42 protein-coding genes (2 of these 42 only partly in view) are annotated in these 57,671 nt (G+C 60.7%); 7 read left to right on the top strand and 35 right to left on the bottom strand.

The annotated features are described in order from the left end of the window. Positions 1-787, top strand: partial view of a DNA replication/repair protein RecF gene (gene recF / locus OIS53_RS14630; protein WP_264679311.1) — the 3' portion only. Its footprint begins 326 nt before the window's first position; the window shows 787 of its 1,113 coding nt (coding positions 327-1,113); its start codon lies off the left edge, out of view; it ends in the stop codon at positions 785-787. 50 nt (positions 788-837) lie between these two features. After that, entirely contained in the window at positions 838-1,161 is a 324-nt protein-coding gene (locus tag OIS53_RS14635) for a DciA family protein (RefSeq protein ID WP_264679312.1), read from the top strand. A gap of 1,060 nt (positions 1,162-2,221) precedes the next feature. Here the strand turns inward: OIS53_RS14635 and OIS53_RS14640 are convergent. Both OIS53_RS14640 and OIS53_RS14645 read right to left on the bottom strand, forming a co-directional pair. After that, positions 2,222-2,620: a helix-turn-helix domain-containing protein gene (locus OIS53_RS14640; RefSeq protein WP_264679313.1), complete on the bottom strand. Its 399-nt coding sequence runs from the start codon at positions 2,618-2,620 to the stop codon at positions 2,222-2,224. A 267-nt stretch (positions 2,621-2,887) separates the two neighbouring features. Next, positions 2,888-3,724 (bottom strand): glycerophosphodiester phosphodiesterase family protein, encoded by an 837-nt coding sequence (locus OIS53_RS14645; RefSeq protein WP_264679314.1) that lies wholly within the window; start codon positions 3,722-3,724, stop codon positions 2,888-2,890. A 123-nt stretch (positions 3,725-3,847) separates the two neighbouring features. Here OIS53_RS14645 and OIS53_RS14650 point away from each other — a divergent pair, with 123 nt between their 5' ends. Then, a complete protein-coding gene (locus tag OIS53_RS14650; RefSeq protein ID WP_264679315.1) occupies positions 3,848-4,468 on the top strand; it encodes a hypothetical protein in 621 nt (206 codons plus the stop codon). 103 nt (positions 4,469-4,571) lie between these two features. Here OIS53_RS14650 and OIS53_RS14655 read toward each other — a convergent pair whose 3' ends face one another. The 8 genes from OIS53_RS14655 to OIS53_RS14690 all read right to left on the bottom strand — a co-directional run bounded on the left by OIS53_RS14655 (position 4,572) and on the right by OIS53_RS14690 (position 13,466). Beyond that, the gene (locus OIS53_RS14655) at positions 4,572-4,853 is read right to left on the bottom strand and encodes a PLD nuclease N-terminal domain-containing protein (protein ID WP_264679316.1); all 282 of its coding nucleotides are present in this window, start codon (positions 4,851-4,853) and stop codon (positions 4,572-4,574) included. 113 nt (positions 4,854-4,966) lie between these two features. Further along, entirely contained in the window at positions 4,967-5,599 is a 633-nt protein-coding gene (locus OIS53_RS14660; protein WP_319805459.1) for a rhomboid family intramembrane serine protease, read from the bottom strand. Between the two features lie 77 nt (positions 5,600-5,676). Beyond that, positions 5,677-6,648: a polyprenyl synthetase family protein gene (locus tag OIS53_RS14665; protein WP_264679317.1), complete on the bottom strand. Its 972-nt coding sequence runs from the start codon at positions 6,646-6,648 to the stop codon at positions 5,677-5,679. 302 nt (positions 6,649-6,950) lie between these two features. Further along, a complete protein-coding gene (gene rnr, locus OIS53_RS14670; protein ID WP_264679318.1) occupies positions 6,951-9,425 on the bottom strand; it encodes a ribonuclease R in 2,475 nt (824 codons plus the stop codon). A gap of 373 nt (positions 9,426-9,798) precedes the next feature. Next, on the bottom strand, positions 9,799-11,835 hold the full coding sequence (locus tag OIS53_RS14675; RefSeq protein WP_264679319.1) for an ABC transporter ATP-binding protein: 2,037 nt from the start codon (positions 11,833-11,835) through the stop codon (positions 9,799-9,801). A 208-nt stretch (positions 11,836-12,043) separates the two neighbouring features. Next, a complete protein-coding gene (locus tag OIS53_RS14680; RefSeq protein WP_264679320.1) occupies positions 12,044-12,376 on the bottom strand; it encodes a HepT-like ribonuclease domain-containing protein in 333 nt (110 codons plus the stop codon). Continuing rightward, positions 12,357-12,683: a nucleotidyltransferase family protein gene (locus OIS53_RS14685; protein ID WP_264679321.1), complete on the bottom strand. Its 327-nt coding sequence runs from the start codon at positions 12,681-12,683 to the stop codon at positions 12,357-12,359. Before OIS53_RS14685 ends, OIS53_RS14680 begins: the two co-directional genes overlap by 20 nt. Positions 12,684-12,809: 126 nt before the next feature. Then, on the bottom strand, positions 12,810-13,466 hold the full coding sequence (locus OIS53_RS14690) for a lipoprotein signal peptidase (RefSeq protein ID WP_264679322.1): 657 nt from the start codon (positions 13,464-13,466) through the stop codon (positions 12,810-12,812). A gap of 553 nt (positions 13,467-14,019) precedes the next feature. On the opposite strand from OIS53_RS14690, the gene OIS53_RS14695 reads away from it, so the two are divergent. Next, complete coding sequence (locus OIS53_RS14695) at positions 14,020-15,801, top strand: hypothetical protein (RefSeq protein WP_264679323.1); 1,782 nt, start codon at positions 14,020-14,022, stop codon at positions 15,799-15,801. A gap of 311 nt (positions 15,802-16,112) precedes the next feature. Here the strand turns inward: OIS53_RS14695 and ileS are convergent, their stop codons facing one another. Next, positions 16,113-19,649 carry an isoleucine--tRNA ligase gene (ileS, locus tag OIS53_RS14700; protein WP_264679324.1) on the bottom strand — a complete coding sequence of 1,179 codons (3,537 nt, stop codon included), beginning with the start codon at positions 19,647-19,649 and terminating at the stop codon, positions 16,113-16,115. A gap of 187 nt (positions 19,650-19,836) precedes the next feature. After that, on the bottom strand, positions 19,837-22,272 hold the full coding sequence (locus OIS53_RS14705; protein WP_264679325.1) for an efflux RND transporter permease subunit: 2,436 nt from the start codon (positions 22,270-22,272) through the stop codon (positions 19,837-19,839). A gap of 332 nt (positions 22,273-22,604) precedes the next feature. Here OIS53_RS14705 and OIS53_RS14710 point away from each other — a divergent pair, with 332 nt between their 5' ends. Then, positions 22,605-23,003 (top strand): hypothetical protein, encoded by a 399-nt coding sequence (locus OIS53_RS14710; protein ID WP_264679326.1) that lies wholly within the window; start codon positions 22,605-22,607, stop codon positions 23,001-23,003. A 4-nt stretch (positions 23,004-23,007) separates the two neighbouring features. Here OIS53_RS14710 and OIS53_RS20510 read toward each other — a convergent pair whose 3' ends face one another. The 3 genes from OIS53_RS20510 to OIS53_RS14720 form a co-directional block, all read right to left on the bottom strand. Then, positions 23,008-23,349: a DUF5615 family PIN-like protein gene (locus OIS53_RS20510; RefSeq protein ID WP_413775164.1), complete on the bottom strand. Its 342-nt coding sequence runs from the start codon at positions 23,347-23,349 to the stop codon at positions 23,008-23,010. 30 nt (positions 23,350-23,379) lie between these two features. Continuing rightward, positions 23,380-23,613, bottom strand: coding sequence for a DUF433 domain-containing protein (locus tag OIS53_RS14715; RefSeq protein ID WP_264679327.1), 234 nt, complete (start codon positions 23,611-23,613; stop codon positions 23,380-23,382). Positions 23,614-23,705: 92 nt separating this feature from the next. After that, a complete protein-coding gene (locus OIS53_RS14720) occupies positions 23,706-25,220 on the bottom strand; it encodes a glycine--tRNA ligase (protein ID WP_264679328.1) in 1,515 nt (504 codons plus the stop codon). A gap of 312 nt (positions 25,221-25,532) precedes the next feature. Here OIS53_RS14720 and OIS53_RS14725 point away from each other — a divergent pair, with 312 nt between their 5' ends. Further along, positions 25,533-26,939, top strand: a complete 1,407-nt coding sequence (locus tag OIS53_RS14725; protein ID WP_264679329.1) for an inorganic phosphate transporter — start codon at positions 25,533-25,535, stop codon at positions 26,937-26,939. A gap of 192 nt (positions 26,940-27,131) precedes the next feature. Here the strand turns inward: OIS53_RS14725 and OIS53_RS14730 are convergent, their stop codons facing one another. The 19 genes from OIS53_RS14730 to OIS53_RS14820 form a co-directional block, all read right to left on the bottom strand. Beyond that, positions 27,132-27,617 carry a hypothetical protein gene (locus tag OIS53_RS14730; protein WP_264679330.1) on the bottom strand — a complete coding sequence of 162 codons (486 nt, stop codon included), beginning with the start codon at positions 27,615-27,617 and terminating at the stop codon, positions 27,132-27,134. A gap of 57 nt (positions 27,618-27,674) precedes the next feature. After that, entirely contained in the window at positions 27,675-28,169 is a 495-nt protein-coding gene (locus OIS53_RS14735; protein ID WP_264679331.1) for a DUF4385 domain-containing protein, read from the bottom strand. Positions 28,170-29,123: 954 nt separating this feature from the next. Then, positions 29,124-30,755: an Ig-like domain-containing protein gene (locus tag OIS53_RS14740; RefSeq protein ID WP_264679332.1), complete on the bottom strand. Its 1,632-nt coding sequence runs from the start codon at positions 30,753-30,755 to the stop codon at positions 29,124-29,126. Positions 30,756-31,250: 495 nt separating this feature from the next. Next, complete coding sequence (locus OIS53_RS14745) at positions 31,251-32,144, bottom strand: class I SAM-dependent methyltransferase (protein ID WP_264679333.1); 894 nt, start codon at positions 32,142-32,144, stop codon at positions 31,251-31,253. A gap of 199 nt (positions 32,145-32,343) precedes the next feature. Beyond that, positions 32,344-32,700, bottom strand: a complete 357-nt coding sequence (locus tag OIS53_RS14750; protein WP_264679334.1) for a hypothetical protein — start codon at positions 32,698-32,700, stop codon at positions 32,344-32,346. 13 nt (positions 32,701-32,713) lie between these two features. Next, positions 32,714-34,582 (bottom strand): tRNA uridine-5-carboxymethylaminomethyl(34) synthesis enzyme MnmG, encoded by a 1,869-nt coding sequence (mnmG, locus tag OIS53_RS14755; RefSeq protein ID WP_264679335.1) that lies wholly within the window; start codon positions 34,580-34,582, stop codon positions 32,714-32,716. 273 nt (positions 34,583-34,855) lie between these two features. Beyond that, on the bottom strand, positions 34,856-35,554 hold the full coding sequence (locus tag OIS53_RS14760) for an arginyl-tRNA--protein transferase (RefSeq protein WP_264682368.1): 699 nt from the start codon (positions 35,552-35,554) through the stop codon (positions 34,856-34,858). Between the two features lie 118 nt (positions 35,555-35,672). Continuing rightward, positions 35,673-36,161, bottom strand: coding sequence for an rRNA maturation RNase YbeY (ybeY, locus tag OIS53_RS14765; RefSeq protein ID WP_264679336.1), 489 nt, complete (start codon positions 36,159-36,161; stop codon positions 35,673-35,675). A gap of 7 nt (positions 36,162-36,168) precedes the next feature. After that, a complete protein-coding gene (locus tag OIS53_RS14770) occupies positions 36,169-36,627 on the bottom strand; it encodes an ATP-binding protein (RefSeq protein WP_264679337.1) in 459 nt (152 codons plus the stop codon). Between the two features lie 51 nt (positions 36,628-36,678). Continuing rightward, positions 36,679-40,107 (bottom strand): DUF4175 domain-containing protein, encoded by a 3,429-nt coding sequence (locus OIS53_RS14775; protein ID WP_264679338.1) that lies wholly within the window; start codon positions 40,105-40,107, stop codon positions 36,679-36,681. Between the two features lie 603 nt (positions 40,108-40,710). Beyond that, positions 40,711-43,776 carry a M16 family metallopeptidase gene (locus OIS53_RS14780; protein ID WP_264679339.1) on the bottom strand — a complete coding sequence of 1,022 codons (3,066 nt, stop codon included), beginning with the start codon at positions 43,774-43,776 and terminating at the stop codon, positions 40,711-40,713. A gap of 386 nt (positions 43,777-44,162) precedes the next feature. Beyond that, positions 44,163-45,995: a family 10 glycosylhydrolase gene (locus OIS53_RS14785; protein ID WP_264679340.1), complete on the bottom strand. Its 1,833-nt coding sequence runs from the start codon at positions 45,993-45,995 to the stop codon at positions 44,163-44,165. A 295-nt stretch (positions 45,996-46,290) separates the two neighbouring features. After that, positions 46,291-47,388 carry a glycosyltransferase gene (locus OIS53_RS14790; protein WP_264679341.1) on the bottom strand — a complete coding sequence of 366 codons (1,098 nt, stop codon included), beginning with the start codon at positions 47,386-47,388 and terminating at the stop codon, positions 46,291-46,293. A gap of 528 nt (positions 47,389-47,916) precedes the next feature. After that, complete coding sequence (locus OIS53_RS14795) at positions 47,917-49,338, bottom strand: MFS transporter (RefSeq protein ID WP_264679342.1); 1,422 nt, start codon at positions 49,336-49,338, stop codon at positions 47,917-47,919. A 138-nt stretch (positions 49,339-49,476) separates the two neighbouring features. After that, positions 49,477-51,369, bottom strand: a complete 1,893-nt coding sequence (locus OIS53_RS14800; RefSeq protein ID WP_264679343.1) for an alpha-amylase family glycosyl hydrolase — start codon at positions 51,367-51,369, stop codon at positions 49,477-49,479. A gap of 206 nt (positions 51,370-51,575) precedes the next feature. Next, complete coding sequence (locus OIS53_RS14805; protein ID WP_264679344.1) at positions 51,576-52,283, bottom strand: SDR family oxidoreductase; 708 nt, start codon at positions 52,281-52,283, stop codon at positions 51,576-51,578. 59 nt (positions 52,284-52,342) lie between these two features. Next, positions 52,343-52,720 carry a GxxExxY protein gene (locus OIS53_RS14810; protein ID WP_264679345.1) on the bottom strand — a complete coding sequence of 126 codons (378 nt, stop codon included), beginning with the start codon at positions 52,718-52,720 and terminating at the stop codon, positions 52,343-52,345. Positions 52,721-52,765: 45 nt separating this feature from the next. Further along, positions 52,766-54,673 carry a glycoside hydrolase family 13 protein gene (locus tag OIS53_RS14815; protein WP_264679346.1) on the bottom strand — a complete coding sequence of 636 codons (1,908 nt, stop codon included), beginning with the start codon at positions 54,671-54,673 and terminating at the stop codon, positions 52,766-52,768. Positions 54,674-55,024: 351 nt separating this feature from the next. Continuing rightward, a complete protein-coding gene (locus tag OIS53_RS14820; RefSeq protein ID WP_264679348.1) occupies positions 55,025-55,333 on the bottom strand; it encodes a hypothetical protein in 309 nt (102 codons plus the stop codon). Between the two features lie 177 nt (positions 55,334-55,510). On the opposite strand from OIS53_RS14820, the gene glgP reads away from it, so the two are divergent. Beyond that, on the top strand, positions 55,511-57,172 hold the full coding sequence (gene glgP / locus OIS53_RS14825) for an alpha-glucan family phosphorylase (RefSeq protein WP_264679349.1): 1,662 nt from the start codon (positions 55,511-55,513) through the stop codon (positions 57,170-57,172). A gap of 179 nt (positions 57,173-57,351) precedes the next feature. Here glgP and OIS53_RS14830 read toward each other — a convergent pair whose 3' ends face one another. Further along, on the bottom strand, positions 57,352-57,671 hold the final stretch of the coding sequence (locus OIS53_RS14830) for a T9SS type A sorting domain-containing protein (RefSeq protein ID WP_264679350.1). It continues 2,611 nt past the right edge of the window; 320 of the gene's 2,931 nt are visible here — the last part of the coding sequence; its start codon lies beyond the right edge, outside the window; the stop codon is at positions 57,352-57,354.

A 57,671-nucleotide genomic window follows, 5' to 3' on the forward strand; every position in this document is an offset into this window, starting at 1 on the left:
CCATATCGGCCGCTTCCCGGTGGTGCTGATCTCGCCCTACGACACCGACCTAATCCGGCAGGGCAGCGAGGAGCGGCGCAAGTATTTCGACAGCCTTATTTCCCAGCTCGACCATGAGTACCTGGAGCAACTGATGCGCTACAGCCACTTGCTGAAGCAGCGCAACTCCCTGCTCAAGCTGGCCACCGACCGCCAAGCCGGCTACGACCGGGACTACCTGCTGACCTTAGATGAGCAACTGGCTCCCGTGGGGCAGCAGCTGGTCCAGCGGCGGCAGGAGTTTTTGGCTGAGTTTGAGCCTATCTTCCAACGTCACTACGCCCAACTGGCCGACTCCCGCGAACAGGTAACCCTAGTTTATAAGAGTGAGCTACCTGGCGCCGATTTTCTGAAGCTGCTGCGGCTTCAAGAGCGCAAAGACCTTACGCTGCAGCGCACCACCGTGGGTCCGCACAAGGACGACGTGTCTTTTCTGATGGATGAAGTCAGCGTGAAAGGGTTTGGGTCACAGGGCCAGCAGAAGTCATTTGCCATTGCCCTCAAACTGGCGCAGTTTGAAATTATGGCGCAGCGCAAGCAGCACAAGCCTTTGCTCCTGCTCGACGACATCTTCGACCGCCTGGATGAGAAGCGCATCACTCGCCTCATGCAGCTGGTGGCCAACCATACGTTTGGACAGATATTCCTGACCGATACCCACCTGGAGCGTACGGATCGTATCCTTGGGTCCTTGTCCGAACAGATTCGCCGGTTCCGAGTGGAAGCGGGGTCGGTGGTTCCGCTGTAAGCAGGTACCTTTACTGAGTTGCGCACCACCTTCGCGCGTATATTACCACAATGAATTCAAAAAAACACTACAGCTCCGAAACTTCCCGTAGCTCTGACATCCAACCGTTAAAGGAAGGTATTTCGGCTTTGCTACGAGCGTATCGCCTTCAAGGTAAGCTCAACGAGGTAACGGTTGTTTCGAGTTGGGAGCGGGTCATGGGCAAGGCGGTAGCCCTGAAGACTCAACAACTGTACGTCAGCAACAACAAGCTTTTCGTGCGCCTCTCCTCCGCGCCCTTAAAGCACGAGTTGGTCATGGCGAAGACCCGGGTGCTGGAACTCATCAATGCGGAGGTGGGTGAAGAAGTAGTTAAAGAGGTTGTCTTTTTGTAGAAGCTCTTCTATTGATATCTGTTAAGCTGCACTCCTATCCGGTGTGCAGCTTTTTATTTAGCTCTATCTACTCCAGCTAGTTTTTATGGCTGGGCATTCTGAGTAAGTCCAAATTCAGGTGCCAGCACTTATGTCCTGCCGCGTATTTGGGTTGTCTGTTGCCGACCCAGAATCAGTGCATCAGTTACCTTATTGTCTTTGATTGTCTATTTCGCTCTCGTAACCATCGAGCTGCATTTCTCCTAAGCAGCTGTTAGGATTTGGTGCAGCGTCGGACCGCTGTAGTGCCGCGACTCTAGACAATCCCCTCCTACGGTTTGCAGCTGCTCGTGGGTAAATCATCCAAGCAAAGTGGACGCGAACTGCCAGTCGGCGTAGCCTAGGCGCGTGTCTCCACGGCAGTTAAGTCCTACACATAGTGCAGAACGCTTTTTGAGTTACTATAGGTATTCGGTTAGGACCACGCTGCGCATGGCGAAGCATAATGGCCTTTTGTTGGTGTAGGTTATCCGCTTGATGTGCCCTTTGTTCATTTAGGGCTACGCGTGTGCTCTTAGCTGGCCCAGGCCTGGCCACCTTGTGACTGACTTGCTGAAAACCGCTTCGCCAACCTGAACTCTCTACAATGAGAGGGTCCTAAGTTGTAGCACTAGTACATCTCAGGTTGGGACTTTACTTGCCCCTTATCTAGCCTTGCTGCTTACCATCTGCTATTACTAGCGCTACTTCAAAAATTGTTCGTGCGCAGGTGTAGGTTGGCACCTCGTAAACTATCCTAATGCGTTACCTCTATAGTTGGTTGTCCTCGATTTAGGACTTGCATGTTAGGCTACCATGGTTCTTCGCCTTTTACATTCTTTTACTCTATACATATCTACTCGTGCTTGTCTTGATGGACTATGTACGAAGCTGCTATCCTGTTGACCATATCACTTCACAATCTTCCCGTCCGCGTTGCTAGACGTGTAGTCACTTAGCTCAGGGTTGCTTCTATCCAACTAGTAATTACAGTATGGAACACCGACTGTGGAACAAATATGTTTCACGTGGAACATATCTGTCATTTTGGGCCGTACACCTTTAACAATAGCTCATTATACGCTTCGAGCAGAGCAATATACTTCTGCTGTAGCAGCATAAGCTGTTTTAGACTGTCAGCCTCCGTGTTTGACGAAACAGGTGTACGAGTATTTGTAACACGTTCTGTATGATTTGTTACATGAGACACCGTATTACTTACAGTGAACGGTATTACAGCTTGTAGTGGTAACGTAAAGTCATGAGAAAAGTCGTGTTGTATTATCTCACCCACGCGTTTTACAAATGATGCATCAAGTGTCTCATCTTTGAATTTACGGTATATCGTGGGACGTGTAATGCCAAGCTCCTCCACGATACGCGTAATGGAAATACCGCTGTTTTTGATTGCTTCTTGCAGGATTTCGCCTTGATGAGGCATAGTTGCAGGAGTAAAGGAGGTGGAATGTGTAAATATGAGCAATGGGTGCTGATTACACAAACGTAAGCGAAACAAAACTGTTCGTATTACAAGCAAGACGTAACAAGTGCACAAACGTTGTAACGTGTAATAAGAAGAGTTGTTACAATAATGCATAGTGTTACAATGTAATTGTTATTACACATACGCCTTATGTGTGCGTTACACCTGCTGATACACAGTATCCCTTGTCACCTCCAACTAAAGGATGACGACCCCGTTCCTTTACTAACTACGCAAAGCCAGAAGTCTATCCGGATAATCGGTGGTGATGCCGGCTGGCTTGAAGGCGAGTACCTGGGCTAAATCGGCCGGAGTGTTTACGGTCCAAGGGACGAGTTGCATGTCCAGCTCGCGGAGGCTGCTGACCAGGGCGGGCGTGAGCAGATGAAAGTGCGGACCGTACACGGCCGGCTGAAAGCCCAGCTCGGCCAGGTGCCATGCGAGAGGTTGTTCGTCTTCGACCAGCAGGCACAGCGGCAACTCTGGAAACACCTGGTGCGCTTGCCGAAGCACCCGCTTATCGAAGCATAGCAGCGTCGTGCGTTCCAGTACCTGCGCGGCTCGCAGCTCGGCCACCGCCAGCTCCAGAAAAACGTCCGGCGCCGGGTGCCGTAGGTTGTCGCCGACGGCGGTGCTTTTCAGCTCCACGCTGTAGCGCACAAGTGGCCGGCCAGCCCGCCGGCAGTACTGCTCACACTCGGCCAAGACAGTTCTGAGCAAGGGCTTGTGGGCAGGCAGAGTAAGCTGCTCTGGAAAGCCCGGATGCTGAGTCAGGCCGCAGTCATAGCGCTGAATTTCGGCGTAGCTGAGCTGGTAGATGTTGTGGGCTTGCTGCTCAGTGGGCAGTATAGGCTGGCCATCGGGAGTGCGGCAGATGGCGGCCGAAAACCACGGTTCATGCGAAACCACAACCTGCTTATCGGCAGAAATAACCACGTCCAGTTCCAGCACATTAACCCCGAGTTGCAAGGCGTGTAGGAAGGCTGGCAGCGTGTTTTCGGGGCGTAGCCCCCGGCATCCTCTGTGGCCGTGCACTTCAGGGAAATGGCTTGTTGGGTGCATACACAAAATCTGGTTGGCGCTGCCCCTTGCTTACGTATACCCGCAGCAACGCGCCGTTACCACTTGCCAGGCGGCGCATTCACTGTATTCTTGAACTAGTTTCCAGCACCATATTTCGCACGTATGACCAAATCCCGCTTCTTGTTGTTCATTCTGGTGCTGGCTGCCGCCGGCGCTGCCTGGTATTACCGTCATCTGACGACTACGCCCGAGTATGCCCTGCTACAGGCCGCTAAAGCCGCACAAACGCACGACATAGCCGCTTTCGAGAAGCACGTGGACGTACGCAGCGTGGCCGACAACCTCGTGGACGACGTAGCAGCGCAAGCCGACGTTCTGAATGACCTCTTTCCCGGCAACGCCGTTCGGCTGGGGCCTGCTTTACAGCTGCTTAAACCCCAATTGGCCCAAACGACCCGCGCGCAAGTAAGGCGTTATATCGAAACGGGCTCGGTGGAAGCAGCCGCCCAGGCCCAAGGGCCACTCGGTGTTTCGGTGCTGGGGGCGGGTGGGGCACTGTTTGGCTCGGGAGGGCAGTTCAAAGGGGTGAAATACACTCGCCGGCAAGCAGACCAGGCCATTGTAGGTTTGGAATTCACGCAGCCGCGGTACGATACCACCTTGGTGCTGGAAGTGCAAATGCGGAACCAGGGCACCTATTGGCAAGCCACCCGTATTGCCAACGCTGGGGCCCTGCTGCGTAGCGTGGCTCGTTTGGAGAAACAACGTCTCCTAAGAAACTAGTCTAGCAAAATAGCGTCGTCGCCAGCCCCTCATGCCACTCATGCAAACAGCCCCGCTACTCCAGTGAGTAGCGGGGCTGTTTGTTTCAATTGAGAGAAGTTGGCTAGTTGTCTTTACCGAACAGCAGGAAAGCCAGGGAACCTAGGAAGGGGAAGAAGAAAATAATCAGACCCCAAATCAGCTTTTTGCCCAATGACCACGGCTGCTGGAACAAGCGGTACAGCGCATACACCGCCAGAATCAAGTGGATAATTCCGGCCGTAGTCAACGAACCATCGGCGTTACGGGTGCGGCCGCAGCTGCTCAGCACAAACGACAGCAGCATGGTCAGAATGCCGGTTACGGAAAGCGAACGGCTGGAAGAAAGGTTAAGTAGCTTGTGCATGGGTGCAGGGAGTGTAGAAGTTGGGAAAGAGATTTGGGGGCTTCTACGCACAGGCTTACAATTAGATATCAACCAGACCCTTGTGCAAACACATCATGCTGTATATCAATTATTTACGCAATAAAATCCCTGATTTGCTCCCAAAAAAGAGGCCCAACGCGGGGTATCAGGATGAGCGTCAGCACGATGCCGTACAGGGCACCGTAGAAGTGGGCATCGTGGTTGATATTGTCGCCACGGCGCTGGCCCATGTAGTAGGAATACGCCAGGTACAGCAAACCGAAGATGAAACCGGGAATCTCGAAGGGAATGGGGAAGATAAGAATGCCGCCGGTAGGATTGAACAAGATGGCAGCAAACAACACCGAAGCTACCCCGCCCGAGGCTCCGAGGCTGCGGTAACCGGGGTCGTCGCGGTGGCGCAGGTAGGTGGGAATGTCAGACAGGATGATGCCACCGAGATACAGCAGCAGAAACAGCAACAAGCCAGTAGTTGGCCCGAAAACCTGGGTGTAGATGCTCTCCACCACCCGGCTAAACGAGTAAAAGGCCAGCATGTTGAACAGCAGGTGGCCCCAGTCGGCGTGCAGGAAGCCGGAGGTCAGGAAGCGGTACCACTCATTGGACCGCTTAACGCGGTAGGGGTCCAGAATCCAGCTGTTCAGCAGCTCCTGGTTCGACCAGGCGTAAAGCGAAATGCCGCAGGTAAGAATCGTCAGGACCAGCGTGGGGCTCAAAGAAAGCATAGAAAAAAGGAAAAATGTTCAGGTAGTGGAGGCGAGCAGAGTCAGTATCCGAAAGTTGTGCTTCGGGGTATTGATTTCTACTGCTCCCGCTCCATGAGCTGCAAGGCCAGGCGGCGCAGCGGCTCTTTGCGCGTTTCGGGGGCCGCCACGCGCTCCAAATGATGCAAGGCGTCCTGGAAGTAATCGTTGATGAGTGCTTCGGTCTGCGGGCGTATTTCAAGCTCGTCGTAGATGGCACGCACGGCCTGTACTTTGGCCTCGGCGTCCAGAGCGGGCTGGCCGATGTGGCGGGCCAGTATGGCTTGCTGGGTGGCGTTGGCCTGGGCTTGGGCCGTGAGCAACAGGAAGGTCTTCTTGTCCGACACAATGTCGCCGCCCACGCGCTTGCCGAAGGTGGCGGCGTCGCCGTACACATCGAGCAGGTCGTCGCGCAGTTGGAAGGCCAAGCCGATGTCGGTACCGAACTGCCGCAGGTGGTCGGCATCGGCGCGGGAGGCGCCGCCGAGCAGGGCGCCCAGCTCCAGGGCAAACCCCAGCAGCACGGCCGTCTTCAGCCGAATCATGTCGAGGTACTGCTCGATGCTGACCTGGGCTTCGGTCTCGAAGTTCATGTCCCACTGCTGGCCCTCGCACACCTCGGCGGCGGTTTGGGAGAAGCGGCGCAGCACGTGGGCCAGCAGCGGCGGCGGCACGTCGAGCAGCAGCTCGTAGGCTCGCACCAGCATGACGTCCCCGCTCAGGATGGCTACGTTGGGGTTCCACTTCTCGTGCACAGTGGCGTGGCCGCGGCGCAGGGGCGCCTGGTCCATCAGGTCGTCGTGCAGAAGGGTGAAGTTGTGGAAGACTTCGGTAGCCAGGGCTGGCTTGATGACGGGGCTGAGGTCGTCGGTGAACAGGTGGGCGCCGAGCAAGGTGAGCAGGGGCCGGATGCGTTTGCCACCCAGGCCCATGATGTAGCGGATGGGTTCGTAGAGGGCCGCGGGCTGCTCGCCGTAGTGCAATTGGGCTAGGCCCGCGGAAAGTTGGTTTGAGAAGTAGGAAAGGTCCACAGAAACGGGGGTGCGGTTCAGGAAGGAAAGGTACGGAAGCCATTGTCATTGCGAGGCAGGGGCGAAGCATCCGCACCAATCCATCCTTCACGGGGTACCAAGAGTCCGAGCCCCCCGCCGTGTGCCTATCCCCCGGCCCCTTCTCCGGAGAAGGGGCCGGGGAAGCCAGACATCACACACGAAGCCCCTGACATCGTGCTAATGTCAGGGGCTTTCTGCTAGGTCAGAGTTTCTCACCCTGACAAGGACGGATTGGCTGCGCCTTCCTGCGGGTGCTTCGTCCTTCGTCCTCGCAATGACAGTTACCGCCGGCGCTTGCCGCCTCCACCGCCGGGCTTGCCGCCTCCGCTGCTGCGTTCGGGGCGGTGGCCGCGGCGGGATTCGCGGCGGGTGTCGCGCTCCTCCTGCTCGCGGCGCTTCACGAAATCGGGGCGGTTGTCTACCAGTTCGAAGTCGATGGTGCGGTCCAGAAGGTTGGCGGCTTTCACTACTACTTGCAGCTCATCGCCGAACTGGATGATGCGCTTGGTGCGCTGGCCGACGAGACGGTAGTTGTCTTTATCCAGCTCGAAAAAGTCGCCGGGAATGTCGCTCACGCGGACCATGCCTTCGCACTTGTTCTCCTCGATTTCGACATACAGTCCCCACTCCGTCAGGCCCGACACCACGCCTTTGAACGTGTCGCCGATGCGGTCCTGCAAGAACTCCACCTGCTTGTACTTGATGCTGGCCCGCTCGGCATTGGCGGCCAGCTTCTCGCGCTCCGACGAGTGCTTGCATTCTTCTTCGATGGGCTCTACCTCCATGTTTTTGCCGCCTTGCAGGTAGTGTTCCAGCAGGCGGTGGGCCATCATGTCGGGGTAGCGGCGGATGGGTGAGGTGAAGTGGGAGTAGTGCTCGAAGGCCAGGCCAAAGTGCCCGCGCGGGTCGGTGGTGTAGGTGGCCTTAGCCATGGTCCGGATGGCCAGGGTCTGGATGACGTTCTGCTCGGGCCGGCCCAGCACGTCGTGGCTCAGCTCGTTCAGCTCGGTGCTCAGCTTTTTGGGGTTGCTCAGGTCGAGCTGGTGGCCGAACTTCTGGGCGAAGAGGGCAAAGTTTTGCAGGCGCTCCTCGTCGGGGGCGTCGTGCACGCGGTACACCATCGTGAGGCGCGGCTTGCGGTTTTTGAGGCGGAACACGAACTCGGCCACTTTGCGGTTGGCCAGCAGCATGAACTCCTCAATCAGCTTGTGCGCGTCCTTCCGCTCCTTCACGTACACGTACTGGGGCTTGCCGTTCTCATCGAGCTTAAACTTCACTTCCTGGGTCTCGAAGCTGATGGCGCCCTGCTTGAAGCGGGCCGCGCACAGCTTCTTGGCAATGCTGTTCAAGAGCTGAATTTCCTGGGCGTAGTCGCCCTCCCCGGTTTCGATGCGCTCCTGGGCTTCTTCGTAGGCGAAGCGGCGGTCGGAGTGGATGATGGTTTTGCCGAACCAGGAGTTGTAGAGCTTGCCTTTTTCGTCCAGCTCAAACACGGCCGAGAAGGTCAGCTTGTCCTCATTCGGGCGCAGGGAGCAGAGGCCGTTGCTGAGGCGCTCCGGCAGCATGGGAATCACGCGGTCCACGAGGTACACCGAGGTGGCGCGGTAGCGGGCCTCCTTTTCCAGGGCCATGCCGGGCTGCACATAGTGCGTCACGTCGGCAATGTGGACGCCAATTTCCCAGTGCCCGTTTTCGAGCTGCTGAATGCTCAGGGCATCGTCGAAGTCCTTGGCATCGACGGGGTCGATAGTGAAGGTGGTGATGCTGCGGAAGTCGCGGCGCCGCTCGATTTCGGCCTGGGGTATCTCGGCCGGAATGGCTTCCGATTCTTCCTCTACCTCGGCCGGAAATTCAAAGGGCAAGCCAAACTCAGCCATGATGGCGTTGATTTCGGCTTCGTTCTGGCCGGCCGGCCCGAAGTTGCGCACCACCTCGCCCACCGGCAGCATGCCGGAGTCCTGCGGAAACTCGTTGATGCGCACCAGCACTTTTTCGCCGTGGCGGGCGCCGTGCTGCTGCTCAAAGGGCACCAGCACCTCGAAGTACATTTTGCGGTTGTCGGGCTTCACGAAGCCGATGCCGCCCTGCACGTGCAGGCGCCCGACCACCTCGGCGCGGCGGCGCTCCAGCACCTCCACCACGTCGCCGACGGGCTTGCCGTCGCGGGCCCCGCGCAGCCGCACGCGCACTTTGTCGCCATCCAGGGCAAACTGGAGCCGGTCGGTGTACACGCGAATGTCGTCCTCGCTGTCCTCGCTCACCACGAAGGCAAACTTCTGGGTGGCCAGGTCTACGATGCCCTCCACCGTGTCGCCGCCCTCGAACTCGGCGCGGCGGCGGCTGGCGGGCCGGGCGTCGCCGGGGAAGTCGAAGCCAGCCTCGCGGCGGCGGTGCACCACGGGGTCCTGGCCGAACTCGGCCTCCACGGGCCGGGCGCCGCGGCGCCGGCTGCTGGGCGGCACGGTGGCGGCCGCCGCAGCGGCGGGGTCGGTGAGGCGGTACTCGTCGTTCTGGACGAGCGTGAGTACGCCGGTTTTCTTGAGTGCCTTGAGGTGGGCGAATATCTCGTCGCGCTGCTCTTTGGTGGTCACGCCGAGGCGGCGGGAAAGCTGGCGGTACGGAATTACCACGCCGGGCCGGTCGGTGAAGATGCGTAGCACCTGGTCTTTGCCGATGGAGGCGGGAGCGGCTTTGGCGCCGCGGGCTGCCTTCGCGCGAGGGGCGCGGGGGGCAGCAGAATCGTCTTGTTCTTTCATGTAAAAACGGGCCGCCGGGGTCTTATCTTCTCTCAGGCGGCAGGGTTGGGTAGAAAGGAAAGCAGTAGCAATACGAGGCTTTCCGGGGTGAAGGTGAGAAGCACACAAGAGCTTCGCAGAGATGATACGAAATATATCAGTGAATACCTATTTCTGAGTTGAAGTTCAGGTGAAGGGTAATAGGTAAGACGCGACAGGTAGACGGTCACGCTGAGCATGTGGCGCATCAAGCCAGGGTGCGCAGCCGCAGTCGAACCGAAGGAAGGCGAAGCCAAGCATCTCTCCCGCTTCGTTGCGATGCTAGTTGATTACTCCTGCGGGAGAGATGCTTTGGCAAGCTCAGCAGGACGGTCTACCTGTCACCTTTCACCTCTTACGCCCGGCTGGCTACGGCGGCGCGGATGTCGGCGGGCTCGTCTTTGGGGATGGCGGCCAGCAGGGTGCGGGTGTACTCGTGCCGGGGGTTGGCGTAGACATCGGCGGCGGGGCCGCTTTCTACGATTTTGCCCTGGCGCATCACCAGTAGCCGGTCGCTCATGAAGCGGGCTACCGACAGGTCGTGGGTGATGAAGAGGTAGGTGATGCCAAACTCGCGTTTGAGGTCGTTGAGCAAGTTCAGCACCTGGGCCTGCACCGACACGTCGAGGGCCGACACGGACTCGTCGCAGATGATGCACTTGGGTTGCAGGGCCAGGGCCCGCGCTATGCAGATGCGCTGGCGCTGGCCGCCGCTGAACTCGTGAGGGTAGCGCTGGTAGTGCTCTTCCCGCAGACCCACGGTGCGCAGCAACTCCAGCACCCGGCCGCGCTGCTGCTGGCGGGTGCCCCCCACGCCGTGCACGCGCATCGGCTCCAGGATGGCTTCGCCCACGGTCATCATCGGGTTCAGAGCCGCGTACGGGTCCTGAAACACCATCTGAAACTCCCGGCGGCGGCGGCGCAGCTCCCCGGTTGGGAGCGTAGCCAAATCAACCCCTTCGAACAGAATGCTGCCCGAGGTTGGTTCCACCAGCCGCAACAAGGTCCGCCCCAATGTAGTCTTGCCGCAGCCCGACTCCCCTACCAGCCCCACCGTCTCGCCGGGATAAATGTCGAAGCTCACCCCATCCACGGCCCGCACAAACTCTTTTTTGCGGTTGAAAAATCCTTTACGGATGGGAAAGTGGACGTTGAGGTTTTCGACGCGGAGAATGGGGGCTTGGGGTCTTAGGGTCTTGGGGTCTTGGTCGTAGTTCGTTGGTGCAGCTGATTCGGCCGATGCGGGCGGCCCAGGGTTGAAACCCTGGGTTACGGAGGATTCTGTATTCAACACCGGAGTGCTGACTGGAGTAAGGCTTACATCCAGGGCCACACCGGGCAGCAGCTGGCCCGATTCCAGTGCCGGGGCTGATTCCAGGCCAAACGTGGGTTCGGCCGGGCGTGAAACAGAATGTTCCACGGGGAACGTTTTGGTGGATTCATTGCCGTTCTGAGAGGACAGAGCGGAAACCTGACCGTTTTCAGCAGCAAGCACTTGCGCCGAGCTGCTTTCGGTGACGACAAAGCTTCCATCGGCCGTTTCACGCATGAAATCGGCTACGACGGGCAGCTTTTTTTTGCCCACCGACAGCTTGGGGCGGCAGGCCAGCAGACCCTTGGTGTAGGGGTGCTGGGGGTTGGTGAAGATGTCGAGCACGGGGCCCTGCTCCACCACCCGGCCGCGGTACATGACCAGGATTCGGTCGGCTATTTCGGCTACCACGCCCAGGTCGTGAGTGATGAAGATGACGGCGGTGTGGTGCTGGCGGCGCAGGTCGTCGATGAGGCGGAGCATGCGGGCCTGCACCGTTACGTCGAGGGCGGTGGTGGGCTCGTCGGCAATGAGGATGGCCGGGTTGCAGGCCATGGCCATGGCAATCATGACGCGCTGCTTCTGGCCGCCGCTGATTTCGTGGGGGTAGCTGGTGAAAATCTTTTCGGGACGTGGCAGCTGGGCCATCGTGAATAGCTCCACGGTGCGGGCCTCGGCTTCTTTCTGCGTGAGCGGGGTGTGCAGGCGCAGGGCTTCTACTACCTGGCTGCCGCAGGTATACACGGGGTTCAGGGAGGTCATCGGCTCCTGGAAAATCATGCCGATGTCGTTGCCGCGCACCTGCTGGAGCTGCTCGTCGGTGAGTTGGAGCAAGTCCACCTCGCCCAGCGCCTCGCTCTGAAACCGCGCCTCACCCGACACAATCCGGCCCGGCGGCAGCGGAATCAGCCCCATCAAGGCCAGCGACGTCACCGACTTGCCCGAGCCCGACTCGCCCACAATGGCCAGCGTCTCGCCCCGCCGCAGGTCAAAGGAAATGCCTTCGACGGCCCGCGTGTTGCCGCGGTGGCTGTGGAAGTCGATGGTGAGGTTGCGGACGGAGAGGATGGGCTGGGACATCGGGTGAAGTGAGGCAGGTTGGTAAAGATACGCAGGCTGTAGCGCGAACTGTGGCTTCGCTGAGTTGCGGTTGTAGTTGTTGGATATCATCGTTCCGGATAGCGCAAATTATACCCGCAACTCAGTGGAGCTACAGTTCATGCTACAGCAAAACAGCCCGCCAGATTGCTCCAGCGGGCCGTTTTAAGTGCTACTAGCTTTTCTGTAATTACCGCAACATGGTGGCTACCGTTTCAGCCAGCGGGTCAATTTCGCTTTCCAATACGTTACCTACGACCTCAAAATCAACGTCGAAGTAATGGTGAATCAGCCGGTCGCGCATACGCGCAATCTGTCGCCAAGGCACAGCAGGATACCGGTCGCGCCAGTCAGCAGGTAAGCTCTTCACGGCTTCGCCAATTATTTCCAGGCTCCGCACAACTGCCCGGCTCAGATTTTCGTCGTGCACAATCTCGCCCAATGGGTACGCTGTACGGCACCGTTGTAAGTAGGCGGTTTCCTGCTGAATGTGCAGCAGACGCTCAAGTGGCGGTAAGGACATCTTCTAGCGCGTTGAGGATGTGCGGACCAATGAATGGCGACAATCCCGCCCGCGTCAGGATTTCCACTCGCCGGCCCAATGTCTCTTCCAGCAACTCGGCAACGGCGCACAGGGCACGGTAGGTTTTACGCCCTTCCTCAAAATCCACCAGCACATCTACGTCACTCGCGGGCGTGGCTTCGTCACGCACAAACGACCCGAACAGCCCCAGCTGTGCTACTCCCAAGGCGCGGAGTGCCAGCTGCTGCTGCCGAAGCCGCGCAAGTACCTCGGCTTTCGTCTGGACGGGATGTTGGGCCTGGTTCATTGAGCGAGTTTACGAAAAGTGCATAAGAATGCTTGTCGCCAGCGGATGTAAGTTCTGCAATCCTTGCATACGTAAACGGCCCGCTAGATTGCTCCAGCGGGCCGTTTTCAAGTAACATGCAAAGCACTAGGCTACTCCCGAGGCTTCGGCGTCGTGGCGGGCCTGGGCGGCGGCGGGGTCGTCGGCGGCCAGCGGGTGGGTGGGTTCTTCCTGGGTGAAAAAGCGGCCCTGGAAGAGCAGGATGATGGCAACGCCGACGAAGATGGACGCATCGGCAATATTGAAGATGGGCCAGAGCGACACGTGCGAGCCACCAACCAGCGGCCACGAGGAAGGCAGAAAGCCTTCGTAGATGTCGACGTAGAGCATGTCAATCACCTGGCCGTGGAACCAGGGCGTGGGGGCTCCAAACGGCGCGTTGTTGTAGATGATGCCGTAGAAAATGGAGTCGATAACGTTGCCGATGGCCCCGCCCAGAATCAGGGCAATGCACACCAGCAGGCCCTGCGGAGCCCGGCGCTGCCAGAGCTTGTAGATGTAGTAGGCAATGCCCGTCACGGCCAGCAGGCGGAAGCTGGTGAGCAGGATTTTGCCGTAGGGCGGCGGCAGCTCTACCCCGAAGGCCATGCCCGGATTCAGCGTGTAGTGCAGCTTAAACCAGTCGCCGAACACCGGTATTTCGCCGGGCATGCCCATGGGCATGTAGCGGTGCACGGCCCATTTCGACAGCTGATCAATGACAATGACCAGCAGCGCCACGAGGTAGTATTTCCAGTACTTCATTCTTGAGCAGGTGAGAGGTAAGAAGCGGGAAGTGGGGCTCCGGGCTGACGTGTTGTCAGGGCCGCAACCTCTCCCCTCTCCTAGCACAAAGGGACGAAGATTTTTTGACTATGCTGCATTAGGCCCCACCAGAATACTGGCCCAGTTGGTATATGTTCCAGCGAGTGTTTTGTGCCGGTTTAAGCTCAACAGCCGGGCGTTTGTGCGGCGTTGTGCTACTCGGGCTCTGCAAAGCCAAGCAAATCCAGGTGCTTTTACGGGCAGCCCGCCGTGCCGTGCGTCTGAGGTTCGTAACGGAGCAGCCTCGCAGATGAGCCTTGTCAGCGTGAATTCTTCTACATTTCCGCGGCACGCACTGAAGCTGTTTAGGAAGTCGTCTAAAATATATCGGACCGTCATGCTCTATCTGGCGTCCGCCTGTCGAAGCATCTCTCCCGCTTCGTTGCAATGCTATTCAGACGAAGCGGGAGAGATGCTTCGACAGGCGGACGCCAGATAGAGCATGACGGTCTAGTGACTTGCTAAGCAGCTTCAATGCCTAATTTATGTCGCTATGCTACCACTCCTAATTCGTTTTCGGCTGATTATAACGCGCAGCCTGTTGCTGCTGGGAGCAGGCCTGGGCGCCTGCGCCACGCCCCACCCGCTCACGCAGGCCAACGAGCAGCAAAGCACCATGACCATCACGGTGTACAACCGCCAGCTCAACACCAGCCTGCTGCTCAACGGCAAATACGACCTGAACCTGCAACCGCCCAATCGGCCCGACGCCGTGACGAAGACGCGCCTGAAGCAGCTGGCCCTGCCGCGCCGCCAGGCCGCGGTGCTCTTCACGGCCCAGACGAACCTAGCGCCCACCTACCGGCTGCGGGCGGTGCGGGTAGCCGGCAACCCCGATTGGAAAAGCCTAGGCTTTCAGGAAAATGGCACCGGCCGCTACCAGCGCACCGCTACCGCCGGCTCCGATTTGCTGATGGAATACGCCGCGCCCCTACCCGAAAAGCAGGGTTGGCTGTACCTGCTGGCCACCGATGAGGCCAAGTCGCGCCCCGACGCTTCCGTGAAAGAGCGTAGCCGGGAGATGGACGCGGAGTTTGTCACCTTCACGTTTCCCTCGGTGCAACAGGGCCGCTGGCCGCGCATCCTGTCGCCGGGGTGGCTGGCCAACGATGCCTTTCTGAGCCGGCCCAACGGAGACTATCTGGCCCCACTGGTAGCCCTGTCGCAGAGCCGACATTCACCCCCCGGCGACCCTTCCTTGGATGGCACGCTCTGGTACCTGCTGCAACAGTACCACAGCATGGCCGGCAACTTCGATTCGGTGGAGTATTTCCAGCAGCTAGGCCCCAGCCGGGTACGGCTGCCGGCCCCGCCTGCCCCGGAGCGCCCCGCCTCCCGGCGAATCGCGGCTGCTCCTGATACGCTGGTGGCGGTGGAGGCCGTGCCGGAGATTCTGCGCCGCGCGGCCGGGGCGCGGGCCGTGCTGCTGGATGAGTCGCACATCCACGGGCGGGACCGGGCACTGGCGGCGGCGCTGCTGCCGGGCCTGTACCAGCAAGGCTTTCGGTATCTGGCGCTGGAAACCCTGGAAGACTCGGCCACGAGCCAAGTGCAGCCGCTGCCCTTGCAGGCCGGAGTATATACCCGCGAGGCCACGTTTGCTAACCTGGTGCGCACGGCCCGGCGGTTGGGCTTTACGCTGGTGGCCTACCAGAACACGGGGCAGCAGAGGGAGCGGGCACTCCAGCAGGCCACCACGCTCTACCGCGTCCTGCAACAGAATCCGCAGGCGCGGCTGCTGGTGTATGGCCACGATGACCAAGCCACTCTTCGGTTACGCGGCAATATTCCCAACAAACGCCTGAGCCAGCACCTCGCCGACCTGCTGGGCCAGCCCGTGCTGCGCATCAACCAGACCCGCATGAGCAACGAGGCGCGTGGCACCCTGGCCCCCACCGCGCCCGGCACTGCCGAGGTGGTGTACCAACTTCGGCGGGGCCAGCGCGTTTCGCCTCACCCCGGAAGCGACCTGGTAGTGCGCAACAACTTAGCATTGCAGCAGCTGCCTCTGCCCTATCTGGACGCTACCGATGCCCGACCGGTGTCGCTGGATGTGCGCCCCTACCGGCCTACTTCTACCACCGGCCGCCGACTGATTCAGTTGTATATGCAGTCTGAGCTAACCATCCGGGAAGACATTGCGCCCATCTACACCCACGAAGTGCACCTCACCGATGCCATCTTACCCCTGCGTCTGGTGCCGGGCCGCTACGTGTATCGGGTAGTGTCGGAGAAGGTGAAGGAGGAAGTACGCCAGGAGCTAGAGGTGAAGTAGGGATGCAGCGTCTGGCGTCCCTGTCCTGCTCTATCTGGTGTCCGCGCAGCCGAACCGAAGGAAAGCGCAAGCCAAGCATCTCTACCGCTGGCTAACTGTGTGGACAGTTGCAACAAGACCGTCTTGCTTCATCTGGCGTCCGCCCCGCGCAGCATCTCTCCCGCTGACTACCTGATTGGCATTGCAACGAAGCGGGAGAGATGCTTCGGCTTCGCTCCGCTGCGCTCAGCATGACGGTTTACCTGTCACAACACAAAAAGGGCCGCGAAACCTGCGTTTCGCGGCCCTTTTGTGTCTACTGGTACTCCGAATTAGCTGGTTGCCACTTCCAGCTGCACGGGCACCGAATACTCGTCAAATTCCAGCACCGAGCCGCCGCTGATTTCGGGGGCGAAATCCAGGGTCAGGGCCTGCACTTCGGTGCGGATGTAGTCGCCGAAGCTCTGCACGGCGGCGCGTAGCTCGGGCTGCTCGCCCAGGGTCACGCGCACCTTGTCCTGGACTTCCAGGCCGCTGTCTTTGCGCAGGTTCTGGAGGCGGTTTACCAGCTCACGGGCTACGCCTTCCTGGCGCAGCTCGTCGGTCAGGGTCACGTCGAGGGCTACGGTGAGGGGGCCGTCGGTGGCCACGAGCCAGCCGGGCAGGTCCTGGGTGCGGATTTCCACGTCGTCAGGCGTCAGCGTGTAGGTTTCACCTTCGATTTCGACGCTGAGCTGACCGGTTTTTTCGAGCTGGCTGATTTCCTCCGGGGTCATCTGCTGGATGCGGGCCCCTACGGCCTTCAGCTTGGGGCCGTACTGCTGGCCCAGGCGCTTGAAGTTGGGCTTCACCGACTTCACCAGCACGCCGCTAGTGTCGTCGAGGAACTCCACGTGCTTCACGTTCACCTCGGCGCAAATCAGGTCTTCCACCTTGCCCACCTGCTCGCGGGTGGTATCGTTGAACACCGGTACCAGGATGCGCTGCAACGGCTGGCGCACCTTCAGCACCGACTTCTTGCGCAGGGAGTGCGTGAGCGAGGAAATGCGCTGAGCCAGCTCCATGCGCTCCTCCAGGGCCTTATCGATGCGGTTGGGCTCGGCTTCTACGAGCAGCGTGAGGTGAATAGACTCCGGGGCCAGGGGCGTGTTCTTTTCCACGGCCTCGGCGCGCATGCCGTTGGTCATGTTCTGGTAGAGCCACTCGGCGAAGAAGGGCGCAATGGGAGCCATGAGCTGGGCCACGACTACCAGGCACTCTTGCAGGGTTTCGTAGGCAGCTTTTTTGTCCGGGGTCAGCTCGCCCTTCCAGAAGCGGCGGCGCGAGAGGCGCACGTGCCAGTTGGAAAGCTGGTCGGTCACGAAATCCTGGATGGCGCGGGCGGCCTTGGTGGGGTCGTAGGCATCGTAGTGGCCGCGCACTTCGAGGATGAGCGACTGAAGCTTGCTCAGAATCCAGCGGTCCAGCTCGGTTAGCTCTTCGTAGGGCACCCGGTCGAACTCGCGGGCCTGGAAGCCATCGAGGTTGGCGTAGAGGGCGTAGAACGAGTAGGTGTTGAACAGGGTGCCGAAGAAGCGGCGCTGCACCTCCGTGATGCCGTTGAGGTCGAACTTGAGGTTGTCCCAGGGCTGGGCGTTGGCAATCATGTACCAGCGCGTGGCATCGGGGCCGTACTGTTCGATGGTTTGGAATGGGTCGATGGCGTTGCCGAGGCGCTTGCTCATCTTGTTGCCGTTCTTGTCGAGCACCAGGCCGTTGGCCATCACGTTTTTGAAGGCCACGGAGTCTTCCAGCATCACGGCCAGGGCGTGCAGGGTGAAAAACCACCCGCGGGTCTGATCCACGCCTTCAGCAATGAAATCAGCTGGAAAGTTCTTCTCAAACTGCTCCTTGTTCTCCAGCGGATAGTGCCACTGGGCATACGGCATGGCGCCCGAGTCGAACCACACGTCAATGAGGTCGGGCTCCCGGTACATGGGCTGGCCCGAAGGCGAGACAAGGAAGATGTCGTCCACGTAGGGGCGGTGCAAATCCAGCTTCAAGCTGCTAGCTTCAGGCTGCAAGCTTTCGTTCTGGCTTTCATTAGCAGAGCTTGCAGCTTGTGGCTTGTGGCTTGCAGCTCCGCGCAGCGGGTTATGCGTCATCACGCCTACCGCCACGGCCTTTTCGATTTCCCGGTTCAGCTCTTCGATGGAGCCGATGCAGATTTCCTCAGTGCCGTCCTGGGTGCGCCAGATGGGCAGGGGCGTGCCCCAGTAGCGGGAGCGGCTCAGATTCCAGTCCACCAGGTTTTCCAGCCAGTTGCCGAAGCGGCCGGTGCCGGTGCTGGCGGGCTGCCAGTTGATGGTTTGGTTTAGCTCGATGAGCCGGTCTTTTACCGCCGTGGTGCGGATAAACCACGAGTCGAGCGGGTAGTAGAGCACGGGCTTGTCGGTGCGCCAGCAGTGGGGGTAGGTGTGCTCGTACTTCTCCACTTTGAAGGCGCGGTTCCGCTCCTTGAGCCGCACACTGATGTCCACGTCAAGGGTGCGGTAGTCGGCGGCGGAGTCGTCGTGGCCGTCGTAGTTTTTCACCCAACGGCCCCCGAACTCGCCCATCTGCGGCACGTAGCGGCCGGTGCGGTCCACCACGGGGCCGGGCTTGCCGTCGGCATCTGTTACCAGCAGGGCCGGAATGTCGTTCTGCTGGGCCACGCGGAAGTCGTCGGCCCCGAAGGTGGGCGAAATGTGCACGATGCCCGTGCCGTCCTCAGTCGTCACGAAGTCGCCGGCAATGACGCGGAAGGCCCGCTCCTCCCCTTCAAACGCCGGAAAGCCCGCGTCCTGGCCAAACAGCCGCTCGTAGCGGATACCCACCAGGTCGGCGCCGGTGAGTTCGGCTTCCTGGCGCCAGGGCAGCACCTTGTCGCCGGGTTTATAGCCTTCGAGTGGGGCGTCTTGGCCTTTCTCCAAGAAATACCGACTTAGCAGTGCCTTTGCCAGCACCACCCGGATGGGCGCGCCCGTGTAGGGGTTGAACGTGCGCACCAGCACGTACGGAATGTTCTTGCCCACAGCCAGACCAGTGTTGGCCGGCAGGGTCCAGGGCGTCGTCGTCCAGGCCAGGATGAAGGTTTCGGCCGCAGCGTTGGCGCCTTCTGACGAAACGTCTTCGCTATGTTCAGAGCCGCTAACAAAAAGATTTTCCTGAGCCGAAAACAGTTTCTCCGACTTCTCATCCCGCACCACCTTGAATTGCGCAACCACAGTCGTGTCTTTCACGTCGCGGTAGGTGCCGGGCTGGTTCAACTCGTGCGAGGACAGGCCGGTACCGGCCGCCGGGGAGTAGGGCTGGATGGTGTAGCCTTTGTAGAGCAGGCCCTTGTCGTAGAGCTTCTTCAGCAGCGCCCAGCAGCTCTCAATGTACTCCGGCTCGAAGGTGATATACGGGTCGTTCAAATCCACCCAATAGCCCATCTTCTCCGTGAGGTCGTCCCACTGCTGCTTGAAGCGCATGACCGTCTCGCGGCAGCGGGCGTTGTAGTCCTCGATGCTGATTTTCTTGCCGATGTCCTCCTTGGTGATGCCCAGCTCCTTTTCCACTTGCAGCTCGATGGGCAGGCCGTGGGTGTCCCAGCCGCCTTTGCGCGGCACCTGCTTGCCCAGCAGGGTCTGGTAGCGGCAGAAGATGTCCTTCACCGTGCGCGCCATGACGTGGTGGATGCCGGGGGCGCCGTTGGCCGAGGGCGGGCCTTCGTAAAACACGAACGTGGGCTGGCCTTCGCGGCTGCTCACGCTCTTCTCAAAGATGCCGTTCTGCTTCCACCAGGCCAGGATATCGGTGCCAATCTGGCCGTAGTTGAGCGGCTGCTTGTATTCGGGGTAGGTCATTATGATAGGGACTTAGGGTCTTGGGGGCTTAGCTCTAGTCGCCTCACCCCCTAGCCCCCTCTCCGAAAAGGAGAGGGGGGACTAGAGCTAGAAACGGGTTAGAGCTAGTAGAACTAGATTTTAAAAATTTAGGCTAGTTCCTCCTCTCCTTTTTCGGAGAGGGGGCTAGGGGGTGAGGCGACTAGAGCTAGGCAGAAATACCTTTCTTCATGCGGCTCAAGTTCAGCTCCAGGTCGTCGTCTTCCTCGTGGTAGTTGTCGTCGTAGTGCCGGATGCCGGACTGGTCGATGGTTTCCTCGTCGACGCCGTGCTCAAACGTCACGAGCAGGCTGGGCAGCAGAATCAGGTTGGAGAAGTTGGTGATGAGCAGGCTGGCCGACATGAGCAGGCCCAGGGCCTTGGTGCCGCCAAACTCCGAGAAGGCAAACACCGAAAAGCCCAGAAACAGCACAATGCTGGTGTAAATCATGCTGGTGCCGGCCTCGCTCAGAGTGGTGCTGATGGCGGCCCGCACCCGGCGCCCGTTTACGGCCAGCTCCTGCCGGAACTTGGCTAGCAAGTGAATGCTGTTGTCGCCGTCAATGCCCAGCGCAATGCTGAAAATGAGGGCCGTGCTGGGCTTGAGCGGAATGCCAAAGAAGCCCATCAGCCCGCCCGTGAGCAGCAGGGTTACGAGGTTGGGTAGCAGGGTGAAGAACACCGCCCGAATGCTGCGAAACAGGATGAGCACCACCAGGCCCACCAGCACAAAGGCAATGATGAGGCTTTCCTTGAGCGTGCCAATCAGGTACTCGTTGCCTTTGGTGAAGATGATGGTGGTGCCCGTCAGCCGCACGTTCATGCCCGTGCCCATGAAGATTTCCTTGATGCGGGGCTGAATCTGGTTCGAAAGCAGGGTATCGAGGTTGCGGGAGCCGATGTCGGCAATTTTCAGCGAAATACGCGCCTGCTGCATGGTGCTGTCGGTGAAGGAGCGCAGCAGCTTGCTGGTCAGCTGGCCTTCGTTGCTGCTGTCGGCCGACTGAGACCGGGCCAGGTAGCTGAACACGAAGTTCTTCTCGGAATTGTCGGGCAGGCGGTAGTACTCGGGGCTGCCGTTATAGAAGGCTTGGGTGGAGGCTTTCAGGAAGGTTACCACGCTCACCGGCGCGGTCAGCACGGGCTGGGTGCGCAGGAAGTTCTCGAGTCGGTCAATCTTTTCCAGGTTCTTGAGCTTGAGCAAGCCTTTGGGCCGGCCCGTGTCCACCACTAGTTCCAGGGGCATCACCCCGTTGAAATGCTGCTCAAAGAACTTCAAATCGGCATTTACCGACGAATCCTTGGGCAGGTCGTCCACCATGTACGACACCGACTGCACCTTCATTACCCCCAGCGAGGCCAGGGCTACCATGGCCGCCGCCGCCAGGTACACCGTACCGCGCCGCTCCAGCACCAGGTACTCGAAAAACTCCAGCAGCTTGGTTAGGGGCTTGGCTTCCAGGTGCTCCAGCTGCTTGGGCGTGGGCGGCGGCAGGTAGGTAAACACGATGGGCATCAGGATAAACGACACCGCAAAGGCCACGAAGATGTTGATGGTGGCCACCGCCCCAAACTGAAACAGAATGGCAATGTTGGTGAAGCAGAACACCACAAACCCGATGGCCGTGGTGGTGTTGTTCATCAGCGTGACCAGCCCAATCTTGCGCACCACCCGCGCCATAGCCAGCACCTGGTTGCCCGACTTGCGGTAGTCGTAGTGGTAGCGGCTGAGCAGGTAGGTGCAGTTGGGGATGCCGATGACGATGATGATGCTGGGAATCAGGCCCGTGAGCAGGTTGATTTTGTAGCCCAGCAGCACCATGGAGCCCACGCACCACACCACCACCACCAGCACAATCAGCAGCGGAAACACCACCGCCGACCACGTCCGGAAAAACATGAACAGCGTCAGGGCCATCATCACCACGGTCAAGGCCACGAACAGCTTCATTTCTGAGGCTACCTTGGTGGTCATGGTGGCCCGCACGTAGGGCAGGCCGGCGTAGTGCATCCGGATGCCGGTTTTCTGCTGAAACCGTTCGGCGTGGGCCAGAATCTCGTTCATCACGGCCTGGCGCCGGCTGGAGTTCAGGTACGTAGGGTCGAGGGTGAGGGCCAGCAGCGTGGCGCCGGTGGTGGGCGAAATCAGCTGGCCTTTGTAGAATTCCTGGGCATTCACTACCCGCATCAAAGAGTCCAGCTCAGGCTGGGTTTGGGGAAAGCGCTGGAAAATGGGTACGGCCCGGAAGCTGCGCGTGGCGGTATCCTTCTCCAGCCGCGGCAGGCGCGTTACACCCAGAATGCCGTTGACGCCGCGCACCTTGCTGAGCGTGTCGGTGAGGGCGCGCAGCTCGTTGAACGTGCCCAGCCGGTACACCGAGCTGTCCTGCATGCCCAGCACCAGCACGTTGCCATCCTCGCCAAACTGCTGTTTGAACCGCTGGAAGTACACCATGTCCGGGTCGTCGGGCGAGACTACCTGGGCGAAGTCGTAGGTCATTTCGACCTTACGGGCCTGCCAGCCCATAAACACGGTAATGGCAGCCAGCAGCAGAATCAGTATCCGCCGGTTCTTGATAACAAACAGGGCCAGGTTGCTCCACATAGGCTGCTCAGCGGCAAACAGGCAGGGTACGCGGGGCAGGCAGAAGGCTGGGTATTCGGCCAACCCGAAACGCCCCCTCCTCTCCGCTGCCGCCTCCTACACTGCTTAAAATGCCGCAAAGGTACGGAACCCGCGGGAGCTAATTCCGGGAGTTTCACCTCCTAACGTGCTGATCCTAAACTCAGCCGTATAACCCAGGCGAAAAGCCCAGGATTTTTTATTCAAAATATAGACAACATTTTGTATCTAGCAACTGTAATAGCTACAACTTCAACAAGTTGACTTTTTGATAATTGTACAATTGCATGTTGAGGTAGTTTTATTCGAGCCCCATGACCTTGTACCACTCCGCGGAAGCTTCTCTGACCTACCACCCGGCTTCCGGCACGCTGCACCTAAGCTACAACGCCACGCGGCTGTCGGTGTCGTTTGGGCAGGCGTACCAGCGAGCTTTGGAGGAGATGCTGGAGCATAATGTCGGCAAGCTGCTGCTGGACCTTAAGCGCAACGCCCCACCCACCGACGACACCGACCATCTGCTGCGTCCCCTGGCCGCGGCCCTGCCCGAGCAGCTGGAGCGTCCTCTGTTCATTGCCGCCGTCGTGTCCGAGGGTCAGTATCAGTACCAAATCGGCAACTCCCTGGCTACCTGCACCCTGCCCCCACCCCAGGTCGAGTTCAACTACTTCACCTCCCGCCGCGACGCTACCCAGTGGCTGAATGAGAATTGAGCGGTTAACGCGGGAATACCGCCAGCCGATCAGGCCATAGCTCAACCCAGCATACTTCAGGCTGCTGAATAGCGTGCACTACCGCCGGCCACTGCTGTTGCAGAAAGATCCATAAGTTACGTCGGCTCATGTTACCTACTCGTAGTCTGATGACTTTGGGTGGGCATTGTTGCTGTACTCGTGCTACGAAATCGGTGTCTTTCGTAATAATTGTCTGCTGATTCTGGCTTGCATATTCCCACACCTGCGTGTCTGACCAAGCCAGATCAGGAATTTGCTCGTAATCCGGCGTATTCCAAAAAGCCATTCTGTGCGGGAGGTTGGCATCTATTAAGTACTTCATCATGCAGCCCGTAACCTAACAGGATGATGCTTGTTAGGCGGCGTGACCTACAAAATCCTGATGAGCTAGGTTTTCGGAAGCAAAGTGCAAACAGGCCTGCACGTCGGCTGCCTCAAGGAAGGGATATGACTCTAAAATATCCTCCACTGTATCACCAGCAGCCAGGAACTCTAGCACCGTCTGCACCGTCAGGCGCAAACCCCGAATGGTAGGCTTACCATTGCACAAGTCGGGGTCAACGGTAATTCGGTCGTGGATGTAACGCATAGCTGAAGTAGTAAAAGGCTCAGCAAGATACGCAAACGCCCCGCACCGTGGCCACGATGCGGGGCGTTACTGGTTATGCAGCTAGTGAAAACCTACAGCTGCTCGAAAATGCGCGAGAAGCTTACGGCCTCGCCGATGTAGGCACGTAGCTCCGAGATGGGCATGCGCACCTGCTCGCGGGTGTCCCGGTCGCGCACGGTCACGGTGTTGTCTTCCAGAGTCTGGTGGTCGACGGCTATGCAGAAGGGTGTGCCGATGAGGTCCTGGCGGGTGTAGCGCGTGCCGATGGAGTCCTTTTCCTCAATCACCAGCCGGAAATCGTGGCGCAGGGCGTTGTAGATTTCGGTGGCTTTGTCGGGCAGACCGTCCTTTTTCACCAGCGGGAAAATGGCGGCCTTGATGGGCGCCAGGGCCGGGTGCAGGCGCAGGAGCTTGCGGGTTTTGGTTTGCTGCTTGTCGCCCTCGCCTTCCGTAATGACTTCCTCCTGAAAGGCCTGGCAGAGCGTGGCCAGAAACAGCCGGTCGGCGCCCACCGAAGTTTCCACCACGTAGGGCACGTAGTTGCCGTAGGGCTTGCCGGTTTCGGGGTTGATATCGTTGTCGAAGTACTGCTGCTTTTTGCGGCTCAGCGCTTGGTGCTGGGTCAGGTCGAAATCGGTGCGGGAGTGGATGCCCTCGATTTCCTTGAAGCCGAAGGGGAATTCGTACTCGATGTCGACGGCGGCGTTGGCGTAGTGGGCCAGCTTGTCGTGGTCGTGGAAGCGGAGCTTGGCGGCGGGCAGGCCCAGGGCCTCGTGCCAGCGGCGGCGCGTCTCCTTCCACTGCTGATACCACTCCATCTCGGTGCCGGGGCGCACGAAGAACTGCATTTCCATCTGCTCAAACTCCCGCATCCGGAAAATGAACTGCCGGGCCACAATCTCGTTGCGGAAGGCCTTGCCAATCTGGGCAATGCCAAACGGCACCTTCATCCGCGCCGACTTCTGCACATTCAGAAAGTTGACGAAAATACCCTGAGCCGTTTCGGGCCGCAGGTAAATCTGGCTGGAGTCGCCGGCCACGGCCCCCACTTGCGTGGAAAACATCAGGTTGAACTGGCGCACCTCGGTCCAGTTGGCCGTCTTCGACACGGGGCACACAATCTTCTCATCAATAATCAACTGGCGCACCCCGGCCAGGTCCTCGGCCGTGAGCAGGCGGCCCATTTCGGCCAGCAGGGCGTCGGCGCGGTCTTTCTGGCCGGCGTTTTCGCATTCGGCAGCTTTTTCTTCCAGCAACACGTCGGCGCGGTAGCGCTTCTTGGAGTCGAGGTTGTCGATGAGCGGGTCGGAGAAGCCGTCGACGTGGCCGGAAGCTTTCCAGGTGAGCGGGTGCATGAAGATGGCCGCGTCGATGCCCACCACGTTCTGGTTGAGCTGGGTCATGGCCCGCCACCACAGCTGCTTGAGGTTGTTTTTCAGCTCCACGCCGTTGGGGCCGTAGTCGTACACGGCTGCCAGGCCATCATAGATTTCCGACGACGGAAACACGAAACCGTACTCTTTGGCGTGCGACACGATATCGGCCAGGGTGCTTTCGGCCGTGGCGGGGTTCTGCGGGTTGCTCATGAAGGAGTAGTTGGTAGTGGGTAGGTGGTAGTAAGAAGAAAGGATGTTCTGTGGTGTAGGTTATGGTTGCAGACACACGCCGCCTGCATCTAACTACCTACACCTACTACCATCTACTTACTACCAAGTCGCAAAAGTAGCGGATGCGGGGGCTTGTGCCGCGCGGGGCCTCAACTTGTTGTGAATGGCTGCGTTTAGCTGCCCGAGAGTACCGGGCCTCCATCTTGTCGGTAACAATTTCATAATCTTGCGCCCCCTTGGGGCGGCCCTACCTTTGATTGCCGAAACTGAATTTCCACCAATTCCCCCTCTATGTTTGGCTTAGAGCCTCATGTGCTGCTGCTGCTGCTGGCCTGTCTGGTAGCCGCCTGCGCGTTTGAATTCGTCAACGGCTTCCACGACACGGCCAACGCCGTGGCCACGGTTATCTACACCAACACCCTGCGGCCGTGGGTGGCCGTTATCTGGTCGGCGTTCTGGAACTTCATCGGGGTGCTCACGGGCGGCATTGCCGTGGCCATGGGCATTGTGTACCTGCTGCCCGTCGAAAGCCTGGTCGACCAGAACGTGTACCACGGCATTGCCATGGTGGGCGCCCTCATTATCGCGGCCATCATCTGGAACGTGGGCACCTGGTACTACGGCCTGCCCTCGTCGTCCTCGCACGCCCTGATTGGCTCCATCCTGGGCGTGGGCATTGCCTTCAGCTTCCTGCCCGATGCCAACAACGCGGCCGTCAACTGGAGTAAGGCCGGCGAAACCGGCGCCGCCCTACTTATCGGGCCGCTGTTTGGCTTTTCGCTGACCATCTTCCTGATGTTTTTGCTGAAGCGCTTCGTCAACAACAAAACCATCTTTAAGGAGCCGCACAAGCGCAAGCCCCCACCCCTCTGGATTCGCCTTATCCTGATTGTGACCTGCACGCTGGTGAGCTACTTCCACGGCTCCAACGACGGGCAGAAGGGCGTGGGCCTGATCATGCTCATCCTTATCGGCATCGTGCCCACCTTCTACGCCCTCGACCACACCAAGAACCCCCTGGACATGCGCGACTCGCTGGTGCGCGTGGAGCAGGTGCTGCAAAAGGTGAACGTAGCCGACCTGAGCGCCAAAGACCGGCAGGCCATAGCCGACATCAAGGTGCAGACCGACGCGCTAGACCAGATTTTTGCCGGCAAAACCCGCGTGGAGGAATTACCCCAGAACGCCCGGTTTGAAATCCGCAAGGCCATTTTGCTGCTGGCCAACAAAACCAAAACCATTCAGAGCAGCGAAAAAGTAAGCCTGAGCACCCAGGACCGGACCACGCTCGACGCCGGCATCGAGGACATGAAAAGCTTCACCGACTACGCCCCTTGGTGGGTGCTGCTTATCGTGTCGTTGTCGTTGGGTATCGGCACCATGGTGGGCTGGCAGCGCATCGTGAAAACCATTGGGGAGCGAATCGGCAAGGAACACCTGACCTACGCTCAGGGCGCCTCGTCGGAGTTGGTGGCAGCCACCATGATTGGGGTTAGCTCGGGGCTAGGGCTGCCTTCGTCCACGACGCACGTGCTGTCGTCGGCTATTGCGGGCTCCATGGTGGCCAACCGCGGCATTAAGAACCTGAACCCCCAGATGGTGCGCAATATTGCCCTAGCCTGGGTCCTGACCCTGCCCGTGACGATGGCTTTGTCGGGCGGACTGTTCTTGCTATTCCGGGCTATCCTGCCCTCGTAAGGCATCTTGGAAACAGACAAAAAGCCGCCCCATAGCTGGGACGGCTTTTTTATTGTTGACCTTCTACTAAAAGGAGTCTGCTTTCGGGAAGGTCGCTTCAAAATGAAGCAAAAGCCCGGCAACGCACTGAACAGCTAGCTACTTATCCACTTATCAACACCGAAACGCATGGGATTTGTGGATAACCCACGCCTAAGCCGGCCATTGCACTTCCATGTCATCGTTGATAAACACCCCGAAGTTGACAAATTGTAGCTCGCCCTCATCGAAATATAGGTCTATCATTTCCTTTTCGTAGGAGATGCGCATCTCGCCAGTGTCCATTTTCTCGGTCTCGCTCTGCTCGTGGCCGTGGCGGCGCATGAGGGCGTCAACCTCCTCGGGGCTTTTGCTGTGGATGGCTTCGCCGTAGAGGCGCATACCGGGATGGTCGGTTTCGATGCAGCTTAGGCGGTAGTCGTCTTCCCGGTCGAAGTACAGGGAGTAGCCTTCTTCGAGGTAGTTCCAGGCCTGGTGCTCGAACTCATCGTCCTCTTCCGACTCTTCAATTTCTTCGGGCTCACCCATCAGGGCGCGCACTTCGTCCATGGTAGCCCCGAACTTGAGGGGGCCCATGCCCACACCAAGCACGATTTCATTTTCTTCGGTGGAGGCGGCAGATTGGGAGGGCGTTTGCATATGTATGGGGGTTGGAGGATACAGAGAAGAGAGAGGGCAAAGGTAGCGGCCAGGGCTTCACTTGCCGTAGCGGGCTTCAAATTCGGCCTGCTGGCGCTGATAGTCGGGGTGCTGCTTGGCCTGGTCCCACTTCTGCTTAAAGATGATGGCGGCTTCCACCTTATCGGGGTCGGGGCTGTCGGTGCGGGGCAGCTCGGGGCGGCCGTGGCTGCCGCTCTGGCCTTTTTTGTCGGCGGGCACGGGGCCGTCGTACTTCTTGCCGCCGCGGTGGTTGGCGTAGCGCCGGGCCCGCGTAAAACCCATCTGCAGAAACTTACGGGCCATGTCGGCGCCCACAAAGTCGCCGGCCTCTAAATAGGCCTCAAACAGCGCGTAAATCTTGTCGGCCGACTTCTGGGCCACGTCGGGCGTGCGGAAGCGCCAGTGGGGCAGGATTTCGCTTTTATACGGCTGCACCAGCAACACGCCCTGCTCGCCCTTGCCCACGCGGTAAAGCTCGGGATGCTGGCGGAAGTCAACGGTGCGGAAATCCAAGGTGTAGTCGAACGGCATGGCAACAGCAGGTAGACGGGAAGCACCCGCCGCTGTATACGACCAGAATGGGCCCACGGCTACCTGCTCCACAGGAACAGCCGCCGATTTCGGGCTCAATCCACCGGCTTATGTGGATAACCTGTTGATTATAAGCTCATCCTTCAGCCGCCAAGCCGAATCCCTTCGATACGTACGCCACGCCGAAGCCCCTGGTGCAGGCTGTGGGCAGTGGCCGGCGCTGGGGGCGCCGGACTGCATGGCCGGGCGCCCCCGGCACAAGGCACTCCGCGAGAGAATCGCGCCGGCTTTTTCCGAGGGCCGGCCCAACGCTTTTCCACAGGTTAATAACTTTTAAGATTCTTTTTTTAAAAATTCTCTCTTTGTCCCCCGTCGTTAGGGCTGTGTATAAGTGGATAAGAAAAACAGGTTATGCACAGCGGGGATAATATGTGTACAATGGTGTAGTTATGCACCGTCTGTCAACAGGGTATGTGAATAATAATAGTCAGTCTATCAATATGTTATAACGGTTTTTCACAATCCACAGCAGTTGTGCACAAATCCACAATTCACAGCCTGGGGCCAGTGTGAATTGCGGAATTTTCGGGGGAAACTTATCCACGCTTATCCACCACAGCTACCCCCTCTCGCCCAGCTGTACCGGCTGCGGATGCGCCAAAAAAACTTATGCGCAATTTCTCCACGGGTTATCCCCATGTTTCCCCTGTATTATCCACAGATTACGCCCCGCAGCATTCCGGCAGTGGAAAAGTCTGTGGATTACCAATGGGAAACCGAGCAAACACCTCCGGCCGGGCTTTCCGGAGCGGTCCGGCTGGGTGGATAACGTGGATAACCCACCGGTTGGTGGACTGGAAGCAGCTCTGGGAGCCGTTGGCGGAGGCTTGTGCAACGAAAATGCCCAACCTTGCCGGAAGGTCGGGCGCTAAGAGCGAGTGAGAATGCAGGACCTTAAAACTGCAAGGCTTCTACCTGGTCCCAGTTGGCCCGGATTTCCAGGGGCTTGGGCAAGAGGTACATGGGCTCGGCGGATTGGCGCAAGCTGGGGTCGCCGCCCTGCCAGCGGCCGTCCTGGTTGGCGTCGATGAGCACGCGCAGGCGGTAGGTGCCGGGCGCCAGGTGATTGAAGCGGTAGGTGCCACGAGGACTGGGCAGAGCCGATACAACTTGGCCGTTGGCGTCGAGCAGCTGCACCTCGTAGCGGGTGTGACGCGTGCTGATGGGGCCGCTGAGCGTGCCCGTGGTGGCCTGGTCCGTAACCCGCAGCCGCAGAGGCCGCAGCCCCAGCGACTGGCCCGTGATGCTGCGAATAGCGGTGCTGTCGAGTGCCAGCGTCACCGTCTGGCGAGCCGTGGTGTTAAGCTCCACGGCCAGGGTGCGCCGGTCGGGGCTGAGGGTGCCATCCTGGGGCAGGCGCAGGGGCCGCCGCTTCACCGAGTCTTCTACCAGCGTGCCGAACGACTTGCTGGCGGCGGCCAGCTGGATAGGCTCGTTGAACTGAAACCGAACCTGGCCCTGGCGGTAGACTTCGCGCGGGGTGCCTTCTACGGTGTACGCCGGGCCGCGCCGGGCCGGGGCCGTGCCCTGGAAGCGCACCGCCACTGTGTCGCGGCCCACGTTACCGGCGCTGTCGGTGGCCGTGAGCAGGTAGCGGCCTTCCGCAAGGGCCGGCGTGCGGTACAAGGTCACGGTGCGGCCTTTGTCGGCCAGCAACAGGGCTTCGGTGAGGGCCGGCGGGGCGGTGGCGGCTCCCAGCGGGAGCAGCTGGGCCTGGGTCAGGCCCTCGTTGTACGACACCTGAAAGTCGGTGGGGCCGGGTTTCTGGGTGGTCACCAAGGGCCGGCGGGCATCGGGCCGGGTCAGGCGCAGGCGCAGCGTGTCGAGGCCGGGCCGAACCAGGATGGGCTCGGGCAGGTAGGCGATTCGCTCCCCTTCGTCGTAGCGGGTGTTCTGGTTTTTGTCGGCCAGGGCAAACAGGCGGTAGCGGCCTTCCTTCAGGTTCTGGAGGCTGAAGGCGCCCTGCTTGTCGGTGCGGGCCAGGTAGGTGGGGCGCCCACGCCGCACGTTGGCCGTATCGGTTTCGGGGTAGAGCACCACGGCCGCCCCGGCGGCGGGCTGCCCGCTGAGCAGGTCCGTAACCGAGCCGCGCACCGAGCCCGAGTCGAGCTGGGCCCCAGTGCTGAAGCTGACGACTGCCCCGCGAGCCACGTTGCTTTCGGTAATGTCGCTGATGGCCTCGCCGAAGTTGAAGGAGTAGGTGGTGTTGGGCTCGAAGGGTTTTTCAAACACCAGGCTTACCGCATTGCGCTCCTCCCGCAGCTTGTAGGGGTTGTCTTCGCGCAGCAGCGGGGCTACAATTAGGTTTTTGGGCAGGTCCTTCACCTGCACCTGCTCCGAAAACTCCAGCCGCACTTCCTGGCCCCGCACGTTGCGGGCCCTGTTGGCCGGCACGCTGCGCACCAGCTCCGGCGCCTTGGTGTCGCGGGCCCCGCCCTCGGGCGAGCTGATGGCCGCGCAGCCACTTAGCAGCGTGGCGGCAGTAAAAGCAACTAGAGAAGAAACAGTGCGGGCAGTTAGGAGCATAGGAGCACGTAGAACGAAAAAACGCCGCGTGGATTACGCGGCTGTAGCGCGAAGCTCCTGCTTCGCGCATCGTTGAACAGATGGCAGAAGGAGTTACTGAGGCTATTTGGGAAAACCGAAAGACCGTCCTGCTTCATCTGACGTCCGCGCAGCCGGAGGCGGAGTCGAACCGAAGGTCGCCGTAGGCAAGCATATCTCCCGCTTCGTTGCAATGGTATTTGATTACCCCCGGTAGAGATGCTTCGACTGCGGCTGCGCACCCTGGCTTGATGCGCCACATGCTCAGCATGACAGTTACCACTCCAACATCAGCACGCGAGATGCTTCGCTTCCGGCTGCGCGGACGTCAGATGAAGCAGGACGGTCTTTCAGCTTTCTAAATAGTTCTACTAGCAGCAGTATCGCTCCAACGCCTCGCGAAGTAAAACTTCGCGTTACATGGTGGCAGGTCGTGCCGGGGCTCTGCGCAATCCGCAGTATCCGCGTATTCGGTGATTATCGTTTGCGGGCCACGTAAATCAGGCTGGAATACTGCCCGTCGTGGGTGGCGGCGTAGCGGTTCGACTGGTAGCCGGCCTTGAGCACGGCGAGCAAGCCGCCGCCCCGCTCGGCGCGGTGCTTTTCGCTGAGCATGCTCACGTAGTAGGCATCCAGGGGCATGGGCAGCACCTGCTGCACCTCCAGCTTGTGCTTTTTCAGCAGCTGGGTCATGGTGCGGGGGCTGAAGTGGTAGAGGTGGCGGGGCACATCGTAGGCGGCCCAGTCCTGGCGGTAGTGCTGGGCGTCGAGGCTGTCCACGTTGGGCACGGCTATCAGCAGGGCGCCGTCGGGCCGGAGCAGGTTGATGAGCTGGCGCAGGGTATCGTTCAGCTCGTGCACGTGTTCCAGCACGTGCCAGAGCGTAATGGCGTCAAAGGTTTCCGAGTCGAATTCCGAAAGGCCTTTGGTGCCGATGGGCTGGCCCACACGCTGGCTGGCCTCCTGCCGGGCGCGAGGGTTGGGCTCCAGGCCGGCCACTTGCCAGCCGTTGGCTTTAGCTGCCGCCAGAAAATGCCCCGTGCCGCAGCCGTAATCCAAGAGGCGGCCCTTACGCGGAGCCTGCTGGTTCACGAGGGCCACCTTGCGGCGCATGGTAAAAAACCGAGCCACCTTGTAGGCTTGGTTGATGACCCCGCCCGCCCCGCTGTTGTGCGACACGTACTCCTCCGACTCGTAATAGCGCCCAATGCCGGCCGCGCTGGGACGAGGATTCGTGAACTGAAACGTGCACGCCGTGCACTGCTGAATGGCAAAGCTTTCCTTGCTGACCGACTTATCTTCTACGATTAGCTTGTTGCGAAACTCGGTTTTGCCGCACACCGGGCACTTCTCCAGACGCTCGTAAATCACAGATTCTCGCTGATTGTATGCTGATGACGCTGATTTAGGCGGTATGGATGCTAGGTCGCGCCAACCGCCCCGCGAAGGTACGAAACCCCAACGGCTGCGGAATCCAAAAGGAAACAGCAGTCATGGTCTTGATTAGAGTAGGCAACTAGCCTCTATATGCTTCTGAGCCTCAATATGAGCGGCGTCAGCCAAATCTATGTCACTTATGAAACCTGTCGTCTGCCGGGCCTCCGTCACCCATGTAACCCATCATAATAAACATGGTGGTGCTGTAGAAGAAAAAAGCTAGTCCTAAGCCCAGCAGCGCCACCAACAGCCATTTTACAGCCTGCCCCCACTGCTTACGCCACAGACATGGCAACAGCAACAAAAAGCTGGCAGCAAAGCTGGTAAGTAGAACAAGAATGGCCGCGTGCCAGCTTATGCCAAGTGCGTCTGAATGCTGAAAAAGAAAATGAAATTGCTTCGGCAGCAATACCGCCAGCAGCTGAACAACGCCTACACAACTAGCTAGCAGTTGCAGTAATACGAAATAGCGTCTACGCAGAAGATGCACTGGTAGCTTCTCCTTATCGTCCTAAATACACCATTAACACCGAAACGTCGGCCGGGCTTACGCCGCTGATGCGGGAGGCCTGGCCCAGGGTTTCGGGCTGGATGCGGAGCAGCTTCTCGCGGGCCTCGTGCGAGAGGGCGGGCATGGCGTGGTAGTCGAGGCGGCCCCGAATCTGGAAGTTCTCCAGCTCCTGCACGCGGGCGGCCTGCTGGTGCTCTTTCTCCAGGTAGGCCTCGTACTTCACCAGAATTTCGGCCTGCTCCAGGGCCTCGGGGCGGTACGGGGCCAGGGCCAGGGTGAGGCCGGGCAGCACGCGGGCCAGGGCCGCTAGGTCCACGCCGGGGCGGCGCAGCAGGTTTACGGCGCGGGTTTTCTCCTGAATCGTGGCCGAGCCGATTTCCTGGAGCCAGCCGTTGATGTCGCGGGGCTCGATGCCGAAGCTTTTCAGCAGCTCCACTACGTCGGCGGTCTGGCTTTCCTTTTCGCGCACGCGCTGCAGGCGCTCCTCCGAGGCCAGGCCCAGCTCGTAGCCCAGGCGGGTGAGACGCAGGTCGGCGTTGTCCTGGCGCAGGAGCAGGCGGTGTTCGGCGCGGCTCGTAAACATGCGGTAGGGCTCGTCGGTGCCTTTGTTGACGAGGTCGTCGATGAGTACGCCGATGTAGGCCTCGCTGCGCTTGAGGATGAAGGGCGCCTTGCCGTGCACGCGGTTGTGGGCGTTGATGCCGGCCATTAGGCCCTGGCAGGCGGCCTCCTCGTAGCCCGTGGTGCCGTTGATTTGGCCCGCGAAGTAGAGGTTTCTAATCCGCTTGGTTTCCAGCGTGAGCTGGAGCTGAGTGGGCGGGAAGAAGTCGTACTCGATGGCGTAGCCGGGCCGGAACATCTTGGCCCGCTCAAAGCCCACAATCTTGCGTAGGGCGCGGTACTGCACGTCCTCGGGCAAAGAGCTGCTGAAGCCGTTCACGTACACTTCTACCGTGCTCCAGCCCTCGGGTTCCACAAAAATCTGGTGGCGGTCCTTGTCGGCGAAGCGGTTGATTTTGTCTTCCACGCTGGGGCAGTACCGCGGCCCCAGCCCCTTGATGCGGCCCTGGAACATAGGCGACTTCTCGAAGCCCTCCTTCAGGATTTCGTGCACCTCAACGTTGGTGTAGGTGATGTAGCAGGGGCGCTGCCGGGCCAGCGGGGGCGTGTCAAGGTAGCTGAACTTGCTGGGCACCTGGTCGCCGGGCTGCTCCTCCATGCGGGAGTAGTCGAGGGTGCGGCCGTCTACGCGCGGAGGCGTGCCGGTTTTCATGCGGCCCGCCTCGAAACCCAGCTCCTTGAGCTGCTCCGTAATGCCAGTGCTGCCCTTTTCGGCGGCGCGGCCCCCGCCAAAGTTTTTCTCGCCAATGTGAATAAGGCCGTTGAGGAAGGTGCCGTTGGTCAGGACCACCGCCCGGCCCCGAAACTCGATGCCGAGCTGGGTTTTTACGCCTACCACCGTGTCGTTTTCCACCAGCAGCCCGGTTACAGCTTCCTGCCAGAAGTCCACGTTGGGGGTTTGTTCCAGCGTCAGGCGCCACTCCTCAGCAAAGCGCATCCGGTCACTCTGGGCGCGGGGGCTCCACATGGCCGGGCCCTTGGAGCGGTTCAGCATCCGAAACTGAATCATGGTCTTGTCGGTAATGATGCCCGACTGCCCGCCCAAGGCGTCCACCTCGCGCACAATCTGCCCCTTAGCCACCCCGCCCATGGCCGGGTTGCACGACATCTGCGCAATGGTGTTCATGTTCATGGTCACGAGCAGGACCTTGGAGCCCATGTTGGCCGCCGCCGCGGCAGCTTCGCAGCCGGCGTGCCCCGCTCCTACTACAATGACGTCGTACTCTTCTTGCTGAAACATGAATCGTTGATTTAGCTGATTACACTGATTGCGCTGATTCGGGCGCGGTGCGGCGCTACGCTCTAGCTTGGCGCATCATTAAACAATAAGGCAAATTGCTACCGTTCGGACAGAACAAGGTGAGTGGCTCCAGTCGTTCACCGGTGCGCGAAGCACCCGTTTCGCGCTACAGAAAACGCCCGCGTTTGGGCGGGCGTTTCTCAGTAAGCTTGAAGGCGCAACACGCTTAAAACGTGCGCAAAGATACACAGCCAGCGGGTTGTTTGCGCAGCCTTATTCCAGGTTGAGCGCCGTGGGGTCTTCGTCCTGCAAGGCAGCCATGAGTTGGGCCGACTGCTTCGCCACCACTTCCCAGGAAAACGGCAGCCAGATGCCCAGCAGGCTGTCAAACACCTCCGTAGCGGCTGGGCAAGGAAACAGCTTGTAGTCGAACTTGGGGTAATCGTGAACCACGTAGCCGGGGTAGTAGTGCGTCTGCTGCCGGCTCAAAGCGTGGTCTATCTTCAGTAGCATCAGGTACTTACCCAGGCTGAATTTGCGGTAGTCGGGGTGGTAGAAGTTCATGATGCCCGCCATGCTGCGCCGGCCCAGGTCAAAAATGCCGGCGGCAATCAGCCGCTGTTCGTCCCGGATTTCGAGCACCTGGGTGTTGAACACATTGTGCGCGGACCCGGCCAGCAGAAACGCTTCCACCGTTTCGGGCGCGTCGAAGGTGATGCTGGCGCGGTAGTCAGCGTAGAGGGTTTCCAGCTCGTCGGTCAGGGCGAAGGGCTTGATGGTGGTGGCAAACCGGGCGTTGGTGCGCAGCAGGCGGAGCTGCTCTTTGCCGTACTGCACGCGGCCCAGCACCAGGCGCAGCCAGTGCGTGGTGTGGTAGGCGCCATCCAGATGCAGAAACTGGCAGGTGAACAGGTCCTGGTGCATGCGGTAGTAGCCCTGGCTCAGGTAGAAATCCAGGGCGTCGCCCCTGATCTGAGGCGCGGGGTTGGCATTGATGGCCATCGACGGAAACGGTAGCGGAGCGGTACGGAAAACGCCCGCGGATGAGGCGGGCGTTTCACTGAAAAATCAGCTGTGCGGTGCGGGTCGTTTAGAACGTGCGCAGCAGCAGGCAGTCGTCTTCCTTTTTGCGCATGGCGGTCTGGCTGAGCAGGTCCTTGTCGGCGTAGCCGAGCAGGTGGAGCACGCCGTGAATCATGACGCGGTGCAACTCGTCGCGGAACGGCACACCGAGCTGGCGGGCATTTTCGCGCACCCGGTCCACCGAAATAAAGATGTCGCCCTCGATGATGTCGGCGTCGTCGGCGTTGTCGAAGGTGATGACGTCGGTGTAGGTGTCGTGGTTGAGGTACTCCAGGTTGACCTTGTGCAGGTACTCGTCGGAGCAAAATATGTAGGTGAGCTGCACGATTTCGTGCTCGTGCACCTCAGCTACCCGCTCCACCCAGGAAGTAAGCTCCTCGGCGTCGGCCAGCTCAAACTCCACGTCTTCCACCAAAAACTCAATGCCCGGCCCCTCGTCGCGGCCGAAGTCGTCGTGCTCCTGGCCTGCGTCGGGCCCGGTCGGAAGGTCGCTCATGGGGCGGTTAGTTGCTGGCAGAAGCCGAGGTGGCGCCGTTGAAGGCAGTTTCGGAGCTAGAAGGCGTGGGCAGCATAAACGTGAGCTGCACGTTGCGGCCTTCTTTGGTAAACTCCACCTCGTCGGCCAGGTGGCGAATGAGGAAGATGCCGCGGCCACCGGGGTTTTCCAGGTTTTCGGGGGCCGTAGGGTCAAGCAGGTTAGTGTAATCGAAGCCCGAGCCTTCGTCCTCGATTTCAAACTTCACCCGGTCCTGGTCCACAAACAGGGACAGGAACACGTTTTTGTCTTTATCGAACTTGTTGCCGTGGCGGATGGCATTGTTTACCGCCTCGGTTACGGCCACCATGATATTGCCGTAAATGTCGTCTTCGATGTGAAACGCATCCTTCGAGTTGTCGATGAAACTCTCTACCACGCGAATATTCTCGACCAAGGAAGGAATTTGAATTTTAACCTGCTTCATAAAAGGGGAAAGGGCGTGGGCGGCCAGGAAAGGGGTAAAAGTAACGGAACGCTATTTCATTTTTTGAAAATACTCACTCACCTCGCGCTGGTAGTACGGAGTGAGGGCCGGCGGCACGGTGCGGAGCAGCTCGGTTTGCCGGGTTTGCTGGCGCTGGTACTGCCGAAACGCCGGCGGAAACACGGGCGGGCGGTTCTGGGCCGTCTGGGCCTCGCGCTTGTCGTCCTGGTCCCGCTCCCGCGCCGATTTCTCGGCTTCGAGCAAGCGAGTCAGGATTTGGCGCTGGCGCAGAATGGTTTGCTCCGTCAGCCGCTTGTTTACGAGGTCGGTTTCGGTTTGTTCCATCATTTTTTTCACGTCGCCGAGGCCGCCGGCGCCGTCCTGGCCTTTGCCGTCCTTGCTGTTCTGGGGTTTGCCGCCGCCTTTCTGTTGCATGCGCTCCAGCTCCTGCATGGCCTGGCGCAGCATCTGCTGCTGCCCGGCCAGCTTGGCTAACTCCTCGGACAAGGCCCGGCCCTGCTTGCCGCTCTGCTGGAGCTGCTGAATCTGCTGGTTGAGCTGTTGCTGCATGCGGCCCAGCTGCCCTTCGCCGGCGCTGCTGCCCTTCTTCTTTTTGCGGCCGGGCTTGCCGCCGCCCTGCTGCTGTTGCTGCTGGCTCTGGCGCTGCTGCTCCTGCATCTGCTGGAGGGCGTCGTTGAGCATGAGGGCCAGGTTGTTCATGGAGGTCATGGCCAGCTGCTGGGAGCTGGTGGCCCGGCCCACGTTGCGCTGGCGGATGTGGTCGAGGCTTTCGTCCATGCGGCCGTTCATCTCGCCCACTTCGCGGGTCACGAAGCTCTGAATCTGGAACACGCGCTTAGCCAGGGCATACAGGGAGTCCTGCACCACGCGGGCATCGTCCTTGAGCTTGCGCTGGGTCTGGCCGAGCTGCACGAAGCGCGGGTCGCTCTGGTCCACTTGGCGGAACTGCTTCATCAGGCCTTCCTGGTCGAAGCTTAGCTTGAGCAGGTTTTCGAGGATGTCGCGCAGGTCGTCGATGTTCTCCTGCTGCTGGTCCTGTTCTTCCTCGTTCATCTGCTGCTGCATCTGCTGAGCCATTTTCTGGAGCTGCTGGGCGGCCTGGCGCTGGCTCTGGCTGGCTTTCTGGTTCTGGTTTTTGCCGAGCTGCTGCTGGCTTTGCTCCATCTGCTCGTCTACCTGCTGCTGCTCGTCCTTCATCTCGTCGGCGCCGTTCTCGCCGTCGAGCTGCTGGTCCAGCTCCTTCATGTCCTTGAGGTCCTGCTTCAGCTCCTGAAACTGCTGCTGCTGCTCGGCCTGCTGCTGCTTGAGTTGTTCGTTTTTGGCCTTTTGCTGCTCGTTCGACAGCTTATTGTCGGGGTTCTGCTTGTCGTTTTTCTGGGTTTCGTCGGCCAGCTTCTGCTCCTGCTGGGCTAGCTGCTGGAGCTTCTCCAGGGCCTGGTCCTGCTTCTGCTCAAACTGCAGCTGCTTGAACATTTCGAGGGCGCGCTCCAGCTCTTTCTGCAGGGTTTGCTCTTTGTTTTCGAGCTGTTGCAGGAGCTTCTGCATCTCGGGCTGGTTCTGGTCCTGCTGTTGCTGCTCCAGCAGCTTTTGCAGCTCCTCGTAGAGCTTCTTGGTTTCGGGGTCCAGCAGGGTTTCCATGAGCTTCTGCAGCTCCTTGGCTTTCTCGGCCAACTCCTCGTTTTTCTGGGGGTCGAGCTGGTTTTGCTGATCCTGAAGCTGCTCAAACTGGCGCTTCAGCTCGTCCATAGCCTGGTCCATCTGCTGCTTTTGCTCCAGCATGTCGCGCAGCTGCTTGCGGTCCTGGAAGTTCAGGTCGCGCTTCACCTTCAGCTTGTCCTCGGCCTTGGCCAGCTCCCGCTCCATCTTCTTCGACTCCTGAGCGGCCTGGCTGAGCTGGCTTTGCACGGCCTGGCTCTGTGAGGCCAGCTGCTGGCGCAGCTCGGTGCGCGAGGGCAGGCGGAACTCGGCGGTGCGGCTGCGGGCGGCTTTGGGGCCGTGCACGCCGTCGTTGTCCCACACCTGCACGAAGTACTCCAGCCGGTCGCCGGGACGCAGGTTCAGGGGACGCACGTCCCACTGGTAGGCGTAGGTCTGGCTGGGGCCCTGGCCCAGGGGCAGGGCGCGGGTCTGGTAGGCTGCGTTAGGTTTAGCCTTGCTCAGCACGCGGTAATGGAGTTGCAGGCGCGAGAGGCCGTAGTCGTCGCGGGTGGTGCCGCCCAGGGCCAGGAAGCGCCGGGAAGTGGTGTCCTGGAAGCTCTCCAGGGTTACTTCGGGCACCTGGTCTGGTATGACGGTGAGCTGGTACTCGATGGGGTCCCGGTTGGGACTGACGGCGTTGCGCAGGTGCACCGAATAGGTCTGGCTGCGCAGGGCCCGGCGGCTAAGGCGAAAGGCCTCAGCATCGGCGGTAGCCGCCACGGTTTCGTCGGGATTCTGAAATTTCAGCTGGAGCTGGTCGGTGGCCTCGGTGCTGAACTCCCAGCGCAGGTCCGAGCCCTCGGGCACGGTGAGGTTGCCGGTGTTGCGGATGGTTTCGGCGGGGCGGCCCAGGTAGGCGGGGTAGCTCACGCGCACCAGAAAGTCGCGCAGGTTGGGCCGCTCCCGCACCGTGAGGTCGTACTCGGCCGAAGAAAAGCCGGCCGCCGAAAGCTGAAACTCCACGCTGCGGCGCAGCTGGCGGAAGTCGTAGCGGAAGTGACCCGCGGCCGTGCGGGTCAGGCGCCGCTCCCGCCCCTCGTACACAATGCTGATTTCATTAGGCAGGGCCTCCCCTTCCACGGCCACGTCGAGGGTGAAATCTTCGCCCTTGAAGGCCGTCAGATTCTTATTCTCGACCACAAACCGGAAGGGCGCGGGCGGGCTGTAGTGGCGGTTGTAGTTCAGAATCCGCTCGGTGCCCTGCACAAACAGGCTGGGGTAGATGAGCAACAGGAGCACCACCACGGCGCCGGGCACGGCCACGTACTTCCACAGGGGCCGGGTCTGGGCCTTGAGGTTGATGCCTTGGGTGAACTCCAGGCCGCGCAGCTGCCCGGCTCGCTGCTCCAGGCTGGCGGCCAGCAGAGCGTTTTCCTGGGCCTGCCCGCGCAGTTGCAGGGCGTTCAGCAGCTTATCCTGCACCTGCGGAAACAACTCCCCTACCCGGCGGGCGGCCTGCTCGTCGCTCAGCATGCGCCGCAGGTTGGTGAGAGCCGCTAAGGGCTGCCACACCCAGCGCCCCACCGCGTAGAGCACCGCGGCCACGAAGCCGAACAGCAGCCCGGCCCGCACCCAGGTGGGCAGGTACAGGAAGTATTCGAGCAGGTTGAACAGCAGGAACAGGCTGAGCACGAGGCCGCCGGCCACCAGCAGGCCGCGCACCAGCAGGCTCAGGTAAAATTTGCGCTTAAACGCGTCGAGGCGGGCCAGTACATCGTCCAGGGCCCCCCGATGTGTTGCGGGGTCTTTCTCCACTACCATAAGTCAGCCACCCATTACAGGCTTGGGAAAGATACGGAATCTGCCTCGGCGGCTGCATGAATGGACACCGGAAAGGGGGTGAGAGGTTCCGCAATAGAAGGCCTGGCGGCAGACTTCTCGCCAAAGGCGAGGCGTCTGCCCGCCAGAGAATGGGGCAAGTCTCCCGACTTGCGGCCGCCGCAGGCGGCCATCGGGCGTCAGGGCCGTATGAGCCTGTAGCAGGTGTAACGCGAAGTTGTACTTCGCGACACGGCAGCACAATGCTGGACCGCCCCGCATAGCCCAGGCCTGAAGCCCTGGGCTACGTAGCGAGACATTTTTTCCGCTGATTAGCCCAGGGCTTCAGCCCTGGGAGCTAGAATGACACCTGTACAACGCTGCCCGAAGCAACGCCGCACTTCTAACGGCCCTGACGCGAGTTGGCCGCCTGCGGCAGCCGCAAGTCGGGAGACTTGCCCCATTTCCGTGGCTAGAAGTCACGCCGCCTGCGGCGGCTTAAGACTTCTGCCAGTCGGCCAGTCGGCCCGGTCGGCTAAGCTTCTAATACAAAAAACGCCGCAACCTGGTGGCTGCGGCGTTTTTTGCGGAGAAAGTCTGAGGAGGCTATTCGGCTTTGGCTTCGGCCTTGTCGGCTTTGGACTTGCGCTTTTCCTTTTTGCCGTCGGCGTCTTTGGTTTTCACCTTTACCTTCTCAGGCGTTTCGGCGGTGGGAGCGGCCGTGGGCGCGGCGGTTGCAGCAGTCGGGGCCGGGGTGGCCGGAGCGGTTACGCGGTTGCCGTCAGCGTCCATTTCTACCACTTCGTAGCCCAGCTCAGCCAGGCCGGGGAAGGCCTTGGCCCGGTCACCGACTACTACAATGTACATGTTGTCGGCGGGCAGGTACTTCTGGGCAATGGCCTGCACGTCTTCCTTCTTCAGGTTTTTCAGCAGCTCGCTCTGCTGCTTCACGTAATCCTTCGAGAGGTCGTACTCCAGCAGGCGAGCCAGGAAGGCGGCTTTTTGCTGGCCGGTTTCGTAGCGCAGGGCATCGTTCTGGCCTACGGAGGCTTGCAGGAATTGCAGCTCGTCGTCGGTGATGCCGTTGCGGTAGTTCTGGATTTCCTTCATGAACTCCTTCACCGAGGCGGCCGTGGCATCGGCGCGCACGCCGGCCTGGGCCGTGTAGGGCCCGATGTAGCGGGTGGCCTGGAAGCCCGAGCGGGCCCCGTAGGTGTAGCCTTTATCCTCGCGCAGGTTCAGGTTGATGCGCGAGTTGAAGGCCCCGCCCAGCAGGTAGTTGGCCAGGTAGGCGCGGTAATAGTCGCCGGTGGCGTCGTAGGTGAGCGGGGTGAGGTAGCCCACCCGGATTTCCGACTGCGCCGCGCCGTCTTTGTTGATGAAGTAGATGCGCGTCTTCTCGGGCTGGGCGGCGGTTTCGCCGGCCGGCAGGGTCACGTTCTTCTGGGTCCAGCCTTTCAGGAAGCCTAGCTGGGGCGTGAGCGTAGCCTGGTCCACGTCGCCGACCACCACGAGGTGGCTGACGTTGGGGGCGTAGTTCTGCTGGTAGAACTGCTTGATGTCGTCCAGGGTGAGGGCCGTGACGGTGGCCGTGGTGCCCGAAGCCGGCACGCTCATGATGTTGGCAGGGCCGTACACGAGGCGGGCGTAGGCCTTATCGGCAATGACCACGGGCTGGGTGTTCTGGTTGGCAATGCCTTCCAGGGTCTGCTTTTTCAGGCGGGCGAAGTCGGCCTCATCGAAGCGGGGACGCAGCAGACGCTCCTCCAGCAGCTTCATGGTAGCAGGCAGGTTCTTGGTCAGGCTCTGCACGTACACGGTGGTGTTGTCGTCGCCGCTGCTCACGCGGATGGTGGAGCCCAGCTTGTCCAGCTCCGAGCTGAACTGCTCGGCGGTGTACTTCTGGGTGCCTTCGTTCATCAGAGCCGCCGTGAGCGAGGCAATGCCGGCCTTATTGGGCGTGGCCTGCTCCAGGCGGTGGCCGCCGCGGATGGTCAGCAGCATGGTCACGGCCGGAATTTCGGTGTTGCGGTTGCCCATTATCCGCAGGCCGTTGTCGAAGGAAGTCTGCCACAGCTCGGGCACCTGCACCAGCGGGTTGGTGCCGGGCTTGGGCTGCTGGCTCCGGTCGAAGGTGTCGGTAGCCTTGGCGTACTTCAGGCCTTCGTAGCCGTAGTCGGGGGCCTTATAGCCGGCTTTGGAAACCGTGTAGTTGTCGGGCTTGGCGGGCTGCACGCCGCCGGTTTTGGGCACCACGCTCAGCACCACGGCGCCCTTGCCTTTGATATACGTGTTGTAGACGCGGTTAACGTCGGCGGGCGTTACGGCGCGCAGGCGCTTCAGCTCCTCGGGCAGGCGGTTGGGGTTGCCGTAGAAGGTCTGGTTGGCGGCCAGCTGGCTAACCTTGCCGTTTACGCTGGCCAGGAGGTTCACCACCTGAGCCTCGGTGCTCGACTTAAACCGGGCCACCTGCTCGGCAGTAGCGCCAGTGCGCTCAAACTCCTTGAGCGTGCGGCGCACCTGAGCTTCCAGCGAGTCGAGGCCTTTGCCGGGGAAGGGCAGGGCCACCATCGTAAACTCGCCGGCCAGCTCCGAGGTGTTGTTGTAGCTCTGGGCCTGAATGGCTTGCTGGGGCTTAATCAGGTTTTTGTAGAGCAGGGAATTTTTGCCTTGCCCAATGATTTCGGCTAGGGCGTCGAGGGCGTACTCGTCGGGGTGGCCGCTGGGCACGCTGGGGAACACCACTTGCAGCATGGGGAAGCGCACGTTGTCCTGGTAGCTTACGTAGCGGTCCTGGGTCAGCTTGGGCGCGGGCAGCTTCTGGGCCGCCACGGCCGGGCCCTTGCTGATGGGCCCGAAGTACTTCTCCACCAGCTTCACCACCTCCTGGGGCTTCACGTCGCCGCCCACCGTGACGGTGGCGTTGTTGGGGCCGTACCAACGCAGGAAGAAGTTCTTGAGGTCGTTTACGTCGGACCGGTCCAGGTCTTCGAGGTAGCCGATGGTCAGCCAGCTGTAGGGGTGGCCGTAGGGGTAAAGCGTCTTGGCCACATTTTCGGAGGCCAGGCCGTAGGGACGGTTGTCGTAGTTCTGGCCCCGCTCGTTTTTCACGGTGGAGCGCTGCACCTCAAACTTCTTCTGGGTTACGGCGTCCAGCAAAAAGCCCATCCGGTCGGCCTCCAGCCACAGCGCGGTTTCGAGCTGGTTGCTGGGCACGGTCTCAAAGTAGTTGGTCCGGTCCCGGTTGGTGGTGCCGTTCAGGGTGCCGCCGGCGGCCGTTACGGTCTTGAAGTGCTGCTCGTCGGCTACGTGGTCGGAGCCCTGGAACATCATGTGCTCGAAGAAGTGGGCAAAGCCCGACTTGCCAATCTGCTCCCGCGCCGAGCCCACGTGGTAGGTCACGTCCACGTGCACCAGGGGGTCGGAGTGGTCTTCGTGCACGATGAGCGTGAGGCCGTTGGGCAGCACGTACTTCTCGTAGGGAATCACCAGCTCGTTGCCTTTGCGGGTGACTTTCTCCACGAGGCGGGCCTTGCCGGCAGTGGCGGCCGGCGCTTTGGTGACGGTGGCGGGCTTGGCGGTGGCCGAGCCAGCCGGTTTTTGCTGAGCCACGGCTGGCTGCAAGGCCAGCGAGGCTCCCAGTCCCAGCAGCAACAAGTGGTTGCGGGTCATACTAGTAAAAGAATAGGTATGAGAGTGAATGTGAGCGGGAAGGTACGCGCTGAGCGGCATACTTTCATCTTGGCAGACTGCAATTTTAATCGGTACTACAACGCCAAGCCCAATCAAACAGGCAAAGCGTGCAACTCCGTTCCGCGCGGGGGCCGCTGGCGGAAGCTGGCGCGAGGTTAGCGCAGCGTACCTCGTGCCGAAAATGACGGGAGGCTGCGCCTCCCCCGCCAGAACGATACTCGCCAGCACGGCCCGGTACCGGCTTGCCGCTGGCGCGGCAGTGGAGGCGCAGCCTCCACCTCATACTCGGCACGAAGTACGCTGCGCTAACCTCGCGCCAGTGCCCGCCAGCGGCCCCAGCGCGGAACAGAGCTACGCCTAGCTTGCTACCGCGCCAGCACCACCCGCTGGCGCAGTATGCCGGCCGGGGTTTGCAATACCAGCACATAGAGCCCTGCCGGTAAACTGCCTGCGCGCCACACAACCGTATGCGGGCCGGCGGGGCGGGTGCCGGTAGCCAGCACGGCCACTTCGCGGCCGGTTAGGTCGTAGGCGCGCAGGGTAGCGGGGCCGGCGGTGGGCAGGTGGAAGGTGAGGCGGGTTTCCTGGCGGAATGGGTTGGGCGCAGCCGGCTCCAGGCGGGCAGCCAGGGCGGAGCGGGTGCCGGTTACGGTGAAGTTGAGCTGGGCCGGGGCGCTTTCGTTGTGCAGGCGGTCCAGGGCCGTGACTACGTAGGTGCGGGGTCCGCCTGAGCTAGCAGCTTCCACGTAGGCCGTAGAGTCGGTGATGGCGACAATAGTGGTGGGGTCGGTGAGGTCGGCGGCGGTGGCGGGTGTGGTGCGGAAGGGCAGGCGGTACACCACATACTGCCGGGCCGTGCCCCCGTCCGTAGCCGGCGGCGGGGCCGTCCAGCTTACTACCGTGGTGCCAGCCGCGGAGCCGGGGCGCACCGCCAGGGCCGTGGGCGCCAGGGGCGGCACGTTGTCTTTCCAGGGCATGGTGGGCCGCAGGGCCGGGGTGCGGTAAAAGTTCTGGCGCAGAGAGTCGGCCAAGCCCAACGGATTGTTCAATAGGTCGGTGCTTTTGTAGAAGATGGCGCCCTGCACGTTGGGCTGGGCCCGCAGCAGCCGCAGCTGCTGGGGCAACTGGCTGGGGGAGCGGAAACTCACCTCCGTGGCCGTGGCACTGACCCGGTAGGCCCCCAGCCCGATGTAGACGTGGCGCGGCACCGTGGGCAGCACCTGCTGGTTCCACCACGGCACGATGAGGCTGTAGTTGGCCGCCGCCTGCCCAATGCCGAAATACACCTGGGGCGCCAGGTAATCCACCCAGCCCTGCTGCAGCCACTTGCGCGAGTCGGCGAAGATGTCGGTGTAGCTCTGGAAAGCCGTGGTAGCGGTGCCGCCTACGCTGACGCCGTTGCGCCACACGCCCGGCGGCGAAATGCCGAACTTCACCCAGGGCTTCACCCGCCGAATACTGTCCGATACCATTTGCACAAACAGGTCGATGTTGTTGCGGCGCCAGTCGGCCTTGCTGGTGAATCCGCGCGGGTCCTGGGTAAAGGCCGCATCGTCGTCGAAGGTCAGGCCCGCCTGGGGGGCGGGGTAGAAGTAGTCGTCGAAGTGAATGGCGTCCACGTCGTAGTTGCGCACCACTTCCAGCACCACCTGCGTGAGGTGGCGGCGCACCTCGGGTAAGCCGGGGTTGAGGATGCGCAGCGTGCCGTAGCTGACTATCCACTCCGGGTGCTGGCGCGTGACGTGGGTGGGCGCCACGTTGGCGGCGGTGGCGTTGGTAAGGGCCCGATAGGGGTTCAGCCAGGCATGAAACTCGAGGCCGCGGCGGTGGGTGGTGCGCACCATAAACTCCAGCGGGTCGTAGAGCGGACTCGGTGCCTGGCCCTGGGTGCCGGTCAGCCACTCGCTCCAGGGGGCCAGAGTGCTGGGGTACACGGCATCGGCGGCGGAGCGCACCTGCACCACCACGGCGTTGGCGCCCAGCTGGCGGTGCCGGTCTACGAGCGAGGTAAACTCCTGGCGTTGCTGCTCCGGGGTGAGGGTTTTGCGGCTGGGCCAGTCGAGGTTGAACACGTGGGCCACCCATACGGCGCGCATCTCGCGCTTGGGCGGGGTGGGCAGTTGGGCCCGCAGGGGCTGCGCGGCACCGGCCAGCAGCACCAGCAGCCAGCCCCAGGCCAGCTTTCGGCAATTCAACATAAGGAAAGGAGAAGAGGTGGACGATAGGCAAGGTGTTGAGCCACTGACCGGAAAGGTACTATTTCTGGTTGAGCCGCAGGGTGAGAGCCGCAAGCTGTACGCTTCAAGCTGCAAGCAATGGACGGGACGGTAGGACATAAGCTCTATATGCACCTAGGCGGGCCGCTACCTAGTTTACGGTTTAGAGCCTGGGCTATTGAGAAGAAACTACACCGGTCTATCCAAACCACAAGCCGCAAGCAGCTGCTCCATTGAACACCTACTTGCGGCTTGCAACTCACGGCTGGTGGCTCTTCTAGCCTTCGGCCCAGTGGTAGCGCCGTTCTTTCCACCAGATGCTGGAGGGCCATACGGTGTACGCCAGCACGGCCAGGGACATAGCCAGCAGGTACGCGTCGTAGAGCAGCAGTACGCCGAGGTTTTCGCGGTGGCCGGCTTGGCGGAGCGTAATCAGCAGAAACACCGTTTGGCACAGCACCTTGCCCGCATACAAGGACAGCACAACGCTGCCCGTTAGCAGGCTGGGCCAGCCCAGCACCGTGTAAAACAGCCCGTACGAGCTGAACAGGAGCCCCAACTGCCAGGGCAGACGCACGGCACCCTTCATCCAGCGCTTGCGCTGCTGCAAAAGGTGGTGTACCGTGGGCTGGGGTACCGAAACGCCCAGGGCCTGGGGCCGGATGATGTTGGCGTAGCCCCACCCCTGCCCCACCACCTGCTCAAACAGCTGCAAATCCTCGGTGATGCTGAAAGCCAGGGCCTCGTAGCCCCCGATGGAGTTATACGCGGCCCGCGTCACGAGCATGTTGTTGCCGACGGCCGTAACCGGCATGCCCAGGTCGGTCAGGACGCAAATCAGATTCAGCCCAAACAGCCAGTCCAGCCCTTGCAGGCGGCCGAACAGGTTGCCCTCGGCCGTGGTAATGCCCGTCACGATGCCTACGCCTTCGGGGGCGGCGGCCAGCATGGTTTGCACCCAATCAGGGTGCACGGCCATGTCGGCGTCGGTGAAAAGGAAGTAGTCGGTGGTGGCGGCGCGGCAGAGGTGGGCCAGGGCGTTGCCCTTGCCGCGGGCCGTGCCCAGGCGGTGGCGCACGGGCAGCAGCTGAAACTGGGGCTTGTCTTTGATAAAGGCCTCTACCACGGCGGCCGTGTTATCGGTAGACGCATCGTCGGCAACGATAATTTCGAGCAGCCCGGCCGGGTAGTTGAGCCGGGAGAGGGCCGTGAGGCACCGCTCGATAGTAGCCTCTTCGTTGCGGGCCGCAATCAGAATGCTCACCCGCGGCCGACTCGTGAGGGGCGCGTAGGGCGGGCGGCGCCGGGCCAGCAACAGCAGCAGCCCCACAAACACGCCAAAGAATAGACCGAAGAAAATAATCGAAAACAGCATAGGCAACCCGAAAAGCAAGAGCCGCTCCTCACCAACCAAGGCAGCGGCCAACCACACGATTCGGTACTACGCAAAACCAGCCAGGCACAGTTGCCGCTACTTATGCGGATTTCGGAAGTGGCCGGTATCCGTATAAATGCGGAGCCTCACCCCCCGGCCCCCTCTCCCGCGGAGAGGGGGAGCCTGACGGAGTTGTTCTACGCCGCCCTGTCGGCTAGCGCCTCCAGAACGGCTACCGATACAGATGGCACTGAATTTCCAGCCGCCTGCGGCCTACAGGTTTGTAGATAGAAGTGAGTGAAAAGTGTAGCGCCGCGTAGCGGGGCAAGAAACGGTCAAGCGTCTCTTGCCCCGCTACGCGGCGCTACTTCTTTGTTACGTGCTGTTTCTACACTCCTTGAGCCGTTACGCGGCCACTGTGCTACTAAAGCTTGGTAGCCGTGCTGGAGGCGGTAGCCGACAGGGCGGCGCAGAACGACCTGGCGTCTGGCTCCCCCTCTCCGCGGGAGAGGGGGCCGGGGGGTGAGGCTACACCCGCGGGTCCGTTTGCACCGGCGACTCGTAGGCGGGGGCGTCGGTGTTCAGGGGCTGGCTTTCGGCGGGCAGGCGGATGTCGTCGGCGTCGTGGACCAGCAGGGTCAGCAGGCCCGACAGAATCATGGAGCAGCCGCCCAGCACCAGCGTAAACACGGGCTGGTCGTTGAAGACGTGCTTGGTGAAAAAGCCCAGCGTGACGCCGGCCACCATCTGCGGAATCACGATAAAGAAGTTGAACACGCCCATGTAATAGCCCATCTTGTTCCAGGGCAGGGCGCCAGCCAGCATGGCATACGGCACGCTCAGAATCGAGGCCCAGGCAATGCCCACGCCCACCATCGAGAGCAGCAGCAGCTTAGGGTCCTGAATGAAGTAGATGGAAATCAGCCCCAGGCCGCCGGCTACCAGGCAGAGCAGGTGCGTAACGCGGCGGCTGGTGGCGCGGGCAATCATGGGCAGCAGCAGGGCAAACACCGCCGACACGCCGTTGTACACCGAAAAGCATACGCCCACCCAGTCGGCGCCTTCGTTGTAGAGCTTGGAAGTGGTATCGGTGGTGTGGTAGATGTGGCTGGTGATGGCGGGCGTGGTGTAAATCCACATGGCAAACAAGGCCAGCCAGGAGAAGAACTGCACCAGGGCCAGCTGCTTCATGGTTTTGGGCATGTTGAAAATACCCATGAACGACTCGCGTACCCCGTTCCAGAAGCCGGCCGTGCGGCGCTTCTCCTCTTCAAACTCGGCCAGGTTTTCGGGCGGGTACTCGCGGGTGCGCAGCACGGTCCAGAGCACAGCCAGCAGGAACACGACGCCCCCGATGTAAAACGCGTAGCGCACCGACGGCGGAATCTGCCCGGCCGGAGCCGTATTCTCGATGCCAAACCAGTTGGTAAAAATCCAGGGCAGCGACGACGCCACAATGGCCCCGATGCCAATGAAGAACGTCTGGGCCGCAAAGCCCGTGGTACGCTGCTGAGACGGTAGCAGGTCGCCCACTAGCGCCCGAAACGGCTCCATGGAGATGTTGATGCTCGAGTCCATCACCCACAACATGCCGGCCGCCATCCACAGAGCCGTTACGTTGGGCATCACCAGCAGCGCCAGCGAAGCCAGAATGGCCCCCACCAGGAAGTAAGGCCGGCGCCGGCCCCAGCGCGGGCTCCAGGTTCGGTCGGAGAGGTAGCCGATAATGGGCTGCACCAGCAGGCCGGTAGTGGGCGCCGCCAGCCACAGAATGGCAATGTCGTCGGTTTTGGCCCCCATCGTTTCAAAAATGCGGCTCACGTTGGCGTTCTGCAACGCAAAGCCGAACTGGATGCCCAGGAAGCCGAAGCTCATGTTCCAGATTTGCCAGAAGCTCAGGCGGGGTTTTTCGCGGGTGCTGCTCGGGGCGGCCGCTACACTGCTTGCCATGGGGTGGGAGGTAATAGAAGTGAGAGGTAGGAGGCGAGAAGTGAGTTGGTAAGGGGTGAGAGGTGAAAAGCGAAACAATGTTCTGGCAAAGCAGGCGTCAGAACGTAGTCTCACCTCTCACTTCTCACCGTCTCACTTCTAACTTTTCGGGTTGATTTCGAAAATGTAGGCGCTCTGCGGGGCCAGGGTTGGGCGCAAAACCTCGACCGGCGGGGCCTGGTTGAGCAGGTCGGTGTAGGTGTGGAACTGGTTGGGGTTGAAGCCCAGGCGCTGCATCAGCTCCTGCGAGAGGCGCAGGGTGGGCTTGTAGGTTTTGTCGGGGCTGAAATTGACCACAATGAGCAGCTTCTGTTTGTCGGTGTAGCGCAGGTAGCTGTACACCTGGCGGTGGTTGTACTGCGGGTCGAGGTTGAAGGCGTCCTGCAACTCGTAGAACTGCCCGCGGCGAATGGCCTCGCTCTGGCTGCTGAGCGTGAGCAGGCGGGTGTAGAAGTCATGCAGCTGCTTTTGTTCGGGGCTGAGCTTGCCGCCGTCAAACTTGCCGCCGTTCATCCACTTCTGATGCTCGGGCACGCCCCAGTAGTCAAACAGCGTGGTGCGGCCGTCGTCGCCCTGGAAGCCGGCGTGGCCCCGGCCCGGCTCGGCCACGTGCTGCCCGAAATACAGCATTACCGGGCCCGTGTACAGGGTGGCGGCTACGGTCATGGCCGGAATAGCGGTGCGCGGGTCGCCGGCAAACTCCTTAGCGGCAATGCGCTTCTCGTCGTGGTTTTCCAGGAAACGCAGCATGTGCTTGGCAAAGCCCCGGCTGGTCTGGCTCCACACCTTGGTAATTTCCTCGGTGCTGCCCTTGCCCTGCATCAGGTCGTGCAGGGCGTCGTAGAGGCCCACCTTGTCGTAGAGGTAGTCGAACTTGCCCACCTCAATGTACTTGCGGTACTCTTTGGGGTCGTAGGCTTCGGCAATGAACAGGATGTCGGGCTTCACCTTTTTCACCTCCGGAATTACCCAGGCCCAGAACTCCACCGGCACCATCTCGGCCACGTCGCAGCGGAAGCCGTCCACGTCTCTCTTGGCCCAGAACACCAGAATGTCGCGCATCTTCAGCCAGGTGTTCGGAATGGGGCTGAAGTAGGTTTTGCGCCCGTTCTGGTAGTCGACGCCGTAGTTGAGCTTGATGGTTTCGTACCAGTCGTCCACCTTGGGCGCTTCCGTAAACACGTCGTTGCCGGTTACTTTGGCGGGCGTCTCGTTGTACTTGCCGTCTTCCCTGGGGCCTTTCAGCGCGCCCAGCGGGTTGCCTTCCTTGGGCACTATCAGCGTTTTGCCGGGCAGGTAGTAGAAGTTGTTCGACGGCGCAAAGGCGCGGGTTTTGTTGTCCTGGGCGCCCAGGTCTACCACGCCCGCCGGCTTGGCATCCGACACGTAGGTGCGGGCCACGTGGTTGGGAATGAAGTCGATAAGCACCTTCAGGCCATTGGCATGGGTGCGCTTCACCAGGGCGTCAAACTCCTGCATCCGCGTCTTCACGTTCACGGCTAGGTCGGGGTCCACGTCGTAGTAGTCCTTGATGGCGTAGGGCGAGCCGGCCCGGCCCTTCACCACGTCGGCGTCGTCCAGGGTAATGCCGAACTTGGTGTAGTCGGTCATGGTGGCGTGCTCCAGCACGCCGGTGTACCACACGTGGCTCACGCCCATCTTCTTAAGGGCTTGCAGGGCAGTGCCGGTGATGTCGTTGAACTTGCCCACGCCGTTTTCTAGGAGCGTGCCGTAGGGTTTGTTCGTGGTTTTCTTATTGCCGAACAGGCGCGTCATCATCTGGTAAATGATGAGCTTCCGGTCTTCGGGCTGTTCTTCGGTGGTATTCGGGTCGGCAGTAGACACGGCAGCAGAAACTGGAGGCGCGGCCTTGGAGGCCAGTGCCAAAGCAGAAGAATCGGGAGAGGCCAGGGCCGCTGGCACCGAGGTAGAGGAGGCGTAGCCCCCCAGCCCCAGGGCCAGCGCCGCGGCGGGCAGCAGTAGGTGTTTCATGTATACAATAGGGTCAGGACGGTGTGGGAAATGCGAGGAGAATGTGCTTAAATGTGGGAAATGTAGGTGAATGTGGAGCGAATGTGCAGCATGTGAAGAATGTGGGAATGTGCGAAAGTCATGAACGACACAGCCGCTGGTTTCTCATATCCTGCACATTTTCACATTCAGCCACATTCCCAACCCATTTCCCACATTCAAAAAACTCACCATTCCTGGCTGAGCGGGTGAATCATCAGCTCGTCGACTACCACGTGGGCGGGGGCTTCCAGCACGTAGCGCACGGCCTGGGCCACGTCGGAGGGCCGCAGGTGGGTGCGCTCGGCCTCGGGGGAGCCGGGCTTGGAGTCGTTGAAGTAGGTGTCCACGAGGCCGGGGTAAATGGTGCTGACTTTCACGCCGTAGGGCCGCACTTCCTTGCGCAGGGAGCCCAGCAGGGCATCCTGGGCGTACTTGCTGGCCCCGTAGATGGTGCCGTGCTCGAAGGTGCGCCGGCTCACGTCGGAGGCAATGCCTATGATGTGGCCGCTGCCCTGGGCTTTGAGGTGGGGCACGGCAGCCTTGCACAGCAGAAAGGTGCCCTTCACATTCACGTCGAAGATACGGTCCCACTCGGCGGCCTCGAAGTTTTCGAGCAGGTTGAAAGAGCCTACGCCGGCGTTGCAGATGAGAATGTCGAGGCGGCCGAAGCGGGCCAGCGTCTCATCCACGATGCGCTGGGCGTCGTCTTCGTCCGAGACGTCGGCCGGTATGGCGAGGCCCTGGGTTTTGAGGGTCAGCTCGTCCAGCTCGGCGGCCGCGCGGGCTACGGCTACTACTCGGGCGCCTTGCAGGGCCAGCAGCAGGGCTATGGCCCGGCCGATGCCGCGGCTGGCGCCGGTGACAATGGCTACTTGGTCGGTGAGGTCGGTCATGTTGGTGGTTGGGTTTCTCGCAGTGTTGCGCAGGGTTGGCGCAGTGTTTCGCAGTGTTCTTATAAGCCGTTCACAAGGCGATGCATGTGCTCTTTGAGTGTTACGACGTTGAAATTTATCAGCAACCCAAGCTTTAGGTTCGATAATTTCAGGTAGGTCAGAAGTTGCTTAAAGTGGACATCTAGTAGAGCATCGACAGATTTAATTTCGACAATTACCTTCTCTTCAACTAGCAAATCCAGTCGAAAGCCTACATCCATCCGTTGATCAGCATACATCATGGGCAGTGGTACTTGGGCACGTACTCGAAGTCCGACTTGGCGTAGTTCGTACGCCAACGCCACTTCATACACCGACTCTAGCAACCCTGGCCCCAGCACAGTATGCACCTTATAGGCTGCTTTCCTTACCTCAAACGAAATATCATTCTCATGCATACGTCAGAACACTGCGAAACACTGCGCTAACACTGCGAGAAATAACTACCGCTTCAGCTCCACCACCCAAGCCGTCCGCCCCGGAATGCGCAGCGTCTTCAAATCACCAATAGCCGCGCCGGTTGTCACCTCCACCCCCGACGAAAACCCGTTGAGCCGCTCCGCAAAACGCCCCATGTCCACGGTTTTCTCGTCTTTGCCGGAGTTCATCATCACCATTACCGTGCCCTCATCCGAGTACCGGAAGTAGGTGTACACACCTTGGTCGGGAATAAAGTGCATGTACTTACCCGCGTGCAGCACCGGGTGCGACTTCCGGTAGTTCGCCAGCTTGCTCACGTAGTTGAAGGCTTCGGCTTCCGGGCCGGTGCGGGAGACGAATAGATTTTTCTTGTCGCCGGGCCAGCCGCCGGGGAAATCCTCGCGCACCTTGCCGTCGGGGTTGGAGAAGTTCTTCATCAGCACCTCGGTGCCGTAGTAGAGGTGGGGCGTGCCGCGGGTGGTGAGCAGCCAGGCCAGGCCCATCTTGTACTTGGCCATATCCTCGCCAATCACCGAGAAGAAGCGGCTCATGTCGTGGTTGTCCAGGAACACCACGTTGCGCATGGGGTTCTCATACATCCAGTCGTCGTGCAGGGTGTAGTACATGCGGTTGATGCCCTCGGTCCAGCCCGCATCTTTGGTCAGGGCCTCGTTGATGGCGTACTGGGCCTGGAAGTCGAGCACGCTGGGCAGGTTGCTCTTAAAGCCATCTACCTCGGGCAGAATGTTGCGGGCGAAGTAGGCCTGCTGGGCCGTGCCCTGCACCCAGGCTTCACCGAACATGCCCAGCTGCGGAAACTCCTCCAGCAGAGCCCGCCCGAAGTCCATGAGAAACTTCCGGTCCGAGTAGGTGTAGGTGTCGATGCGGTAGCCGTCGAGGCCGGTGTACTCCACCCACCACAAGAAGTTCTGAGTCAGGTAGGTGCTTACCAGCGGGTTGCTCTGATTCACGTCGGGCATGTGCACGTCGAACCAACCCTCCCCAAACTGCTTCCGGTCGTGCTGCGAAACGTAGGGGTCGTTGAAGGCCGCGTCGCGGAAGTTGCTGCGCGTGAAGCCGGGCCACTGATGAAACCAGTCTTTGGCGGGCTGGTCCCGGAACAGGTAGTTTTCGGAGCCCATGTGGTTGAGCACCACGTCGTGCACCACCTTCAGGCCGTTGCGGTGGGCGTTCTGCACGAAGCGCACGTAGTCCTCATTGGTGCCGTAGCGGCGGTCCACGGCGTAGTAGTCGGTGAGGGCGTAGCCGTGGTAGCTGGCTTTGGGCTGGTCGTTTTCCACCACCGGCGTAGGCCAGATGGCCGTTACGCCCAGCTCTTTTAGGTAGTCGAAGTGGTCCTCGATGCCTTTCAGGTCGCCGCCGTGGCGGGCGTACATGGAGTCGCGGGCCACGCCGGGCGCCTTCATGCCCTTGATGACGTCGTTTTTGGGGTTGCCATTGGCAAACCGGTCGGGCATGAGCAGGTACACGAAGTCCTGCGTGCCGATGCCTTGCACCTTGCTCTTGTCGGTGGGCGTAGTGCGCTGGCGCAGCTCATAGGCACAGGTCAGCTTCTTCGGCCCCGCAAACTCCAGCTGTAGCTTGCCCGGCCGGGCCTGGGGGCTGATGGTGAGGTTGACAATGAGGTAGTTAGGGTTTTCGAGCTTTTGGGTGCCGTCCAGGGCCACGCCCTCGTAGGCGCGCAGGCTGGCCTGGCTGCCCCCGATGCCGGGGCCGTACACCAACAGCTGAAGCTTGGGGTTTTTCATGCCCACCCACCAAAACGTAGGGTCGATGCGGGTGATGCCCGCGGCCTTGGGCGCCGGGGCCGGCTGCTCGGTTCGGAAATGGGTGCCGCCGGCTACGGCAGGAGCGGCTGCCGCAGCCAGCAGCGCGCCAGCCAGCAGAGGCAAAAAACGGGGAGAAATCATAGGGCAAGTGGGAATTCGGTGACAAGCCGACAAGGTACGGCGCGAACCGCCTGTCGCGCTACTCCCCAACGGGCCTTCACCGGTCCTGTACTGGCCGATTTCTAATGCTGAGTTGACCAAGACCCCAGCTCCACCTCCGGCCTACCTCGCTTGATGCGCGACATCCTGCGGGGGAGGGGCCGGGGACGAGATAACGCAACAGCCCCGGCGCCTGAAACCAGACGTCGGGGCTGCGGAAGATACGGGCGGGCCACTGGCCGCCGTTGAAGCTATTCAAAAAGTCGCCTGACCGTCATGCTGAGCTTGCCGAAGCATGACGGTCAGGCGACTTCCTCCTTTTTAGCTACAAGTCTACTGCAACTTAGCCAGCCAGAGCAAGGCGTTCAGGTGCAGGCGGGCGTGGCTGGGGTTTTCGTTCCAGCCGTCGTACACCGTGTTGCCGGGCGAGCCGGTGCCGTCGTCGGCCGGCGAGGAGTCGCCGACGATGACCACGCGGCCGGTGCCGAAGGTGCTGGAGGCGGCCATAGCCAGGCTGTTGCCCTGCCCGGCCGTGCTGCGCCACACCAGTCCCTGCACGGTGGCGTTGGTGGTGGGGTCGAGCGTCATGGTGGCGCCGTTGTGGAACGACAGCTGCGACACCGTGCCCTGCGAGTGGCCCATGGTGGTTTTTTAGCTTTTGCTGGTGGCCCGTTAGCTTTTTGCCGCGGCGGCGGTGCACCTTGCTCAACAGTCCGTAGTTTTCCGTTTTTTTGGTAGCCGACGTATGAGCAGCCTGCGGGCTGCTCCGGCGGCACCCGTTGTTTTTTCTTACCTCAGATTTCTCTCCCCCCTGCGCTCATGGCATTTGACTTTCAGATGTACACCCCCGCGCCGGAGTTCACCACTTCGGCGGCTTATTTTTCCATGGAATTCGCCCTGGATCAGGCGCTGAAAACCTATTCCGGTGGCCTGGGCTTCCTGGCCGGCTCCCACATGCGCTCGGCCTATGAGCTCCGGCAAAACCTGGTCGGCATTGGCATTCTGTGGAGCTTCGGCTACTACGACCAGGGCCGCAACGAGGACCTGAGCATGCGCGCCGACTTCCGCCTCAAGCACTACAGCTTCTTGCAGGATACCGGCCTGGTGTTTCCCATCACCATTCACAACGCCCAGGTGCTGGTGAAGGCCCTGTACCTGGCGCCGGAGATTTTCGGGACGGTGCCCATGTTCTTCCTCACCACCGACATTCCCGAAAACGACTACATCTCGCGCACCATCTCCCACCACCTCTACGACGCCGACACGGCCGCCCGCGTGGCCCAGAGCATTCTGCTGGGCGTGGGCGGGGGCAAGCTCCTGGACCTGCTGGGCCGCCAGACGGATGTGTACCACCTCAATGAAGGCCACGGCCTGCCCCTGGCTTTCTACCTCTACGACAAGCACGGCCGCAGCCAGGACGAAGTGCGTAAGCGCCTGGTGTTCACCACCCACACGCCCGAGCTGGCCGGCAACGAGGAGCACGACATCAAGCTGCTTCACGACATGTCGTTCTTCGGCAACGTGCCCCTGGACGAGGTGCGCCGCCTGGGCCTGATTGAGAAGGAGCGCCTCAACTACACGCTCACCGCTCTGCGCTTCGCGCGCATCTCGAACGGCGTGAGCAAGGTGCACGGCAAAGTAGCCAACGACATGTGGGGCCAGAACGCGGGCATCAGCCCCATCATTGCCATTACCAACTCCCAGAACGGCACCTATTGGCGCGACAAGCCCCTGGCTGCCGCCCTGGCCGCCGATGACGACGAGGCCCTGCTGGCCCGCAAGCGGGAGCTGAAAAAACAGCTTTTTGACATCGTGGCCGACCAGACCGGAACCCTGTTGGACCCCGACGCCCTCACGGTGGTGTGGGCTCGCCGCTTCGCCGGCTATAAGCGCGCCGACCTGATTCTGCGCCACTTCGAGCGGTTCCGGGCGCTGGTCACCAATCAGGACCGGCCGGTGCAGGTGATTTGGGCCGGCAAGCCCTACCCCAAAGACTACGGCGCCATCGGTCTGTTCAACGACATCATCCAGAAAACCAGCAAGTTCAAAACCTGCGCCGTGCTGACCGGCTACGAGCTGGCCCTGTCGGCGGCCCTGAAGAAGGGCTCCGACATTTGGCTGAACACGCCCCGCTTCCCCCGCGAAGCCTCCGGCACCAGTGGCATGACGGCCGCCATGAACGGCTGCGTGAGCCTGAGCATCCCCGACGGCTGGATTCCGGAGTTTGTGCGCCACGGCGAAAACGGCTTCCTGCTGCCCCTGGCCAACCTGCACGAGCCCGACCACGTGAAAGATGACATCGAAGCCAAAGGCGTGCTCGACGTACTCGAAAACGAAATCGTGCCCCTGTACTACGGCCAGCCCGCCGACTTCCTCGCCATCCGCAAAGCCGCCATGCGCGAAGTAGAGCCCGAGTTCGAGTCGCACCGCATGGCCACGGAGTACTACACGCAGATGTACAATAGGGGCTTAGGCTCTTAGGGACTTGGGGGCTTAGCTGAAAGACCTATTCTTACCGAGCATTGTGCGCATCAGGAAGAGTACGTAGGAGGGCAGGACTTTACCTGGCCACCAAACCCAGGTAGCGTATAACGCCAAGCCCGGCTCCCATCGTGGGGGCCGGGCTTGGCGTATGAGCCTGAGTCAGGCGAGGGCTCAAATTACTTCTCCACCGCCAGGTGCCGGACGGTACGCGGGCCACCGTCGCGCCGGAGCGCCACGGTGTAGACGCCCGCCGAAAGCTGCTGCACCAATACGGGCAGCTCGTTCCAGCCAGCGCGGCCGTGGTGCTGGATGCTGATCAGGCGGCGGCCCACCGCGTCGAATACATCAACCTGCACTGCCTCACTGGTTTTGGCTTGCCAACGGAGGGTAGCTTGTTCACGGGCGGGGTTGGGGTAAAGCTGCACCAGCTCATCTTGGCTGGCGGCCGGCGTCTGGCGGGTAGTCACGGGCAGCAGCACCGGCACAATCGACCAGG

The sequence above is a fragment of the Hymenobacter sp. YIM 151500-1 genome (assembly GCF_025979885.1).
In the GTDB taxonomy this organism is placed as follows: Bacteria; Bacteroidota; Bacteroidia; order Cytophagales; family Hymenobacteraceae; genus Hymenobacter.

What these genes read in the sequence shown, in the direction of transcription:
- OIS53_RS14735 (WP_264679331.1), bottom strand. Translation starts at nt 28,169, where the DNA reads ATGCCGTTCGACTACACCTTGGATTTCCGCACCGTTGACTTCCGCCAG.
- OIS53_RS14690 (WP_264679322.1), bottom strand. Translation starts at nt 13,466, where the DNA reads ATGAAGTACTGGAAATACTACCTCGTGGCGCTGCTGGTCATTGTCATT.
- ileS (WP_264679324.1), bottom strand. Translation starts at nt 19,649, where the DNA reads ATGACCTACCCCGAATACAAGCAGCCGCTCAACTACGGCCAGATTGGC.
- OIS53_RS14705 (WP_264679325.1), bottom strand. Translation starts at nt 22,272, where the DNA reads ATGTGGAGCAACCTGGCCCTGTTTGTTATCAAGAACCGGCGGATACTG.
- OIS53_RS14785 (WP_264679340.1), bottom strand. Translation starts at nt 45,995, where the DNA reads ATGTTGAATTGCCGAAAGCTGGCCTGGGGCTGGCTGCTGGTGCTGCTG.
- OIS53_RS14725 (WP_264679329.1), top strand. Translation starts at nt 25,533, where the DNA reads ATGTTTGGCTTAGAGCCTCATGTGCTGCTGCTGCTGCTGGCCTGTCTG.
- OIS53_RS14810 (WP_264679345.1), bottom strand. Translation starts at nt 52,720, where the DNA reads ATGCATGAGAATGATATTTCGTTTGAGGTAAGGAAAGCAGCCTATAAG.
- OIS53_RS14780 (WP_264679339.1), bottom strand. Translation starts at nt 43,776, where the DNA reads ATGACCCGCAACCACTTGTTGCTGCTGGGACTGGGAGCCTCGCTGGCC.
- mnmG (WP_264679335.1), bottom strand. Translation starts at nt 34,582, where the DNA reads ATGTTTCAGCAAGAAGAGTACGACGTCATTGTAGTAGGAGCGGGGCAC.
- OIS53_RS14650 (WP_264679315.1), top strand. Translation starts at nt 3,848, where the DNA reads ATGACCAAATCCCGCTTCTTGTTGTTCATTCTGGTGCTGGCTGCCGCC.
- OIS53_RS14695 (WP_264679323.1), top strand. Translation starts at nt 14,020, where the DNA reads ATGCTACCACTCCTAATTCGTTTTCGGCTGATTATAACGCGCAGCCTG.
- ybeY (WP_264679336.1), bottom strand. Translation starts at nt 36,161, where the DNA reads ATGAGCGACCTTCCGACCGGGCCCGACGCAGGCCAGGAGCACGACGAC.
- OIS53_RS14770 (WP_264679337.1), bottom strand. Translation starts at nt 36,627, where the DNA reads ATGAAGCAGGTTAAAATTCAAATTCCTTCCTTGGTCGAGAATATTCGC.
- OIS53_RS14730 (WP_264679330.1), bottom strand. Translation starts at nt 27,617, where the DNA reads ATGCAAACGCCCTCCCAATCTGCCGCCTCCACCGAAGAAAATGAAATC.
- OIS53_RS14660 (WP_319805459.1), bottom strand. Translation starts at nt 5,599, where the DNA reads ATGCTTTCTTTGAGCCCCACGCTGGTCCTGACGATTCTTACCTGCGGC.
- OIS53_RS14805 (WP_264679344.1), bottom strand. Translation starts at nt 52,283, where the DNA reads ATGACCGACCTCACCGACCAAGTAGCCATTGTCACCGGCGCCAGCCGC.
- OIS53_RS20510 (WP_413775164.1), bottom strand. Translation starts at nt 23,349, where the DNA reads ATGATGAAGTACTTAATAGATGCCAACCTCCCGCACAGAATGGCTTTT.
- glgP (WP_264679349.1), top strand. Translation starts at nt 55,511, where the DNA reads ATGGCATTTGACTTTCAGATGTACACCCCCGCGCCGGAGTTCACCACT.
- OIS53_RS14675 (WP_264679319.1), bottom strand. Translation starts at nt 11,835, where the DNA reads ATGTCCCAGCCCATCCTCTCCGTCCGCAACCTCACCATCGACTTCCAC.
- OIS53_RS14715 (WP_264679327.1), bottom strand. Translation starts at nt 23,613, where the DNA reads ATGCGTTACATCCACGACCGAATTACCGTTGACCCCGACTTGTGCAAT.
- OIS53_RS14740 (WP_264679332.1), bottom strand. Translation starts at nt 30,755, where the DNA reads ATGCTCCTAACTGCCCGCACTGTTTCTTCTCTAGTTGCTTTTACTGCC.
- OIS53_RS14680 (WP_264679320.1), bottom strand. Translation starts at nt 12,376, where the DNA reads ATGTCCTTACCGCCACTTGAGCGTCTGCTGCACATTCAGCAGGAAACC.
- OIS53_RS14820 (WP_264679348.1), bottom strand. Translation starts at nt 55,333, where the DNA reads ATGGGCCACTCGCAGGGCACGGTGTCGCAGCTGTCGTTCCACAACGGC.
- rnr (WP_264679318.1), bottom strand. Translation starts at nt 9,425, where the DNA reads ATGAAAGAACAAGACGATTCTGCTGCCCCCCGCGCCCCTCGCGCGAAG.
- OIS53_RS14635 (WP_264679312.1), top strand. Translation starts at nt 838, where the DNA reads ATGAATTCAAAAAAACACTACAGCTCCGAAACTTCCCGTAGCTCTGAC.
- OIS53_RS14795 (WP_264679342.1), bottom strand. Translation starts at nt 49,338, where the DNA reads ATGGCAAGCAGTGTAGCGGCCGCCCCGAGCAGCACCCGCGAAAAACCC.
- OIS53_RS14685 (WP_264679321.1), bottom strand. Translation starts at nt 12,683, where the DNA reads ATGAACCAGGCCCAACATCCCGTCCAGACGAAAGCCGAGGTACTTGCG.
- OIS53_RS14710 (WP_264679326.1), top strand. Translation starts at nt 22,605, where the DNA reads ATGACCTTGTACCACTCCGCGGAAGCTTCTCTGACCTACCACCCGGCT.
- OIS53_RS14815 (WP_264679346.1), bottom strand. Translation starts at nt 54,673, where the DNA reads ATGATTTCTCCCCGTTTTTTGCCTCTGCTGGCTGGCGCGCTGCTGGCT.
- OIS53_RS14645 (WP_264679314.1), bottom strand. Translation starts at nt 3,724, where the DNA reads ATGCACCCAACAAGCCATTTCCCTGAAGTGCACGGCCACAGAGGATGC.
- OIS53_RS14655 (WP_264679316.1), bottom strand. Translation starts at nt 4,853, where the DNA reads ATGCACAAGCTACTTAACCTTTCTTCCAGCCGTTCGCTTTCCGTAACC.
- OIS53_RS14640 (WP_264679313.1), bottom strand. Translation starts at nt 2,620, where the DNA reads ATGCCTCATCAAGGCGAAATCCTGCAAGAAGCAATCAAAAACAGCGGT.
- OIS53_RS14720 (WP_264679328.1), bottom strand. Translation starts at nt 25,220, where the DNA reads ATGAGCAACCCGCAGAACCCCGCCACGGCCGAAAGCACCCTGGCCGAT.
- OIS53_RS14800 (WP_264679343.1), bottom strand. Translation starts at nt 51,369, where the DNA reads ATGAAACACCTACTGCTGCCCGCCGCGGCGCTGGCCCTGGGGCTGGGG.
- OIS53_RS14775 (WP_264679338.1), bottom strand. Translation starts at nt 40,107, where the DNA reads ATGGTAGTGGAGAAAGACCCCGCAACACATCGGGGGGCCCTGGACGAT.
- OIS53_RS14790 (WP_264679341.1), bottom strand. Translation starts at nt 47,388, where the DNA reads ATGCTGTTTTCGATTATTTTCTTCGGTCTATTCTTTGGCGTGTTTGTG.